The organism is Alteromonas sp. ABH4_456, from assembly GCF_056160645.1.
The window spans coordinates 346,028-403,698 of record NZ_JBSWXO010000004.1 but is presented as its reverse complement, the minus strand read 5'-3'; the positions used below and the strand labels follow the sequence as shown (position 1 = coordinate 403,698).

Below are 57,671 nucleotides of genomic sequence, written 5' to 3'. Positions count from 1 at the left end.
GCCACATCTTCTTTTAACTGTTCAATGTCCTGTTCCTGCCAGTTCTGGAATTCCTCTTCCACGGCATCCAGTTCCGAGGTGTATTTTTCTACGTCCGCGCGGGCAGATGACACCGTCTGATTGAGCGTGTCGCGGGTCTCAGACCACTGGTTATCATTCTGCTTGCGCTGGAACTGATTCTCTTCCAGCTGGTTTTTAGCGGTTTCAACAGCCGCAGATAAATGACTCTTATCCGCCTCAAACACCAGCTTTAAACCGCCAAGCTGCTTCTCTGTCGTTCCCAGCGCCATATCGGCCTGTTCAAGTTTGCCGAACTCGGGCCGGATACGATCAAACTGCTTAATGAGCTGACATTCGCGCAGCCAGTCATCCACACGGTTACGGCTTAAACTGGACGTGGGCGGCTGCACACCGTCTTCTTCGAGAATAGCGGCAATCATGGCCTTGATGGTTTCCATCTTGCCTTCTTTAGAATGCACGGCTTTGGCCAGCTTCTCGATGTGACGTACATGCAAATTAGGCTGACACAAACTGAAAATACGGGCGTAACCCAACAGCTCCCGTGCATTGCTGCTCTGATTCAGCACACCGTGATCGTTTTGCAAAATGGCACGGAAGTCTTTTGTGGTCAGTAAACTGGTTACCAGCACGTTATTGCGTTTCATCGCTCTGGCTAGCTCGGCGCTGCTGATACTCACCCGTTTACCGTTTTTTTGCGGCAGCAGGTAATCGTCGATATCAAAAGGTTTACCGATAAACCGGTAGTTAACGCCTGTCCCGTTAGAACTCAATACCGCCTGACATAAATCCCCTTCAGCACGGGTAAATTCGTAAATAATAAAACTGGACGTGCGGGGTAAATACCAGCGCTCAAAGCTGTCCCGGGTGGCCGGTACAACGCGGCTGGGATACTCCCCGTAAAATACGGGAATAAGTCGCTGCAAGGTGGTTTTGCCGGATGCATTGGTACCGCAAATATTAGTATGTCCATCCAGTTTGAGTTCAACGACACCCGGCAGGTGGGTATCAATAAGAATGATGCGTTTTAAACCAGCCATAATAATCCTGTCTTCGTACCGGCATATCTTTTTTGTTATCGTCGTGACCGCCGGTATGCGTCTTGCTGAAATTGTTATACCGCTGTCGGGAGGGGAAATATGTCAGGCGTTGCAAACCAGCATTCCGGCCTGCAAAGAGTCTGGCCCGAACCTTTTCTTCAAGGCATCCCTGTCGCCAGCGATATCCATCGTTTAAGCGGGGTAGCAGTGTATTATGAATTGGCAAAATTGCCCAGTGTGGATGTGATTTTGTCGGTATTCCGGTGCACTGTTTGAGTGAATATCAAACAGTGCACCACAAACGATCGTCAGGCCTTAAAGATCTCCACCTGACAGCGTTTCCTGCAGGAAGGTGATACGCTGGATAGCCACATAGCAAAGTGTTTTCACAATAAGTGCATAGAACACTGTCAGCATGGACACGGCGAACGCCGGACCGAAGACACTAAGATCTTCCATAAATGCGCCCATGGAAATCCACCCCAGCACAGTCATCAGTATACCCAGCCACATGATACTGTTACCTAGCAAGGTAAATACTCGTAGGCTAGAAATGGCCTGCGTATTGGTTTCCATGTCTCCCGACATCACCGTTTTAATGGCCAGTTTGCAAGCTTTCCATGATGTTGCGCCTATTGTAAACAGTGCCGCGGGTAGCAATGTGAGTAGCATTGACGGTACATCAATGAACATGCTGATTTCTCCCCCCAACGCCATAGCGAAAAGGGTTAACGCTAAAAATAAACCGACGCTGATAATAAACATAATTACTGCCTTTTGTGTGTCATTAATAAAGTGAATGGAGGTTAATAAACTTTGTCGCCAATACCAAAATGCGTTTGCCAGTACATTATGCTGTGCTTGCCTGGCATAAAACGTTTCATCCAGATCGCCCAGCATCGGCTCCTGCAGGTGTTGGGGTACTATTCTTGCTAACAGACTTTGGGCCAGTCGTGGTGGCTTCTGCAATATACTCAGCATTGTGCGGCCTTATCGCTTAGTGCGATGTTTTGCCACATAGTCTGCAACGCCTGACGAGAGCGTTTCACTGCCGCCTGCCCTTCAGCGGTCACCTGAAAGTATTTTTTTGCCCGTCCGCCCCGTTCTGCTGTCGCTTCTCCCATTGCACTGGTGAGCAGCCCTTTGTCTTCCATTCTGGTCAACGTGGTATACAGTGCGCCGATGCTCACATCCCGCTGAATGCTGTCGTGTAGCAATTGACGAATGGTGGTGCCATAGGCTTGATCACCAAGTTTCAAAATTGCCAGCAACATATACTGCTCAAATTCGCCGAGGTATTTTTCCTTACTCATAGCACCTCCTGTGTTTAGTTTGATCTACAATGTATAACAAATAGTTTTCACGTCAATATCCTATACATTGTAGAAGTTATATCAGGCTATACAGCACAATAGTCTGGCATACCCGACACGCCCTCAACGCCATTACATTCTGACGACCAAAATTACAATTAATAACATAATTGGCTGTGACGCTGATGAATACTTAACGTATTTCTTGTGCGAGGATAAAGACATAGATAACAAACTATTGGCTCTGCTGATTGCAGCAAGTGTGGCCCTCACGGGATGTAATGGCGAATCAGACGATTTACCGCCCGGTAAACTGTCGATGAGTAACTTCAAGAAAAACCGCAGTAAATGGGAGAGCTTGCAGGTTGATGACTACCAAATGCATTACAGGCTGGGTTGTTTCTGTTTAGATGGCGCCACCAGCCAGCGCCTGGTAAAAGTCACCGGCAATCAGCTTGATTCCGCTGTAAATACTGATACCAACGCTGCGTTACCCAGTGAAACCTACGAGACTCTGACTATAGATGAGTTATTCGGTCGTATTGCGCTGGAGGAAAGCCGCGCTGATAAACTTTACGTTGAGTACGATGCTACCTACGGTTATCCGACCAAAATTTCGGTGGACGGCAATGAACAAATGGCAGATAACGAATATACGATTACTGTCAGCGATGTGAAGTTTGCTAACGACGTCAGCTGCACAACTGAAATTCAGCCGGGCTTGTTGTTAACGGTAGTCGATAATATTTCGCAAAGTGCGATAGGTTGCGGTGTAACTGTAACGGCAGAAGAAGATAGCTATAGTGACACGGTGATGAATAGTGAATCCGACTGTATGGATGAAGCGCCGATTGCCATGCTGGCGGAAAGGCCGGGCTTTTATACACTCACTATTTCCAGCGATGGCTATCAGACTCTGACATTAGACAATGTCGGTGTGGGCGCAGATTTGTGTCATGTTATAACACGGGAAATGACCATCGGCCTTACGCCGGAACAATAAAAAAAAGACGGCATGCCGTCTCTTTTTCGTTTTATCTCTGTGGCTTACCGTGGCGGGAACATTCCGCCGCCACCGCCCATGCCACCCATTCCGCCGGGAGGCATCATGCCCTTCATCTGGCGCATCATTTTCTTCATGCCGCCGCCGGACATTTTCTTCATCATTTTCTGCATTTGGGTGAATTGCTTCAGCAGACGGTTAACATCCTGAATTTGCGTACCGGAACCGGCAGCAATACGACGTTTACGGGAGCCTTTGATCATGTCAGGACGCTCACGCTCAGCCGGCGTCATGGAATTGATAATGGCTTCCATCTGATTGAACTGCTTTTCATTGGCCTGATCTTTAATTTTGTCAGCCATGCCGCCCATACCGGGCAACTTGTCCATCAGCCCCATCATGCCGCCCATATTGCGCATCTGTTCAAGCTGCTCTTTAAAGTCCTGAAGGTCAAAACCTTTGCCTTTCTGAACTTTCTTCGCCAGTTTCTGCGCTTTGTCTTTATCAACTTTACGCTCAACTTCTTCAATCAGGCTGAGTACATCACCCATCCCCAGAATGCGCGAGGCAATACGCTCAGGATGGAACGGCTCAAGGGCATCAACCTTTTCACCCATACCAATGAACTTGATGGGTTTGCCGGTGATTTTACGCACCGACAACGCGGCACCACCACGGGCATCACCGTCGGCTTTAGTCAGGATCACACCGGTAAGCGGTAATGCATCATTGAAGGCTTTCGCTGTATTTGCCGCATCCTGACCGGTCATGGCATCTACCACGAACAAGGTTTCAACAGGTTTAACCGCAGCGTGAAGCGCTTTGATTTCATCCATCATGTCTGCATCAACGTGCAAACGACCGGCTGTATCCACTAAAAGTACATCGTAAAATTGTTTTTTCGCCGCATCGATGGCGCCGTTAACAATATCAATGGGCTTTTGTTCAATAGAGGAAGGATGGAAACCCACACCCACATCTGCAGCCAGTGTTTCCAACTGCTTGATTGCCGCAGGACGATAAATATCCGCACTGACCACCAGCACTTTTTTCTTTTCGCGCTCAGTCAGATACTTAGCCAGTTTACCCACACTGGTGGTTTTACCGGCACCCTGCAAACCTGCCATCAAAACGACCGCCGGTGGCTGAGCAGAGAGGTTCAGCTTTTCATTGGCCTCCCCCATGACAGACTCAAGTTCAGACTGTACAATTTTTATGAAGACCTGACCGGGCTTCAGGGCTTTGGTCACCTCAGTGCCTACAGCACGGGCCTTGACCTGGGCTACAAACTCTTTGACTACCGGTAAGGCAACGTCCGCCTCAAGCAGTGCCATCCGCACTTCCCTGAGCGTGTCTTTAATGTTGTCTTCGGTCAGTCTGCCACGGCCACTAACGTTGCGTAACGTCTGACCAAGGCGTTCAGATAAATTCTCAAACATAAGGCAGCTTCTTCAAATCGGTTAACTCATTATTCCCGCCATTATAGCGAAAAAGGCGTTCACAACGAACCTTGATATGTGTTTCTCTGTTTATATTGTCTTAATCTGTGTAAAAACAATGGTTCTGGTTGAATTTCCTTTGCACTTGCAGTATCAATACAGCCAGTAAAACGGGTGCAGGAAAAAGTCACACAGCACCCCTTCGTACAGGAATTGGGATGACCACCGTATTTGCCGTAGCCGGCATAATTTTTTATCTTGCTGCCGCTTTTCTTTTGATGGGCAAGATTGTCAATCAGCAAACACCAAACAAGAAACTGGCAATGATCCTGTCTCTGGCAGGTGCGGCTGCCCATATATGCTACCTGTCACAGGCCATTGTTATTGCCCCTGGCCAGAACATGAGTATTACCAATGTATTGTCACTGGTATCCTGGCTCATCACTGTATCTATGCTTATCAGCGCATCGGTCATGCCTAATATCATTCTGCTGCCCGTGGTGTTTGGATTTTCTGCGATGACAATTGCGGCCGCTCAGGTACTGCCGGTCAGTCATATCATGCACATAGAAATGCAGCCTGGTCTGGTTATCCACATTACCCTTTCGTTATTTGCCTACGGCACGCTGGTGATCGCTTTTCTTTACGCGCTACAAATGTCGTTTATTACGTTTAAGCTGAAACAGAAAGGCGCATCTCTGCTGAATTCGCCGCTACCTCCGTTAATGCTGGTAGAGGGCATGTTGTTTAAGCTACTGCTTGTCGGCACATTCCTGCTGATTTTATCGCTGGTAAGCGGGTTCGTCTTCCTCGACAATATGTTCAGTACCATGTATGCCCATAAAACTGTCCTGTCGATAATTGCCCTGGCAGTTTATATTGTCCTGCTTACCGGTCAGCATATTTGGGGCTGGCGCGGCAAACAGGTTATCGTACTCACCGTTATTGGTTTGATGCTGCTCACACTCGCTTATTTTGGAAGCCGCTTTGTCAGAGAAATACTGCTTTAAAGGCTTCTTAATGTCTTAAAATGCAGATAAAATGCCCGAAAAGGCCAGTTATAATAAAGATTCATTAACTTACACTTGAAACCCGCTGTCTGAATAACTAAATTGGATAGTCCACACAGGTAAAGGAACCCGGATTTTTGGACGACATATCAACGAGTACGCTATTTATTGCACTTGGCGTGCTGATTTTTTTATCTGCCTATTTCTCCAGCTCTGAAACAGGCATGATGTCGATAAACCGTTATCGGCTCAAACACTTGCAAAACGAAGGTAACCGTGCAGCTTTACGGGTGCAAAAGTTACTTGAACGTCCTGACCGTCTCATCGGCCTGATCCTGATTGGTAACAACCTGGTTAATATTGCGGCGTCTTCTATCGCAACAATTATCTGCACCCGCCTGTTTGGCGATTACTGGGGATTTTTTGCAACCACATTTGGCCTTACTCTGGTCCTGCTGATATTTGCTGAGGTCACCCCGAAAACACTGGCGGCGTTGTACCCTGAAAAAGTCGCGTTCCCGAGCTCAGTCATACTGCTGCCTCTGCTATTTGTACTTTATCCGTTTGTTGCACTCATCAATTCCATCACTAACAGTATTTTGTTCCTGCTGCGTATTAATCCGACAAATGGTAACGATGACTCCCTGAGCCGGGAGGAATTACGGACGGTGGTATACGAAGCCGGCACGATGATTCCGAAAAAGCACCAGGATATGCTGGTGGGTATTCTTGATTTAGAGAATGTCACCGCCGAAGATATCATGGTTCCCAGAGCAGACATTGTCGCTATCGATATCAACGATGACTGGAAGAAAATCCAGAAGCAACTTACCCATGCCCAGCATACCCGTGTACTTCTGTATCGTGACAGCATTGATGATGCCGTGGGCTTCGTGCATTGTCGTGACGCCCTTCGTCTGTTATCAAAAGATCAATTCACTAAGTCGAGTTTGCTACGCGCAGTGCGTGAAATTTACTTCACACCGGAGTCCACTCCACTACATACTCTGATGTACAAATTCCAGGCAGAAAAAGAACGTATTGCTCTGGTGGTCGATGAATACGGCGATATTATGGGCCTGGTCACGCTGGAAGATATTCTTGAAGAGATCATCGGTGACTTCACCACGTCCATGGTGCCGGATCACAGTAAAGAAGCGAACATTCAACAGGATGGCAGTGTGCTGGTAGATGGCAGTGCTAACGTGCGTGATTTAAACAAGGAAATGGACTGGAAGTTGCCTGTTGACGGCCCGAAAACCCTTAACGGTCTTATTCTGGAGTACCTGGAAGAAATTCCGGAAAATCAGGTCAGTGTGCGTCTCGCCGGTTATCCTATGGAGATCGTGGATATAAAAGACAATATGGTGAAAACCGTGCGTATCCTACCCGAATACTTCACTGAGCCGCGGGATAACGCTTCAGATATTTAATTTACTCTGATTTCTCTTTGGCCTGCGCTCTGCGGGCCAGTACCTGCGCTTTCGCCGCAGCAACTTTACCCGACAACACATTCAGTTTGCCTAGGATATCTTTTAGCTCCTCATCATCTCTGAGATCGGCTTCCGCCATATGACTCTCCAGAGATCGACGGAGCAAATCCGGAATAGATTTGGTCGTCATTAGGAATACTGCCCTGCGCAGCTGGTTACACTCTCACTAACCTGTTTATCGGTTAATAAACCAACTTCTGAAGCATTTTTTTGATTTTATTGAGAAAGCCTTAAGAATCTTTGGCTTAGGGTTATCCCTGGAAATGTGCTAGCAGTTCGCCATGCTGTTTCTGCACATTATAGCGGACGACAGCAACTGAAGCGGTGGCAAACAGGCTGTTACTGGGTATGACACACACCTCATCAAGAAAATAGCTGACAAAGGGCATGTGGCTGACTAGCAGCATACGTTCAACAGGCTGACTTCTACTCTGTGTAGCGGTGAACAGGGTGTCTACATAGTCGTGTGCGAGCTTTGAATTGCCTTCCGGAATAATGTCTTCACACAACTCCGTTTTATTAGCACTGATATCCAGACTGACCATGTCAAATGTTTGACGAGCACGACGGTAAGGACTGATCAGAGCCAGATCTATTTGCCGGTCCTGGCAGTAGTTATCAATAAGCCAGTTAGCACTGACTGATGCCTGAGCCCTTCCATAATCGGTAAGTTGCCGGCTTTTGTCATCAACCCGTAATGATTCCGCCTCACCGTGGCGCATGATAAACAATAAAATGTCGGCGTTGGAATTTTGACGTGGCATAGTTTAATGAATATGATGAAAGACTACACTGTAACCATAGCAGACCGGAAAAGACTAGCCTAGTATAAATATGTAAGACTTTAGGTGATACGGACGTGTAATCAATTCAGGAAGCGCAAGCGCCGGAAAGTTACCTTTTAAGAAATGCAGTAAAAAACATAAATAAAGAGAGCATTTTGACAACACCACTGAATCTGGAAAAAGCCACTTTCCATACGCTTCCAAATGGCCTGCGGGTCATGATTTACCAGCATGAACTGACACCCTCCACCTATGTTTCCATGTCTGTCCGTGCCGGCCATTTTTATGATCCCGAACAGTGTGAAGGTTTATCTCACCTCCTCGAGCACATGATGTTTCTTGGCAGTCGCCACTTGCCTAAGCCCAACAGCATTAATGATATGGTGGACAGTGCAGGCGGCAGTATTAACGCCTGGACCGGCACTGAGTTTGCTAATTACCATTTTCATTGCAGAAGCGCGGAACTCAAACGCATTCTTCCCGCTTTTGCAGATATGCTCAGACTCCCTTTGTTAGATAAAGACACTCTGGATAAAGAAATCAACGCTATCGAGGCGGAATTTCAATTTAAACGTAAAGATGATTTGCGCCGTCTTTATCAAATCCATAAAGAAACCGCGAATCCGGCCCATCCCTTCAGTAAATTTTCTGTAGGCAATGCCAATATTTTCCGCTCTTTACCGGAAGATGAACTGCATAAAGCGTTACAGGGTTATCATTGTCAGTACTACACTGCCAGCAATATGTGCCTGGCCATTTTTACCAGTGAAGATCCGGAAGATGTGCTGGAACTGACACAGCAGAGCTTCAGTGCATTCCGTCAGGGTGAAGAAGCGCCAAAAGAATGGCCGCCACTTTATAACGAAGAACAACTTGCGGTAGATATTAATATCATTCCGTTGCAAACCGCGCGGCGGATGATTGTCACCTTTGCTCTGCCCGGACTCCATCTGGATTACCGCACCAAACCGCTTAACTATTTAAGTCATCTCATCGGCGATGAAGGTGAAGGCAGCTTACTGGCCTGTCTGAAGGCTAAAAACTGGGTCACCAATCTGATAGCAGGCAGCGGGATTGAAGGCGATGACTTTAAAGATTTCAATGTCAGCTTTCAGTTAACCGAAGAAGGTCTGAACAACAGAGACAGCATACTGGAAGCCTTATTTGCATTCGTCAGGCTCATTAAAAACAGCATTGATGAGAAGTGGCGGTATCAGGAAAAAGCGCATCTTGGCGCACTGGCTTATCAGTATGAAGAGAATCCCAAGCTGCAAAGTATTGTTTGTGAATATTCCCAGCATCTGTTCACCTTTGACAGCGAAGAAATTAAGCTCTTCAGAATCATTATCGACAGTTTTGACAAGCAGAAGCTGGAACAAGCACTGTCCTTTTTTACCCCCCGTACAATGCGGGTAAAAATGATTGCGCCGGACCTTCCCACAGATTCGGTGTGCCGGCACTATAACGCCCGCTATCAGATGCGCCCTTTGCCTGAGGACTTATTGCACAAGCTGGCAGAGCCGGAAGCTTACGACGGTTTACAGTTACCTCCGCCCAATCCTTATCTGGGTGATGATTATCACCTTACTATTCCGGGCGATGATTATTTACTGCCAGGAGCACTGGTCAGAGAAGAACATTTCGCATTCTGGTTTGCGCAGGACAACCAGTTCCACAGCCCGAAAGGCGATATTTATATTTCTTTCGATGCACCTGCATTTACTGACAACCTGATTGCAGTAGCGGCAAAACGTATCTGGCTCGCAGCGCTGAATGACCATTTGCAGGCGAAATATTACCGCGCAGAAATTGCCGGCCTGCATTACCGGATTTACGGGCATCAGGCTGGTTTTACCCTCCATACCCGCGGATTTTCAAATCATCAGGTCAAGCTGGCTGGTCAGCTGCTGGAAACTATCCATCAATTTATGCCTGAAGCATCCCAATTTGAGCGTCTGAAAGCCATGCAGATTCAGACCCTTGAAAATGCCCTGATGAATAAGCCTACCAACCGGTTGTTTTCACGGCTCAGCGTGATTGTTCAGCGCAACACCCAGGCGCCGGTGGAACTGCTTAAGGCAGTCCGTGAATGTTCTTTCGAAAATATGACAGACATTTGCCGGCAGGCGCTGAATAAATATTTCGTCGAGAGCTTCATGCATGGCAACTGGCCGGCAGAAGAAGCCTCAACCTTTGCAGAGCATTTAAAAGGTGCCTGTCCCGGCGCCGGTTGTCAGCCATTGTCCCGCGCTGTGACCCAATTACCTGTTGGCGAAGCCCTCTATCACGAAGTCATATGTGAACACGATGACGCGGCAGTAGTGCTTTATTTACAGGCGCCGGGAAACAGCCTGAAAGACACCGCCATGTGTATGGTGCTGGAACAAATGCTCGCCGCCCCGTTTTTCAATGTACTCAGAACAGAAAAGCAACTCGGGTACGTGGTCGGCACCGGCTATGTGCCACATAATCAGCATCCGGGTATGGCTTTCTACATTCAAAGTCCGTCTCACGAACCGGAAGTTCTGCTTAAAGAAATGACCTCCTTTCTGTTTGAGCAACTTAATGAAATTGATTTTTACCGGTTCTACTGGTCAACGATTCAAAAGAATCTGCTAAAACAGATGGAAGAGCGTGATTTATCACTGTCGATGAAATCACAGAGGCTGTGGGTAAGCCTGGGCATTCAGGATCATGGTTTTGACAGGAACAGCAAGCTTGCCGACCTGATCTGCAGACTGTCTTTTACCGATATACAGGACTACGCCAACGCGCTGGCCAAACGAAGATTGTTCGGCGAACTGGTATTGTTTGCACCCGGTAAATTCAAAGGTATCGATGTACCTCAGGACAGATTGCTCAGCGACCTGTCATCGTTCAAAAAGCAAACACCTTATTTTGACTGATTTTTCACGATAAATAGGGTGTAAACTTTAAAGTGGACAAGAATTAACCTCCTCTGTCCCCTATCCGGAAAAAAACTTGTAGATATTGGCTGATTTCGGCATATTGAACCTTCGGTTTGAATGGATGCTGCCGATAATAAACGTAATTAAAACGATAAAATAATACGGCCAAAGGTGTATTGGTGCGCTCAACCTTAATCTGGATTTTTGTCAGCTGCATTCTGCTGCCGGGGTATCTACTCTGTGCGGAGAGTAAGGCTGTATCAATCACAGACATTTACTTCCAGAATATCTCGCAAAAAGATGGTATTTCAGACCATAGCATTCTGGATATTGTTGAAGACAAGAACGGAAGCTTGTGGATTGCCACACTCACCGGCCTGCACCGTTATACCGGTTATTCAGAAGGTGCTAAACAGTATCACCCTCTAACTTCAAATCCCCGTTCTCTGCCTTCGACATGGATAAACGATCTGTTTATCGATGATAAGGGCACCCTTTGGGTAGGCACAGACCAGGGCCTGGCGAAATACAATGCCCAGACTGACGACTTTACCGTCATCGCTTTTGAAGCCAATACGTCAAAATCTAAATACATCAGAAAAATAATAGCAGACGAAAACGGTCGCTTGCTTGTCAGTACCTATGACGAAATTTATCGCCTGCAACCAGATGGAAAGGTGCTGATCCCGGCTTTTCGTGGCACAAAGTTACCCGACGATATGCTGGTTATTTATAATGAAGCACACCGTTTATGGATAGGAACAAAGAACCACGGTGCTTTCATTCTGAATAAAAACAGTGATCAGATATTCCCGCTTTCAAAAGTGAATCCCTATGGTTATTCAGTTGCTCAAAACCGTGTGCATGACATCCAGGTAATCGACGGGGAATACTGGCTGGCAACAGGAGACGGAATTACAAGGATTGCCAATAACGGCGAAATCTCTTATTTGGGCAGTTCAGAAGACAACCAGCCAATTAAATTATCTACCACGTCTGCACTGACACAGGTCGGAGATATCGTCTGGATAGGCACTTTCAAAGGTCTGGCTATCTACGACCTGAGAAAAAGACAATTTATCGCAGCAGGCCAGAAAAGCGCAGAACTTACCGGCTTAACACAGAAAATAATTTTTTCTATTCAGGCAGACAGTAATGGCAGCGTGTGGGTTGGCACCTATTCAGGCTTATTCAGATACCAGCCAAAACTTAGTGCTGTCCGCACGTTTGAAAACAGAAAAGAATTTCAGAAAGCTTCCATCTCTTCAACCATTTGGGCCATCGATGAAGATGCGAATGGTGATCTATGGTTTGTCACGCAAAATGAAGGATTAGGTAAGTTTGACCGGGATCTTGGAACAATCGACTACTTTATCGAAAATTCCAAGAGTAACCTTTGGGATTTGATTATTGATGACAATGGCTACTTTTGGATTGCAAGTACTAGCGGCCTGCTAATATATGAATATCAGAACGGAAAATTCAATTTACTTACAACACTTTTCAAGAACAAGGTGTTGGAAAGCCTGTATTTTGATGGCAAATATGTTTGGTTAAGTTTGAATAATGGTGAGTTGACTTCTATACCCAGTTCAATGCTAGGTGAGGCAGAAAGTATCAGCGAACTGGAAACCCTTTCTACAGATTACCAAATTGTACAAAGTGATACTGTTGTTTTTCCTATATTCACGGACAGTGAACAGAGGCTTTGGGTATCAACACCTGATAAAATACTGGTCTTCGACCCCGTTGCCGGTGAGGTTGTCAGAGTCATTGAAGACCCGACAAATAACAGCTTCAGGGCCATGAATGTTCACTATTGGCGAAATTTCTATTGGGTCACCACTTTTTATAACGGTGTTATTAAAATTAATGCCCATAGTCTCGAGATTGAAGACCGCCAACAAGTTTTGCAGGATGCAGGAGTGACCTTCTCTGCTCAGGGTCGTGACAGTTCAGTGTGGTACACCAACAGGTTGGGTATAACGCGTGTAGATCTTTTCACTCTTGAATCCAAAGATTATATTTCAAAGGAAGCATTGGGATATAATGAGTTCAGTGAGAGTGCTGCCCTACTTACCTCTGACGAAGCACTGGTTTTTGCCGGTTCGAAAGGATTCAATATACTAACTAAAACTTTTATTGAAAGAGATTTAGTTCAGACTTCTCAAACACGTCCACCACATCTTTTTGATCTTAAAATATTTGGCTCATCTTCAATTAGCGATTTTGATGATGAAACAAAATTGACTAATACCAGCATTTTAGAAAAGTCCGGGTATTCTCTGGATTACGAACAATCCCGTTTCAGTATTACTTTTGGTCTCATTAATCCGGTAACCGCTGAAGATGTGGTTTACCGTTATCGCATGCCAGGGAATGTAGATGACTGGTTCCCGGCTGATACCAGCAGACTGGCACAATTTAATAACGTGCATTTCGGCAATTATGTCTTTGAAGTGCAGGCCAAGGAAGGGGATAAAACCTGGTCAGACAGCACCAGCTTTAAAATATCTGTTGGCCGGCCTTTCTGGTTACATAGTGCAGCACTGGTGTTTTACGCCTTTATAGCACTCTCCGTACTCTTTTACATTCTGCGCCAGTACCAGTTACGTAAGCAGGGTCAGCGGGCTATACAAGAGTCGGAAGAACGGTTGAAACTTACCCTGTGGAGTTCCGGCGACGAACTCTGGGACTGGGACGTTTACCGTGGTCAGGTTTATCGTGCTAACACATGGGGCACGCTGGATTTCCCTCAGGACAACATCCGCACGTCCAGTGCTTATGATGCCAATATTCATCCCAATGACGTCATGCGTGTTCAGGAAGCCTTAAAGGCTCACCTGGAAGGTAAATCTGAATTTTATGAGCTGGCCTACCGGGCAAAAACGTTTTCTAACTCGTGGATTTGGGTACTCGACCGCGGCAAGGTTGTGCAGCGGGACCATAATCAGCAACCCATGCGGATGACGGGTACACTGAAAAACATTCATCATCTGAAAGAAGCTGAGGAACAGTTAAACCTGTTCAAACGGTCTATTGAAAATATCTCCGAAGGGGTATTCATTACCGATACCAATTTCCGCTACATCTCGGTCAATAACGCCTATTGCGGTTATACCGGAGAAAGCCGTGATCAGGCACTGGCTTCGTACATGTACTTTAACCAGTATCCGGATGCCTTTACCGAAGAAATTAAGAAAACATTGCGCACTAAAGGTAACTGGTTTGGCGAAGTCGAATCAGCCCGGGTGAACGGTGAGCGCTACGAGATGGAACTGAATATCGATGCCGTACATGATGACGATGGCCGTATCAGTCATTTTGTGGGTGTATTCTCTGACATAACATCCCGTAAGAGCACAGAAAAAGAATTGCTGAAGCTGGCGAATACCGACCCGCTGACAGAACTCCCTAACCGCTCTTTCTTCCAGGCCAGCCATCAAAACCTGGTCCGTAAAGCAGCGTCTCATACCCTGCTCTGTCTGGACATGGACAACTTTAAGAAGATTAATGATTCCCTTGGCCACCAGACCGGCGACGTGCTGATTAAGCAAATCGCCAAGCGCTTACAGCGTATTACCGGCACTACGGCAACCTGTTACCGTCTTGGCGGTGATGAATTCAGTGTTCTGATGGAAGATCAGGCAGACATCCACACTATTACCCATTATGCACAGGACATTCTGGATAACCTGTCACGGCCTTTCATTATTAATAAGCAGGAATTTGTACTTGGTGCCAGTATCGGTATCGCCTTTTATCCTGATGACGGTAAAACACCTCAGGAAATGCTGAAAAACGCAGATACCGCTATGTACTTTGCGAAAAACAATGGTGGTAATACGTATAAGTTCTTCAGTGGTGAAATGAACCAGAACGCCGTGCGCCAGTTGCAGATAGAAAACCTGATCCGTCAGGGCATAAAAGACGATCTGTTCACGGTTTATTACCAGCCTAAAGTTGATATTGCCTCGGGTAAGCTGGTGAGTATGGAAGCCCTGGTGCGCTTTGAACACCCGCAAAAGGGTATTGTCAGTCCGGGTCAGTTCATTCCGCTGGCAGAACAAACAGGGCAAATTGTTGAAATTGGTGAACAGGTACTGCGTAAGGCCTGTGCAGATACCAAACGCTGGGTCAACGCCGGCTTGTTCTCCGGCCGTGTAGCGGTGAATATTTCTGCCAAGCAGTTTGAGTTGCCAAACCTGGACGACCGGATTGAGCAAATCCTGAAGGAAGTAGGGTTATCCCCGCTCCATCTGGAGTGTGAAATTACCGAAGGCACGCTGATGGAGAATCCGGATCAGGGTCTGGAAATGATGAAGCGTCTGCGGGACCGGGGTATTCACCTGGCACTGGATGACTTCGGAACAGGCTACTCTTCTTTGGCGTATCTTAAGCGCTTCCCGCTGAATACGCTGAAAATCGATAAAGCGTTCATTGACGACATTGCAGAAAGCAGCACAGACCGGCATATGGCTGCCGCTATCATCAATATTGCCCATAATCTGGGGCTAAAAGTGGTCGCTGAAGGTGTGGAACAGGAAAAACAACTGACGATTTTACGTCGCTACGAATGTGAAATGTTACAGGGTTATTTGTATTCAAAACCACTGAATGCTGAACGATTTGAGAAATTACTTCAGGAAAATCAAAAGCTTTATAACCTCATCGGTCAGAATTCTTACTGAACTCCCCTGCGTCAAAAATAAGGCGTAGTACACATCTTAATTTATTGCAAATCTTTTTTTCTGGCACCATCAAAATTCAGTTTAAAAACAACACGTTTAAATTACTGAAAAATAAGAGTTTTAAAACTTTCATACTACTAAAGGTTTAGGTTGGCACGCATATAGCAATATCTCTGGTGCACCGGCGAGAACGGTGTTGTTTGTTCAAATAAAAAATCAGAGGATATTTATAATGTTAAAAGCAGCCGCTGTAGCACTAGCACTTTCCACAACTGCACCTGTCACTGTAGAAGAAGGCGCCAAGCCTGTTGAGAAACAACAGGAAGCCACGACTCAGTTCCAGAAGATGAAGCCTTGCACACACCTGAATGCTTGTGATTTAGACTAATTTTGGTCTTAACACAAAAAAGTCAGAACAGTCTGACTTTTTTTATGCCTGAAATTCGCCACGGAAGGCGATACATAGCCATTTAAGGCTAAGCGGCAAACACGGGTCCACGATACCCTGCAATTTCACGCCACAGTAAGTACCGCTTCATATTAAACAGCGGGAAAAGTGCCGGCCCCAGTAATAAACCACCTACTGCCCAGCGTTTCGCATTCATTCCGGCTTTCATTGCTGCAACGTAATATCCCGCAGCACAACACCCAAACACCATTAAAGCCAGAAAAACCATCATAGGAAAAATAACCTCTTGATTAACTACGCCAAAAAATTGACTGCAAAATAACCAAACCGGTTGCAGTGTACTTATTTTGACCACGAAAGCCAGTTAAAACAGCGCTTAAAACAAAAAGTCGGGCAAAGCCCGACTTTTTAACACTATTAAAACATTAGTAAAACGTTTTGTTTTCTTTTGCCATTTCCTGTAAACATTCAGCCGGCGTGAATTTCGGATCAACACTGCCCGCAAGTTGCGTCAGCTTGTTGACTACGGTATCCAGTCCCAATGTGTCCATGTAGCGGAAAGGCCCTCCGAGGAATGGCGGAAAGCCGATACCGAAGATTGCCCCGATATCGCCGTCGCGGGCACTGCGTATCACCCCTTCGTCCAGACAACGTGCAGCTTCATTCAGCATCATCAGTACACAGCGTTCCGCGATGGCCCTTTCGCTGAGTTTCTTCGACGGGGTCACACCAAGCACGGCGTAAATGGAATCATCCACTTCCTTACCGGGTTTCTTACCTTCGTACAAATAAAAGCCTTTACCATTCTTTTTCCCTTTACGGTCATCAGCCAGCACTTTGTCAAATGCCGCAGGCGCCTCGAAGCGGCTGCCAAACTGTTCAACCAAAAATGGGATAATCTTGGTCCCGACATCAATGCCGACTTCATCCAGTAACTTAACCGGCCCCACAGGAAAGCCAAATTTCACCAGTGACTTGTCGATATACTCCACCGGCTCACCAGCCAGCAGTAAACAGGCCGCTTCATTCATATAAGGAGCAAGAATACGGTTCACATAGAACCCTGCCCCGTCCTTCACCACTACCGGGGTTTTCCCCTGCTTGCGGGCAAACTCTACTGTGGTTGAAATAGTCTCGTCTGACGTTTTGTCATGAGCGATAACTTCCGCCAGCGGCATTTTGTCTACCGGAGAGAAGTAATGCAGGCCAATAACATTCTCCGGCCGTTGTGCCTTCGCAGCAATGTCAGTGATCGGAATGGAGGATGTATTTGAAGCGAAAATCGTTTCAGCTTTGCAGTTGGCTTCAACATCAGCCACCATCTGTTGCTTCAGAGCAAGATCTTCAAATACCGCTTCAATCACAATATCAGCGTCCTGAAAACCACGGTAGTCAAGACTTCCGGTGAGTAAGGAAAGCTGTTTTTGCATCTCACTTTTCAGCATGAAGCGCTTTTTCACTTTCTTGTTAAGAATGTCGTAGCTGTACTTCATCGCATTGGCGATACCTTCCTCACGAACATCTTTGATCCGTGCAGGGACACCGGCTTTGGTTGCCGTTACATAAGCAATACCACCGCCCATCAGGCCACCGCCGAGTACACCGGTTTTATGCACTTTGGCAGGCTTTACGCCTTCCACACCATGTTCTTTCTTCATCTCTGTGGTGGCAAAGAAAATTTGACGTAACTGGAATGACTCCGGTGTCATCACCAGCTTACCGAAGGCATCAGCTTCTGCATGAAGTCCGGCTTTCATACCGTCATTCAGACCGGTTTCAATGACATCAATGATCATCGCCGGTGCCGGATAGTTGCCTTTTGTTTTCGCAAAAGTTTGCTCTCTGGCTTTCTTAAACAAAAGATTACGGCCGAAACGATTTTGCTCCAGCGCTTTATTCACCAGGCCTTTTTGCGGGGCATCACGGTGTGGCTTTGCTTTAAGCGCAAATTGTTCAGCCACATCAAGCAGCACACTTTGCGGTACCATGTCATCAACAATCCCATACTTCTTCGCCTGCTTAGCACGGGCCGGCGCGCCGGTGAGCATCATTTTCATTGCCTGCTGTACACCAATCAGGCGCGGTAACCGCTGGGTTCCGCCACTGCCGGGCAGCAAGCCTAACTGAACTTCTGGCAAGCCCAACTGTGTCTTTGGTGAATCGGTACAAATACGATAATGGCAAGCCAGTGCCAGTTCCAGTCCACCACCCAGCGCAGGGCCATGAATAGCGGCAACAAAGGTGGCTTTCATATTCTCAATGCGATCAAACACAGCCTGACCACCAGCCGCCAGTGCTCTGGCATCAGCCTCGGTTTCACAGGCTGCAAGCATAGTGATGTCAGCACCGGCAACAAAGGAAGAAGGTTTTCCGCTTGTCAGCACAACACCTTTAATGCTGCTGTCGCTCTCAATTTGATCCAGTACCGCAGAAATCTCGTCTCCGAAAGCCGCTTTCAGCGTATTCATTGACTCGCCCGGGACATCCATCGTCAGAATGGCAACACCATTGTCCTGTCTTGTAAGGGTAAATGCTTTGGCAGATGAATCACTCATAACCACGTCCTGATTTTCCTGTTCGCTCATTATTCTGTCTCCACAATCATGGCTGCGCCTAAACCACCGGCAGCACATGCGGTCAACAATCCGCTTCCGCCGCCACGGCGCTGTAATTCATTCAGCATCTGGGTGATCATCCGGGTGCCGGTAGCAGCAAAGGGGTGACCATAGGCGATAGAGCTGCCCATCACGTTAAATTTGTCCATGTCGATTTCACCGGTAGCTTTATCACGACCCAGTTTTTCTTTTGCAAATTTGTCGCTGGCAAACATTTTCACATTGGCCAGTGTCTGGGCTGCAAATGCCTCGTGCATTTCAATCAAAGTGAGGTCGTTCAGCGTCATACCGGCTCTGTCCAGCGCCATTGGCGTGGCATAAGATGGTCCCATCAGCATGTCTTCCCACACATCAATAGCTGCGAAGGCATAGCTGCGGATGTAGCCTAACGGGGTATAACCCAGTGCTTTAGCTTTGCTTTCCGTCATCATCAATACTGCAGATGCACCATCAGTCAGCGGCGTTGCGTTAGCGGCCGTCACAGAGCCGTATTTCTTATCAAATACAGGGCGCAGTTTGGCGTAGCCTTCCACCTTTGAGTCAAAACGAACATTGTTATCTTTACCCAGCGCGCCTTTGAACGGCTCTGCATAGGCCGTCATTACCTCATTATCCAGCTTACCTTCATTCCAGCTTGCTGCCGCCAGAGAATGAGAGCGGTGTGCCAGTTCATCCTGAGACTGTCGTGAGATACAGTGAGTCTTGGCCATCTGCTCTGCTGTCTGTCCCATGGACAAGCCTGTGGAATATTCTGCAACTGCAGGCGGCACAGGCATTAAATCTTTTAATCCCAGCTTTTTAACAATCGCCCACTTCTGACCGACTGTCTTTGCCTTTTGCAGATCCACCAGTGCACGGGCAAGTTTTTTCGACACGCCAATTGGTGATACAGATGTTGAATCGGCACCACCGGCAATACCAACTTCTACGGTACCGGCCATCATGCTCTCGGCAATGTTAACCGTGCTTTGAAAGCTGGTAGCGCAGGCGCGGGACACACTGTAAGCGTCAGTGTGCACATTCATGCCTGTACCCAGAACGATCTCGCGGGCAATGTTGGGCGCTTCCGGCATTTGCACAACTTGTCCGTACACCACCTGATCCACCAGCTCCGGTGATACGCCATTACGGATGAGCAGTTCATTGACCACCATCTTGCCCAGATCAACGGCGGGCACACCGTGGAAATACGTTGCCATTTTCGCGAATGGCGTACGTAATCCTGCGACTATCGCGATTCTGTCACCGTTACGGGTTGTGACTGATTGTTTAGCTGTCATGTTGCACCTGAATTAAATGACCCTAAGTGGTCAGACCTGTAAAGAGTTAGATTTTTACAAACAATGAACAAAATAGCAAATTTCCCCTGCAGGCAGTTCATCCTGAAAAATTGCCAGCTTATCCAAGAGCCTGAAACTAATGTAGTTTAAGAACATCACAAAGCCCATTAACGGCTATACAATAAATTTACGCCGGTGGCTTGAAGCGCAGGATTCGGGCCTTATTATGTATAGGTACTCATCCGGCTATGTAAAAGATTGCATTGCGTTGTCTGTCCTGACGGTTCATTTGCAAGGTTGCACAGAACACAGGTACGACTGAGAGCTCAGTTAGCCGGTCGACGTAAATGTGCGCTGGTTTCAAAAAATAAAAGTGGATTAAATCACTATGTCTGCAGAGCAGTTTCAACAACTTCATACTTATTTAGACTCCCAGATTATTGGTCAGAGTGAACTGACGAAAAGCCTGTTGATTGCGCTTTTAGCCGATGGACATATGCTGGTTGAAGGCCCGCCGGGGCTGGCAAAAACCCGGGCGATTAATGCACTCGCTCATGGCATTGACGGCGATTTTCACCGTGTTCAGTTTACCCCTGATCTGTTACCGGCAGATTTAACCGGAACAGACATTTATCGTCCTGAGACCGGTGAGTTTGTATTTCAGCAGGGCCCCCTTTTCCATAACCTGGTACTGGCTGACGAAATTAACCGGGCGCCTGCCAAAGTGCAGTCTGCGCTGTTAGAAGCCATGGCTGAACGTCAAATTACAGTGGGAAATAAAACTTATGCGTTACCGCCGCTGTTCCTTGTCATGGCCACGCAAAATCCCCTTGAACAGGAAGGGACGTACCCGTTGCCGGAAGCTCAACTTGACCGCTTCCTGATGCACGTGAGTATTGATTACCCGGGCGCTGACACTGAGCTGTCGATTCTGCGCCTTACCCGCGATGAAGAGCTGAAAAAAGCCACCGTTGCACCACCTTCTCTGAGCCAGCAGGATATATTCACTGCCAGAAATGCTGCCTTGTCTTTGCATATGGCACCGGAACTGGAGCAATACCTGGTTCAGATCGTTATGGCGACCCGGACGCCTGAAGCGTTTGATGCAAAAATGGCGAACTGGATAGAATTTGGTGTAAGCCCGCGGGCCACCATTGCCCTTGACCGCTGTGCCCGTGCCCACGCGTGGCTGGCCGGACGTGATTTCGTCGGGCCGGATGACATTCAGGCTGTGGCGCATAATGTGTTACGTCACCGGATTATTTTATCCTACGAAGCCGAAGCGGAAGGCATTACTGTGGATCAGGTACTGGACAACATTTTAAACCTGGTGGCAGTACCTTAAGCTGATGAACGCCGTACATGATACGCTGGCGGCACTGAAAAGCGACGGGGTGAATCTGTCGCTGAGTGAGTTGATCCGTTACCAGCAACTAACCAAACTGCTAAATCTGAAACCGGCTACACCGCCCAGGGCGCTGATGTCCGGTGGTTACCTGAGCCGGCACAAAGGCAGAGGCATGGAGTTTGATGAAGCCAGGCATTACCAGCCGGGCGACGATATCCGTGCAATCGACTGGCGGGTCACCGCCCGCACAGGCAAAACCCACACGAAAATATACCGTGAAGAGCGGGAACGGCCGGTGTTTATTTTATGCGATTTAACCGCCGGCATGCAGTTTGGTAGTCAGTTGCTGCTGAAATCTGTTCAGGCTGCCCATATCGCCGCCCTGCTGAGCTGGTCTGCCGCCGCAAGGGGCGATAAAGTCGGTGCATTTATTTTTAACGACACCATGCACCGGGAATGTAAGCCGCTTTCCCGTCAGCGTGCTGTGTTATCTCTGTGTCACGAATTGATCCGCGTGCAACAGGGGGCCGCTCAAAAAGACGCACAAACGTCACAGGCATTTTCAGATGCCTGCCTCAGGCTACGCCGTTTAGCCAGACCGGGCAGCCTGGTTTATTTAATTTCCGATTTTGAAAACCTGCAGCAAGGCGCAGAACAGCCCCTCAGTCATCTCGCCAGACATTGCGACGTACATGCTATCCGCGTAGGCGATCCCATGGATACCCATCTGCCCGACGTAGCGGTATCTCAGCAAGTCAGCGTGACCAATGGCGCAGATGAACAAAGCTGGCTGCTGGGCGATAAGTCTCTGGGTAAAAAATACAGTCAGTGGCGGGGAGAAGTAAGAATGAGTATTGAAAGCTTCTTCCAGTCGAAGATGATCAAATTCAGCCAGGTTTCCGCCGGTTTACCCCTGGAGCAACAGCTTGAAATGCTGGGGAGGCAGCCACGATGACACCTCCTGCCGGACAAAATCCGTTAGATCAGTTAAAAGCTATTCACACACCGGCTGAAGTCAGCGCGTGGCCGCTTGCCTGGGGTTGGTGGGCGCTGATTGCTGTTGTACTTATTATTCTTATCAGTGCCGTCATCATGTGGCGGAAACACCGCAGGTTTAACGGTGCGAAACGGGAAGCCCTCACCCTCCTTGCCAGCACAGATACGCAAGTGAGTACAGCCCCGGCAAATATCAATGCCATCCTGAAGCGGGTCAGCCGTCACTATGATGAAAAGGCAATGGCTTCATCCGGGTCGGGAGAAGAATGGCAGCACTACTTAACGTCAGCCCTGCCCGAAAAAGAACGCGGCTCATTTACCGCAGGATTTTCACCGGCGAACAGTAACATGTACCGCCCGCAAGGCGTCACACCGGAACAGGCAGAAGCGATGAAATCCGCTGCTCTGTTATGGGTGCAAAAAGCACGTATTTATGCCTTTTCTTTACGCAGTTCTGGAAAGGAGTCAGCCCGCAATGTTTGAATTTGCATGGTGGTGGGCATGGTTCGCCCTTCCGTTACCTTTATTATTTATGTTGCTTCCGGCACAGCCACGCTCTCAGGGCGCGGCACTTAAAGTGCCCGCATTAATTCCGGGTAGCGAAAGCGCTGTGAATAAACCCGGCCGCTCCCGGTGGCTGACGCTTATTGCCATCATAAGCTGGACTTTACTGGTCTGCGCCGCTGCCCGCCCCCAATGGCTTGGCGAACCGGTGAGTATCCCGAATGAAGGCAGGGAATTAATGCTCGCGGTGGACTTGTCCGGCAGTATGAAAATTGATGATATGGAAGTTAACGGCCGTCAGGTGAACCGCCTGGTCATGATAAAATCTGTCCTCCACGATTTTATTGAACGCCGTGTCGGCGACCGTCTCGGTTTAATTCTGTTTGCAGACACCGCTTACCTTCAGGCACCGCTTACCTACGACCGTCAGACCGTTGCTACCCTGCTGGATGAATCTGTCATTGGTCTGGTCGGGGAGCAAACGGCTATCGGCGATGCTATTGGCCTTGCTGTAAAACGTTTTAAAAAACGTGAAGACTCCAACAAAGTGGTTATTCTGCTGACCGATGGTCAGAATACGGCAGGAAATATCACACCGGAGCAGGCTAAAGAACTGGCAATTGAAAGTGGCGCGACAGTATATACCATTGGCGTAGGGGCAGATAAAATGCTCATCCGCAGCTTTTTTGGTAGCCGTCAGGTCAACCCTTCTCAGGAACTGGATGAAGATATGCTCACCGATCTTGCGGAATCTACCGGTGGTCAGTATTTCCGTGCCCGCAATGTACAGGAACTGAACAGTATTTATGAGACGCTGGACAAACTTGAGCCCGTCGAAGGGGAAGCAAGAAAACTCCGTCCACGTACTGCCCTGTTCTTTTATCCCTTATCGCTGGCCTTACTGTTAACAGTATTACCGGCACTGCTATATTGCTTTAAAAATATCTGGTACCGGGTAAACGGCCGTACACGCGCAGGAGGACAAGCATGAATTTTCCTGTTCACGATTTTCATTTTCTCCGCCCGGAATGGTTTGCCGCCCTGCTCCCCCTGTGTCTGCTGATAATGCTTATCAGGCAATATCGTCGCAGTCAGTCAGGCTGGCAAAGTGTTATTCCATCTCACCTGTATAAGCATCTGACTGCCGGCAAAGCCGTTACAGGAAAGCAGGCTCCGCTCAGTCTTCTTGCTTTGTGCTGGTTTATCTGTGTGGTTGCCCTTGCAGGACCTGTTTGGGAGCGTTTGCCCCAGCCTGTTTTTCAGGTGCAGGAAGGCCATGTGGTGGTCATTGATATGTCGCTGTCGATGCGCGCAACCGATGTGTCGCCGGACAGATTAACCCGTGCCAAATATAAAGCGATTGATCTGATAAACAGTATTGATGAAGGCGAAACGGGACTGGTCGCCTACGCCGGTGATGCATTCACTATCAGTCCGCTGACTGCGGATGCCGGCAACCTGGTTGCCCTGTTACCCGGTTTAAGCCCTGAGATTATGCCTGTCGCCGGCAGTGATCCTTACCGGGGCATTCAGGAAGCGGCAGATTTGCTGCAAAACGCCGGCTATCAGCAAGGGAATATTTACTGGCTGACCGACGGTATTACCCTGCCACAGGCTCAGGATCTGCGCTCTCTTATCAGTGAACTGCCTTATACGGTCAATATTTTAGGCGTAGGCACGGAAGAAGGTGCGCCAATCCGTCAGCTTGACGGGCAGTTATTAAAAGATCAGCGCGGTCAGATTGTTATCCCCAAACTACGGGGTCAGCAACTGCAAAATCTCGCCAGTGCATCAGGCGGTGCGTACAGCAAGCTGTCTGCAGGCGACGGTGATATTAAACGTCTTACAGGCCGGAATTTACTGCACAAAAACGCAGAAGAAACCGGAGAACAAACGTCTCAGGATGGCGATCAGTGGGCAGAGCTGGGCCCCTGGCTGTTGTTGATGATTTTACCCTTTGCCGCTTACGCTTTCCGTCGCGGAGTTGTACTCACCCTATTACTGGTTCCATTGCTTGCAGCCACGCCGCAACCGGTCTTTGCACAGGCCGGCGGGCCGGCCACAGACGGGGAACCGGAAGCAGAAACTCCTGTAGTCACTTGGTATGAAACGCCGTTTCTGAATGCCGACCAGCAGGGAGCAAAGGAATACGACGCTGGCAATTTTAGTACCGCTGCTGATACCTTCAAATCCGCAGAATGGCAAGGCGCTGCAGCTTATGAGTCCGGTAATTATGAGCAGGCACTGGATGCATTTTCCCGCTCAGACAGTACAGATGCCGTGTACAACCAGGGCAATGCGCTGGCGCAACTGGGGAAGCTGGATGACGCCATTGCCCGTTACGATGAAGTATTAAAGCGGGATCCGGAGCATGCTGATGCGAAAGCCAATAAAGCCCTGCTTGAGCAAATGAAACAGGAGCAGGAAAAGCAACGGCAGGAACAGCAAAACCAGCAACAAAATCAGGACCAGCAGGATCAGAACGGGGATAACCAGCAGCCTCAGGACGGCCAGCAGGGTCAGAATGATGAGAATAACGGCAGCGACGAACAGCAACAGAACGATCAGTCACAATCTTCCGGTGACCAGCAACAGCAAGGCGGTGAAGGAGAGGAGCAGCAGAGCGAAAATCGCAATGAAGAGTCTCAGTCGCCCGGCCAGGAACAACAGAATGAACAAGCTGACGGTCAGGAAGAAGAAAACGAAGATAGCGGGTCACAGTCTCCTGCACAGGCAGAAGAAGGTGATCAACAGCAACAAAATCAGTCAGCGCAGGCTCAGACCGGCGAACTGACAGACGAAGAAAAAGAAAAAATGCAACGTTTGGATAATTTGATGAAGAAGATCCCTGATGATCCTGCATTTCTGCTTAAACGCAAAATGCAACTTGAAGCACAACAACGACGTCGTCAGGGACCGCCATCAAACCGGAGCGAGTGGTAATGAAACAATCTCTCTTTTCAATCTTTCTCTTTCTGTGCCTGGCACATCCGGCCCTGGCTGACGTCACCCGGGTTGAAGCAACCATTGATAAAAACCCGGTGATGGTGGACGAAGCGATACAATTAACTGTCATCGCTCAGGGCGATCCTGCCAGAGAAGCGTTCGACAGCTCCCCCTTACTGAAAGACTTTGTGGTTGGCCGCACATCGGTGAGTACACAAACACGTATTATCAATTTTGATAAAGAAGAAACCGTTACCTGGACGACTACTCTGTTTCCCCGTGGTGAAGGTAACTTTACGATCCCTGCGCTGACTGTAGAAGGAAAGCAAACAAAACCTTTGACGGTAAACGTGATTCCGGTACAGGCCGGTCAGGATGAACCCGCCAGAGATTATTATCTGACGACGGATGTGGACACCAGTGAGGTCTATCTTCACCAGCAGTTACTTTACACTGCCAAATTATATCTGGCGTCCAATATTGAACGGGGCAGCCTGCAGGCACCGGAACTTAAAGATGCGCAAATTCAGCAGTTAGGTGACGACAAGCAATATTCTGATATTGTGAACGGTAAGCGGTATCAGGTTATTGAGCGTACGTTCGCAATTGTGCCGCAAAGCTCAGGCGAATTTACTATTAAGGGACCGGTATTCGCCGGCGAAGTACTGGCTCAGGATCCGAATACCCGCTTTGGTTTCTTCAACCGCACGAAGCAAATCAACCGCCTCGGCCCGGATATTACAATTCACGTTAAGCCCGTGCCTGCTGATATTGATTACCACTGGTTACCCAGCGAATATGTGTCACTGAACGAAGAGTGGCCGCAACAATCGTCTTTTACTGTAGGTGAACCGGTTACCCGCACTATCACCCTGACAGCAATGGGTGTAGTTGAAGAGCAGTTACCTGAACTACCTCAGATGTATCCGCCCGGATTCAAGCTCTACCCTGACCAGGCCAGTACGGCTACCGTAAACAAAAACAATACGCTCATCGCCCAGCGGGTCGAGACACTGGCGATGATCCCCACTCAGGCCGGCGACTTCATTTTACCTGAGGTAACTGTGCCCTGGTTTAATGTGCTGACCGGAAAAACGGAAACCGCCCGGTTACCGGCGAAGAAAATTACCGTAGCACCGGCTTCATCAACGGCAACGCCAGCTCAGTCTGCACCGCTTACTCAGGCGCAATCTGATAATACAGCCCTGCCCGCTCCCGCTACACAGCCGGATATACCGCAAGGTGCTCAAGGAACGGTGCCGCAATCTGCACCGGCAGAAAGTAACGATACCCTGCTGTGGATTGTCTGTGCATTATGGATAGTGACACTTGCCGGCTGGATTATTACTGTTATTTACTTCAGACGTCGTCCGGTGATGCAAGGTGAAAAGCCATCAGATGGGCGCGGCTCTGCAGGCAATGACGAAAAGCAGGCGTTTAATACGCTGCAAAAAGTCATTCAGTCCGGTGCACCGGGAGAGGTACAAAAAGCGCTCAGACAGTGGGCATTTCTGGCTGGCAAACAACATAGTCCCGCCGTGCCGGCAGACATTTATCTCAGAAAATCCGGTCTTCAACCGCAAATTGATGCCATGTTATCGAGTCAATATAGCGATAAGCCACAACAATGGGATAGAAAGGCACTGTTACAGAGTATTCAGGCCATCAGGCAACAGAACACGAAGCAGAGCAATTCAGCGCTGCCACCTCTGTATCCGGAAGGCCAGTCATCCTGATCTCTGCGTCTTCCGTACAAGCACAATATTTACCGGGAGACTCAGTTTGAAAACACTTTCATCATTTAAATTTACGCCGCTGGCGCTGCTTGTTGCAGCGTTGACGGCCTGTTCACCGGCACCGGAAACTGCTGCACCAGCGCAACCGGAGCCACCAGCCGGCACCCTGGCCAATCAAAGCGAATCTGAGCGTTTAAACGCGTTTTTTGAACGGACGTTTGAAGAAGATTTGAAGCGCTCACCGGAATTTCAAAGCCGGCTCGGGAAAAAATGGAATTACGGCGAATGGAATGATCTGAGCGAAGAGCATAAAGAGCAGACCATCGCCATTAAGAAAAATCGTCTTGAAGAACTGGACAGCTTTAACCCTGAAACACTCACTGAGCAGGAAAAGCTCAGTTTACGTCTTTACCGTACGGGCATAGAGCGTGAACTCGCTAACGATGAATTCAGACACCATACTTATGTTGTTCATCAGTTCCGTGCGGCGCACACCAGCGTACCAAGTTTTTTGATCAATATTCATCGCGTCAGTGATGTGTCTGACGCTAAAGCCTACATTTCCCGTCTGGATAAGGTAGATGAATATTTCGATCAGGTTATAGAGCAAATGGCACTGCGGGAAAAAGCCGGCGTGTATCCACCGAAATGGGCCTACGACCAGATGATTGCCGCCGCGCAAAATGTCATCACCGGCGCGCCTTTCGATACTTCAGAGACACCTTCGACCATTTGGGAAGATTTTCAGAACAAGGTAAACGCGCTGCCCATTGATGATGTTGAAAAACAGACCCTGCTGGGCGAAGCCAAAGCTGCTCTGGTTACCTCTGTTAAGCCGGCTTATGAAGCGATTATGGCCGCTTTCGCTCACCAGAAAACCCTTTCACCGGAAGGTGACGGCGTGTGGCGCCTGCCCGACGGTGACAAATGGTATGCAAACCGCCTCGCCTGGTTCACGACGACAGATCTTAACGCTGAAGAAATACATCAGATCGGGCTGGATAATGTAGAACGAATCCACAAAGCTATGGAAGGCATTAAAGACAAGGTCGGTTTCGACGGGTCGTTACAGGAATTTTTCGAATTCATGCGCACCGATCCTCAGTTTTATTACCCGGACACGGATGATGGCCGTGAAGAATACTTGCAGGCAGCAACGCAGGCAGTTGACGAAATGCGAAAAGCGCTGCCGGATTATTTCGGCTTAATTCCGAAAGCAGACATGATAGTAAAACGTGTTGAACCCTTCCGCGAGCAATCTGCCGGCAAGGCGTTCTATCAAAGTCCTTCTCAGGATGGCAGCCGCCCCGGTACCTATTACGCCAACCTTTACACCATGGACGCCATGCCCACCTATCAGCTTGAAGCACTGGCCTACCATGAAGGGATCCCGGGTCACCACATGCAGCGGGCTATTGCTCAGGAGCTTGATGGTATTCCTGAATTTCAAAAGTATCTGAGTGCCACAGCCTATACCGAGGGCTGGGGCCTTTATACGGAAGAGCTGGCTAAAGATATGGGCTTTTATGAAGATCCCTATTCAGATTTCGGCCGCCTTGCTATGGAGCTCTGGCGGGCATGCCGCCTGGTGGTAGACACGGGCATTCATGCTAAGCAGTGGTCACGGGAAGAAGCGATTCAGTACTTGCTGGAAAACACCCCCAACCCTGAACCAGACGTGGTTAAAGCAATTGAGAGATATATCGCCATGCCGGGCCAGGCCACAGCCTATATGATTGGCAAACTGAAAATCATGGAACTGCGTAGCAAGGCGCAACAGACGCTGGGGGATAAATTCACTTATGCGGGCTTCCACGATGAAGTGTTAAAAGACGGACCGGTGCCCTTGTCTGTACTGGAAGAAAAGATAAACCGCTGGATAAAACAGCAACAATCTTTGTAAAAGGCCACCACCTCAGACAGGCAACCATTTAGGGTTGCCTGCTTCTCCCAATCCTGCCAGGCTAAAAATATTCTCTCATACTGAAAGTTTTCTGACATGCGGCAGGTCTTAACTGTCATGAAAGAAAAACAACAACGTTACGAAGCACTGGTCCACGCATTTCATGGCGATATTTATCGCTATGCGTACTGGCTCACCCGCGACCCGGCGGTGGCTGAAGATATAGTTCAGGAAACTTTTCTGCGGGCATGGCGTTCACTGGACGGGTTGAAGGATGAGAAATCAGCTAAATCCTGGCTTATCACCATCGTCAGGCGGGAGAATGCCAGACGATTTGAGCGCAAACAGCTTGAGACGGTAGACATTGATGATGTGCCGGTGGCTGACGAAGCATTTCATGCCGGAAACGGGGATGACACAGAAGAACTCCGGATACTCATTGCCAGATTACCGGCAGATTACCGGGAGCCATTGATCCTGCAACTCATTTTCGGCTATTCCGGTGAGGAAATCGCAGAGCAACTGTCGCTGAATAAAAATACCGTGATGACGCGGTTATTCCGCGCCCGTAATCAACTCAGAGACATGCTGGATAGTGATTCAGCACAACAGAGAGGTCGCCATAATGGATGATTTAGAATTCCGCCGTCGTATTTATGCCGATCCCAATACGACAGACAAAGACATGCTGGATGACATTAAAGGCGACAGCGACAAAGCCGCTTTGAAATCGTCACTTCAGCAACTTGACGGTAAATTGCTGCAGGCAGCCAAAGTGCCTGTACCCGACGATCTGGCGCATAAGCTCATATGGCAGCAGGCTACCGGCGAATTCAACCGTCATAAGCGCCGCAGCCGGTGGTTTATTGCCATGGCCGCTTCCGTGGCATTTATGGCCGGTGTTACCGGCACCATGGTATTCAATCAGGCCCCTGCAGATATCGGCACAGAAGCACTGGCACACATGCGCTACGCTGAAATTGAAACACCCCATTCCGGCATTGAGGTTGGCATGCAGCAGGTCAATGCGAAACTGGCCGGTTTCGGCGGTACATTTTTACAGTCTATTGGTGATGTGGCTGTAGCAAACTACTGTCACCTTAACCGCCAGCAAACTTTGCATCTGATTTTAAACACAGAGCAGGGGAAAATGTCGGTGTTTGTTATGCCCCATAATGACAGCAATCCGGTGCCGCCTGCCTTCGCCGATGAAAAGTATCACGGCGAAAGCTGGTCCCTGCAAAACGCCAGCATTATGGTGGTAGGCGATAAAGGTGCTGATTTGAATCCGCTGGTGAAAAAAGTAAAAAGCAGCATCAGCTTTTCTGCATAATCTGCCGGCTTGTGTGAATTTCATGCAAACCGGTCAGGTGCAAAGTTAAATGCCCGATTGAAAAGACAGATAAACCAGACTGTCATAGAGACTGTATCTACTTCCTGTTAGCATAAGAGAAAAAACAGGAAGGAATAATATGGAAACAGGTACGCTGATTTCTCTGGGCATTTATTTTGCGGCCATGCTCGGCATCGGACTTTTCTCTTACCGCCAGACTAATAGTGACGTGGAAGGTTACATGCTGGGCGGAAGACAATTGGGCCCGGCGGTAACCGCACTGTCTGCCGGTGCATCTGATATGAGCGGATGGATGCTGATGGGCCTGCCGGGCGCCATGTATGTTTCCGGGATTTCCGCAGGCTGGATTGCTCTTGGTCTCACCATTGGTGCTTTCGCAAACTATATACTTGTTGCCCCGCGCCTGCGCTTATACACAGAAATTGCTAACAACGCTGTTACCCTCCCCGACTATTTCGAAAACCGTTTCGCAGACAACTCCCGGTTGCTGCGTGTTATTGCCTCGGTGGTGATTGTCATATTCTTTACCCTTTATACGTCATCCGGCGTGGTTGCAGGGGGTAAACTGTTCGAATCATCCTTTGGTTTGAGCTATGAAACCGGACTGTATGTCACTACCGGTGTGGTTGTGGCTTATACCCTGTTCGGCGGCTTTATGGCAGTGAGTATCACTGACTTCGTCCAGGGCTGTATTATGTTTGTGTCTCTGGTGATGGTACCGGTAGTCGTCGTGATGCAGTTAGGCGGTCCGGGCGAAGCGGTAGATGCAGTTAAATCCATCGACCCGGCGTTATTTGACGCCTTTACCGATGCCAAAAGTGGTGAAGCACTTTCACTGATAGGTATTCTGTCACTGATGGCATGGGGTGTTGGTTACTTCGGACAGCCTCACATCATTGTGCGTTTCATGGCTATCCGTTCAGTCAAAGATGTGCCCACTGCCCGTAACATCGGTATGAGCTGGATGATCGTTTCCATCATCGGTGCGTTAATGACAGGCCTGTTCGGACTGGCTTACGTGACGCAAAACGGTAATAGCATCGATCCGGAAACCATATTCATCTATTTATCTCAGTTACTGTTCCATCCACTTGTGGGTGGTTTCCTGCTGGCAGCTATTCTTGCCGCCATCATGAGTACCATCTCATCACAGTTACTGGTGACATCCAGTTCCCTCACCAGCGATTTTTACAAAGCGTTCCTGAGACGTGATGCGTCAGATAAAGAGCTGGTACTTGCCGGACGGATTTCCGTTGTTATTGTCGCATTAGTGGCTATTTACCTGGCCTACGACCGTGACAGCACGATTCTCTCGCTGGTCAGTAATGCCTGGGCAGGTTTCGGCGCAGCATTCGGCCCGCTGGTACTGTTCAGCCTGTTTAAGCGTGATATGACCCGCCGTGCAGCACTGGGCGGAATGATTGTGGGCGCCGTCACTGTATTGCTCTGGATTTACCTGCCTTTCACCATTGACGGACAAAGTTTAAGCAGTTGGATGTATGAAATCGTACCGGGCTTTATTTTATCCAGCTTAACTATCATTGTGCTCAGTAAAAGCGGTTCCCCCCGGGAAGGTGTTACTGAGGTTTTCGACAGCTTTAATGAAAAGCTTCAGGCCTCAAAGCACGTCTAGCTTAAGCACGAATTACACCGTTAATACGCAACCAGAAAGCCGCTTTTTATAAGCGGCTTTTTGTTATGACAAATTCGTTTCAAGGTAATAAAACGGCTATTTCGTATAGCAAATCGGAATTACTACTTTGTGATCTAAATATGTTAGGGTTCTATATATATAATCGTTTAGCATATAACCTTAACTATCGGACTCGAAAATGACACTTGATATACCGTCTATTACCCATTTGAAACAACTCGAAGCCGAGAGCATCCACATTTTCCGCGAAGTTGCTGCGGAATTTGATAATCCGGTCATGTTATATTCTGTCGGAAAGGATTCCTCAGTGCTGTTACACCTTGCCCGCAAAGCCTTTGCGCCAGGCAAAATCCCCTTCCCTTTGCTACACGTTGATACCACGTGGAAATTCCACGAAATGATAGAGTTCCGTGACCAGCAAGCAGAAAAACATGGCTTTGATCTGTTAGTGCATATCAACCAGGAAGGTGTTGATGCCGGTGTTGGTCCGTTCAGCCACGGTAGTGCAAAGCACACAGACATCATGAAAACCGCTTCTTTGAAGCAGGCACTGAACAAGTATAAATTCGATGCTGCATTCGGTGGTGCCCGCCGTGATGAAGAAAAATCCCGTGCGAAAGAGCGTGTGTACTCATTCCGTGACAGCAACCACCGCTGGGATCCGAAAAACCAGCGTCCTGAGCTGTGGAACATCTACAACTCATCAGTAAACAAAGGCGAAAGCATCCGTGTATTCCCTATGTCTAACTGGACTGAGCTGGATATCTGGCAGTACATCTACCTGGAAAACATCGATATTCCTTCACTGTACCTGGCGAAACCTCGCCCGGTTGTAGAGCGCGATGGCGTGTTGATTATGGTTGATGACGACCGTATGCCGCTGGAAGAAGGTGAAACGCCAGAAATGCGTTCAGTACGTTTCCGTACCTTAGGCTGTTATCCGCTGACCGGTGCTGTTGAGTCTACTGCAGCGACCCTGCCTGAAGTTATCCAGGAAATGCTGCTGACCAAGACTTCTGAGCGTCAGGGCCGTGTTATCGATCACGACAGCTCCGGTTCTATGGAGAAGAAGAAAATGGAAGGATACTTCTGATGTCGACGGATATCGTATGGCATAAGTACGAGGTCAATAAAAAGACCCGTGCCGAAAGCCTTGGTCAGACGCCTCGTGTACTGTGGCTGACAGGCTTCAGCGGTTCCGGCAAATCCACCATTTCGAATCTGCTGGAACAAAAATTCCAGGAACAGGGCAAACACACTTATTTGCTGGATGGCGATAATGTACGCCACGGTTTATGTGGCGATTTGGGCTTCAGCGATGAAGACCGCGTTGAAAACATCCGCCGTGTCAGTGAAGTGGCTAAATTGTTTGTCGATTCCGGTGTGATTGTACTCACCGCATTTATCTCGCCATTTCAGGCTGACCGCGACTATTGCCGCGATCTGCTTGAAGAAGGTGAGTTTGTGGAAGTGTTTATCGATACCCCGCTGGACGTATGTGAATCACGGGATCCAAAAGGGCTTTACAAGAAAGCCCGTGCAGGTGAAATCAAACATTTCACCGGAATCTCTTCCACGTATGAAGCACCGGTGAACCCGGAGATCCACCTGACGTATAAAGACGAACCGGCAGAACAAACTGCGGAACGTTTGTACGCCATGCTTGAAGAAAAAGGACTTGTGTAATGGCATTACCTGATCCATTAGCAGAAAAAATTCTCGCCATCAGCAAACAAGCTGGTGACAAAATCATGGAAATCTATGAAAAAGATTTCGCTATTTATGAAAAAGAAGATACCAGCCCGCTGACAGAAGCTGACCTTGCCGCACACAACGTTATTATTGCCGGTTTGGAAGCGGTATCTCACCTGCCTATCCTGTCTGAAGAATCTGCAGATATCCCCTGGGACGAACGTCGTGGCTGGGATAAATACTGGCTGGTCGATCCGCTGGATGGCACCAAGGAATTCATCAAGAAGAATGGTGAATTTACCGTCAATATCGCCCTTATCGAAAACGGTAAGCCTGTGATGGGTGTGGTTTACGCCCCGGCCCTGAAACGTTCTTACATTGGTATCGACGGGCAAGGCGCGTGGATTGAAGACGAAGGCGGTTTTGCTCCGATTTCTGCGAAGAAACACACAGACGGTGAAGTCTGGAAAGTGGTAGGCAGTCGCTCTCATCAGAGTCCTGAAATCCAGAAGTTACTGGAAGATTTGGGCGGTGAAGCGGAACTGGTTGCTATGGGCAGTTCGTTAAAACTGTGTCTGGTCGCTTCTGGCGAAGCCCACCTGTATCCGCGTTTAGGTCCGACATCTGAATGGGATACCGGCGCAGCCCACGCGGTTGCCACTGCAGCGGGAGCAAAAGTCACCGTGCTGGATGGCTCAAATCCGCTGGCAAAAGACGCCCCTGACCTGACTTATAACCAGAAAGAATCTGTGTTGAACCCCTATTTCTTAGTGAGCGCATAAGCAATGAATGTAGATAACGAATTATTGAAAGAAGACGTCCTGGGCTACCTTGAACAGCACGAACAGAAAGACCTGCTGCGCTTTCTTACCTGCGGTAGCGTAGACGACGGTAAAAGTACCCTGATCGGCCGCCTGCTGCATGACTCAAAAATGATTTATGAAGATCAGCTGGCAGCAATTACTAAAGACAGTAAGAAAAGCGGTACCACCGGTGACAAGGTTGACCTGGCACTGCTGGTAGACGGTCTGCAGTCTGAGCGTGAGCAAGGTATCACCATCGACGTAGCCTACCGCTACTTCTCCACCGACAAGCGTAAGTTCATCATCGCGGATACGCCGGGACACGAACAGTACACCCGTAACATGGTTACCGGTGCGTCTACCTGTGATCTGGCCATCCTGATGGTTGATGCACGCGCCGGAGTGAAAACCCAGACCCGTCGTCACTCGTTCCTGGCCAGCCTGTTAGGTATCAAGCACGTTATCGTTGCTGTGAACAAAATGGACCTGATGGACTTCAGTGAAAAAGTATTTGAAGACATCAAAGCTGACTTCCTGAAGTTCTCGGAAAATCTGAATATCCCTGATATCCAGTTTATTCCGCTGTCAGCCCTTGAGGGTGACAACGTGGTAAACCGCAGCGAACAGTCGCCCTGGTATACTGGCAAACCTCTCATGGAAATGCTGGAAACCATTGAAATCGGTAACGATGACAACAAAAACGACTTCCGCTTCCCGGTTCAGTATGTAAATCGCCCTAACCTGGACTTCCGCGGCTTCGCAGGTACCGTGGTATCTGGTCAGGTTGCGCCTGGCGATGAAATCACTGCACTGCCTTCAATGAAAACGTCTAAAGTTAAGTCAGTAGTGACTTTCGAGGGCGATCAGGAACGTGCTTACGTACCGCAGGCGGTTACCCTGACACTGGAAGATGAGATCGATATCTCACGCGGCGATATGATTGTTAAGTCTGACAACGTGCCACTGCTGTCCAGCCAGTTTAAATCTCACCTGGTATGGATGGCTGAAGAGCCGATGATGCCGCATAAGCAGTATCTGTTTAAGTTTGCGACTAAGTCGACTTCAGGCTCTGTGTCAGAAGTAGAATATCAGATTGATGTAAACACCATGGAACACAAGCCGGGTGCCCATCTCAACCTGAACGAAATTGGCGTGGTTGACCTGAAATTCACTCAGCCAGTGGCCTGTGACAATTACGACCGCAACCGTGCAACCGGTGCTTTCATCGTGATTGACCGTCTGACTAATGGCACCGTAGGTGCAGGTATGATCATCGACCAGTTGGCCGAAGACAAGCAACACAAAGCGCCTGAGTTCTCTGCTTTTGAGCTGGAATTCAACGAATTGGTTCGCAAGCACTTCCCACACTGGAACGCGATCGACATCAGTAAACTGTAACGAGCCGGAACGGTTTATATGGATGTCAACCAATTGATGGTGCTGGGGGTTTTCTTCAGCACCATTTTTGCACTAGTTGCGTCGAATATGCGTCCTTCCACCATTTTCGCGGTGGCGATGCTTATTTTACTTGTATCCCAACAAATCACCTTCGATGAGATCCTCAATAACTTAACCAATAAAGGCCTGATCACACTGGTCCTTTTACTGCTGGTCAGCAGTGCTATTGATAAAACAGCATTGATTAAGCAAATAGGACGTAAGCTCATCACGCCCAGTTTTACTGTTTCCTACTGGCGGTTGTTCGGTCTGTCGTTTTTCTCGTCAGCCCTGCTTAACAACACCGCGATTGTGGCCAGCCTGATCGGGCCGGTAAAACAAAACCAGTATCATCCGGCATCGCGCCTGCTAATTCCGTTGTCTTACTCGGCCATTTTAGGTGGCACAGTCACGCTGATTGGTACGTCAACGAACCTGATCGTAGACTCATTTTTGCAGGAACACGGCCATCCGGGTTTCGCATTCTGGGATTTTACACTCTATGGTCTGGCTGCCGGATTAAGCTGTGGCTTCCTGATGTTTGTGTTGTCGACCTTATTGCCGGACATTGCCAATAAGAAAACCGACTACCGCGCTTACATTGTGGAAGCAGAAGTGGAGCCGGGCTCTGAGTTGATTGGCAAAACCGTCGAGGAAAACCATCTGCGGAACCTGCCTGAGCTTTTTCTGGTGGAAATTGTGCGGGACGGACAACTTATCAGCCCCGTGTCACCGGAACTTATTATCCATCAGGGTGATAAGCTGATTTTCTCCGGCAATGTACAGAAGCTGGACAGCTTAAGCCACATTAAAGGCTTAACCATGTTCGCTGAAGCTGACGGCATACTGCGGGAAAACCTCACAGAAGTGATCATCTCTAACCGTGCGCAGATTATCGGACAAACGATTAAAGCACTGGGTTTCAGGGCCTTGTTTGATGCCGCCGTTGTGGCTATTCGCCGTGATGGTGAGCAGCTTTCCGGTAAACTGGGGGAAATTAAGCTGCAAGCCGGTGATTTCCTGTTACTGGCAACCGGTCCTGATTTCCAGACCAGACAGAACCTGTCGAAGAATTTCTTCATTCTGTCTGAGCAGAAAATATCCAGACCACTCACCAACTGGCAGGAATGGATCACTATGGGTGGTTTCTTACTGGTGGTGGCTTTGTCAGCAACGGATACATTAAACCTTGGTATCGGATTACTGTTCTTTGCTGCCATACTGGTAGGTGCGAAAGTCACCAGTAACGGAGAGATAAAACGTAATCTGCCACTGAATCTGATTGTGGTCATTGTCGGTGCCCTCAGTCTGGCCAGTGCGTTGGAAAATGCCGGGGTTATCAGTTTGAGTACTGATTTTCTGATGCCGTATCTTTCTGATACAAACTGGTTCGTCGCCCTGTGTACAGTTTATCTGGCTACCCTGGTGTTAACAGAGTTTGTGACCAACAATGCTGCGGCAGCCCTGATGTTCCCCTTCGCCTATGGCGTTGCCGGACTTATCGGTGCCCCGTTGATGCCATTCGCCCTTGCTGTTGCATTTGCTGCCAGTGCGAGCTTTATTTCGCCCTACGGTTACCAGACTAACCTGCTGGTATTTAATGCGGCGAATTATCGTTTCTCACATTTCATCAAAATCGGACTACCCATTTCCATCACATACAGCACCATTGTGCTGGTGTTATTGAACATGACGTATTTCTGATAACGGTTGAATAGCAAAAAGCCCCGTTCACCATGGTGAACGGGGCTTTTTAATGCCGGTAACAATTTACCTGATTATCTGAACAACACTTTTTCTTTGTTGAACCAGTAAACACAAAAACCGATAAGCGCCGCTGCAATGAGTGCGGTGGAACCGAAAATGGCTATCAGCTGCACATAATCCATTGTGCCTTTAATAAGCTCTTTTATCGCCAGCGCCACATTCGTTAGCGGAACCCATGCCCAGCCACCTTTCAACTCGACACCGGGTAACATTGCCATGATCACCGGCACGATGGTAAACATCACCAGCGGTGTCATATAGCCCTGCGCTTCTTTGAAGCTTCTGGCATAAATAGACAAACTTAAAAGAATGGATGAGAAAATTGCCACCACCGGTATGAGCATGAAGAAAATCAGTAAAAAATCTGTGCCGCTGATGGCCCCCATAAATTCAGCCACCAGTTGTATGGCCATGCCCTGACTCAGCACAATGCCCCATACAGCCATACTTGCTACCGTGACCATGGCTGAGGTCACCCCGGCAAGGGCAATGGCAAAAAATTTCCCCATCACCAGATGATGGCGGGGTACAGGCGATATGAGTAGTGTTTCCAGGGTACCTCTTTCTTTTTCCCCGGCGCCTAAATCTGTTGCCGGTATCATGGCGCCTTGCAGACACAACATAAAAATAATATAGGGAATAAAACCACCAATCTTCTCACCCCAGTTTTCCCGCTGGTCAGCGACATCTACTTTTTCAATGACCATGGGCTCAATGAGCGCTGTCTGCTGACTTTCGATGAGACCCAGTTGCGCAAAAGCAGCCTGCTGATTGCGTTCTGAAATTTCGTTTACGATAGCCTGCAGGCGTGAGAGGACTAAATTGAGACCTGCATCATTTAAGTAAACCTTAAGGGTAATCTGTCCGCCGGAGAGAATATCGTCATTATAGTTTTCCGGGATCACAAGCACGAAATCAGCCTGTTCATTCTTAACCCAGCTTTCTATGTTTTCGTTTTCCGGTAACGCTACCAGATTAAAGTCTTTTGACTCCGCAATTTTTGATACCAGTTCGGGCGCGTATTCTGCACCACTGATGGCATAGTCAAGCACTTCAGACTGAGCATCTGATATAGCCTTTGAAGAAACAAATGTTACCACCCCGAAAATAGCAGGAAACACCAGCAGAGGCAGAGCAATCATGAAAAACAGTGTTTTTCTGTCCCGTACTAACTCTTTAATTTCTTTTAAAAATACCAACCACATATTACGCCTCCGTCCCTAAAGCCGATAAAAATGCACTGCTCATTGAACCCGGCGACAGCGCTCTGAAAGTGGCAATATCATCGTTAAATACCGTACGTCCATGATTGACGATGGTCACACGGTCACACAGTTCCGAAACTTCCTCTAAGTGATGGGTGGAGAAAATCACCGGGATCCCCTGCTCTTTCAAACCGCGGATAAAGTTCAGTACTGTCTGCGCGGCCATGATATCCAATCCCGTGGTGGGTTCATCCAGAATGACCACTTCGGGACTATGGATAACCGCCCGGGCAATTGCCGTTTTTTGTTTCATACCGGTAGAAAAATTCTCACACCGTCGATCCAGGAAACTGTGCAAATCCAGCAAATCGGCCAGCGACTGAATTCTTTCTTCAATACGGGTTTTCGACATATTGTGAAGCTGGCCGAAATAGGCAATGTTCTCTCTGCCGGTAAGACGACCATACAGGCCGGTTGAGCCGGATAAAAAACCGATTTTCTGGCGTGCCAGCACCGGCTTTTTAAGTACATCAACACCATTAATGGTGATGCTTCCTGTATCGGGCTTCAGCGCTGTCGATAGCATACGTAATGTGGTGGTTTTTCCGGCACCGTTAGGCCCGAGTAGCCCGAGTACTTCACCGGAAGCACAATTTAGCGAAACATCCTGCACAGAATGGAAAAATTTCCCTTTCAGCCGGGGATCCTTTTTCTCCTGTTCACTCAATTTTTTCGGGTTTTCGATGGTGAATTTTTTCGCCAGCTGACTGATTTCAATCATCGCGTTTCCTTTGTTGATATTATTAATTCCGTTATCTGTTTACCGGAAGAGAAGTAAACCTAGTCTACTTTGAATCAACTTTATTACACTCTTCAAGCAAAAAAATGCGACAGAATATTTCTGTACAGGGTCAGTATACAAAGGCAGCATTTTTCTCTAAGGTAACAAAGAAAGTTCCCTGTGCCAGCATTGTTAATTAAGGAAAAAATGGCATCTGTACGCAAATCAAGGAGTAATTATGCAGGAAATATCTAATCCCTTTCAGGCCATCAGCGAGACTTTCTTTCGCCCTAACGGCGTTTTCAGAAAGCTGGCTACCACTGACAACTGGTCATGGGTTCCGTTTTTCATCTTAATGAGTATGAGCCTTGTTCCGGTTTATCTGTATTTCCAGACCATTGATTTCGACTGGTACAGAAACTTTATTGCAGACATGCAACTGGGCGACGTGAGTCCGGCAGAAAAAGAGGCGTTTACAGAACGGATGACTCAGGGATTCGTAATGTGGAGCACGATTATCAGCGTATTTCTTGGCGTCATAATCCTGAATGCCATCTATGCCGGATACCTCACATTTATGGCCCGCAATGATGAAAAATCAGTGCAGGGTTTTACCGACTGGTACGGAATGACATGGTGGACCGCACTTCCCTCTCTGCTTACCAGTTTTGCGGCACTGCTGGTTCTGGTGATGGCCAGCACTCACGAAATAGACCCGGCCAGTCTCAGCCCGCTTACCTTTACATGGATATTTGGACTGACACCGGACTCAGCGTTTTACAATATCGGTCAATTCCGGTTCGATATGCTATGGTCAATTTATCTTACCGCGGTGGCAATTGGTCAGTGGACAAGTTTCAGCAACAAAAAAGCCTGGATGGTTGCAGCCGCCCCTGTCACCATCATTTACGGAATCTGGCTGGTTTTCGTATTGCTTTAACCTTGTACTGGCGGATTGAAAGCACAGCAGTGACTTTTAAACCCGCCGGACAGTACTAAATCAGTGGCATCTGCAACTGCTTTTTAGAGGATACAGCCCGAAAATAATCCGTATTAGCGTAGAACTGCCGGTCCTGCACCGGGTACCAGCCGGGCACTCCCAGTAACGGTAAAGGATGAAGCATGCCTTTACTCTGAAAGACATCACAGGAAGCGATTTTCTGCTCCATTGCGCAATCCGTCTCCCTGCATTGTTGTTCGAATGACATAGAAGCAAATCCCCGGGGGACTGTGACCGCCATCCATTTACCCGTCAGGCCGGTAAACGGGTTCAATAACATTTCGAGATTGGCATGGCCGAATATCACCGGAAACAATAACTGACCCCATTTGTCTCTGTGTTCAACCAGAACCTGTTGCCAGTTATGCATCGCCAGTGCATTGAGTAAAGGTTCAGCCTGAGCCTTCATATCGTCCGGTACAGCAATTACAACACCACATTCATCAAAATGGGTAATACGATTTCTTGCCGGTGTACGGGGGCTTACGCCGAAACGACTGATATCCTGCATATGCAGATTATTCAGACATCGCTTCGTTAGTGGAAACTGCAACCAGATCAATGCATTGAATAGATCATGCCAGCTGTTTTCCCTCGTGGGCACGACATTATCTTCAAAGATGATCTGTTCATAATAACGTTGTTCAGAAAGCGCAAAAGAAGACTGCCCTTTAAATTCAGGACCCGGCCAGTTCACAGGGTGATGCCGGCGGACAACGTCATTTAAAACAGCCGCTGACGGAAATTCTGTTTCAACGTCAAGGCCGGTGCGGGTTAACAGCTCACGGACAGAAAAAGCAAGATTGGAACGATTTATGGCAGATGACCAACTCTCTGCGGTGGAATTCATAAGCGATGTATTGGTTCGGTGTGTTTGATTCTCTATACTGGGACGTTATTGTAGAGCAAACAGAGACTAACAATGAAAAAAATTCTTTTGCCATTTATGGTACCGGCGCTGGTCGGTCTTTCTGCAGCAGGACTTTCTGCCTGCAGCAGTGATCAACCCGCACCGGCGGATACCGCGCAGGCTGGCAGCACAGCCAATTTTGACAGCGTATACGCAGGGATCACTGCTGAAGACATCAGTGGACCGTTGCAAACACTGGCCTCTGATGAATTTGAAGGCCGTCTTCCCACCACACCGGGTGAACAGAAAACACTGGACTTTCTGGTTTCAGAATTCAAAGCCGCCGGGCTAGCACCGGGTAACGGTGACAGCTATCTGCAACCTGTGGATTTAATGGAAATCACTGCCGATCCCGACATGACGATGACCATTGGTGATAACACGTTCCGTTATAAAGAAGACATGGTTGCCGGTTCTAAACGGGAACAATCAGTCATCGATCTAAAAGATTCCGAACTCGTCTTCGTCGGCTATGGCGTTAATGCACCGGAATATGACTGGAATGACTATGAAGGTCTGGATGTAGAAGGCAAAACTGTCGTGATTCTGGTGAATGACCCGGGTTTCGAAAATCCTCAGTCCGGTAAGTTCCAGGGCACGACCATGACCTACTACGGCCGCTGGAGTTACAAATATGAAGAAGCCAGCCGTCAGGGTGCTGCCGGTGCGATTATTGTGCATGAAACAGCACCAGCTTCTTACGGCTGGTCAGTGGTTGCCAATAGCTGGAGTGGCCCTCAATACGGCCTGGTATCTCAGGATGGCGGCGCCAGCCGGGTTGCTGTAGAAGGCTGGCTCACACTGGATGCGGCAAAGAAAGTCTTTGCCGACGCAGGCCTGGATTTCGATGCTGAGAAAAAGGCAGCATTGCAGGGGCCCTATCACAAAGACATGGGCTTAACCGCCTCTGTGACAGTGAAGAACACCTTTCAAAAATCTGTCAGCCATAACGTGATTGCCACCCTTCCGGGTGCAAAAAAGCCTGATGAACACGTCATTTACACTGCTCACTGGGATCACCTGGGTAAAGATGAAAGCCTGAAAGGTGATCAGATTTACAATGGTGCCCATGACAATGCCACCGGTTCAGCAGCCGCCATTGTGATGGCAAAAGCATTCGGTGAACTGACGCCCCGCCCTGCCCGCTCAGTAACGTTTCTGATCGTGACGGCTGAAGAGCAAGGACTGCTGGGTTCAAAATACTATGCTGATCATCCTGTTATCCCGCTGGAGAAAACCGTTGCAAACATCAACATGGACGCCATGAACGTGTTGGGTAAAACGAAAAATGTCAGTGTTGTCGGTATGGGTAAATCAGAAATGGAAACCTATCTGGAAAAAGCAGCAACCCGTCAGGGCCGTTATCTGACACAGGAAGACCGTCCGGAAGCCGGCTCTTACTACCGTTCTGATCACTTCAGCTTCGCCAAGAAAGGCGTACCGGCTCTGTACGCAGAAGGCGGAGACGAACCCTGGGATGCTGAAACGGCTACCTACCGCAAACGCATGAATGTCATCGTAACCGGTTGTTATCACCAGGTTTGTGATGAATTCCGCAAGGAGTGGGATTTATCAGGCATCGCCCAGGATACGCAAATGCTGTTTGAAGTGGGTACAGATGTGGCCAATGCTGACAGCTGGCCGAAATGGAATGCTGCCAGCGAATTCCAGCGCTAAGCACTTACGCAAACAGGCTGCCTCCGGGCAGCCTGTTGCTTTTTTAGTCATCCGTTTTGCAACATCTCTTTCAATATTCCGCGAAAACCGCCACTACCGGCCCTGAATAACGGATAATTTGAGTTTCCGGCAAGTTATTCCTTGCTTTTTTCTCTCATACTGGCACATTCAACAGACGCGGAGTTTGCACCCTTCAAAAACAATAAAGTCTCACCCGCGGCCGCGTTAAGCGACCCGACAGAATAAACAATCCTTTTTTTCAACAAGTGACAAGAGAGAACCCGTTTTATGTGTGGTATTTTCGGTATCCTTGATATCAAAACCGATGTGTCTGAACTCAGAACCCAAGCGCTGGATTATACAAAGTTGCTGCGTCACCGCGGCCCTGACTGGTCGGGTATCTGGAATAATGACAATACCATCCTGTGCCATGAACGGTTGGCCATCGTCGATGTAGACACTGGTGCACAGCCGCTCATCAGCCAGGATAATAATAAGATCCTGGCCGTTAACGGTGAGATCTATAACCACAAGCAACTCGCCAAAGATCTGGCAACGCCTTATGATTTCAAAACCCGCTCGGACTGCGAAGTAATCCTTCCTTTGTACGAGCAGAAAGGCATTGAGTTTATCGATGAGCTTGAAGGCATGTTTGCTTTTATCCTCTACGACGAGTCTCAGGATGCGTATCTGATTGCCCGTGACCACATCGGCATTATCCCGCTGTATACCGGTTACGACGAACATGGCAACTTCTATGTTGCGTCAGAAATGAAAGCGCTGGCGCCTATCTGTAAAACCATCAGTGAATTCCCTCCGGGTCATTACTTGTGGAGCAAAACCGGCGAGCTGACTAAGTACTACAAGCGCGACTGGATGAGCTACGATGCAGTAAAAGATAACGAAACGAATCTGGACGACCTGAAAGTGGCTTTTGAAAAAGCCGTTAAGTCGCACATGATGTCTGACGTACCTTACGCAGTGCTGCTGTCCGGTGGTCTGGATTCATCGCTGGTTTCTGCCGTTGCAGCCCAGTATGTTGCCAAGCGTGTTGAAGACGAAGACAAGTCTGACGCCTGGTGGCCACGCCTGCACAGCTTCGCCGTTGGCCTTGAAGGTGCACCGGACTTAAAAGCAGCTAAACAGGTTGCTGATATGATTGGGACTGTTCACCACGAAATCCACTTCACGATTCAGGAAGGTCTGGATGCGATTCGTGACGTTATCTATCATCTGGAAACCTACGATACCACCACCATCCGTGCGGCAACGCCGATGTACCTGATGACCCGTAAGATCAAAGCCATGGGTATCAAAATGGTATTGTCCGGTGAAGGCTCTGACGAAATTTTCGGTGGCTATCTGTACTTCCATAAAGCGCCAAACGCAAAAGAACTGCACGAAGAAACGGTACGTAAACTGGATCGTCTGCACATGTTCGATTGTGCCCGCGCCAACAAAGCGACCAGCGCCTGGGGTGTTGAAGCCCGTGTACCGTTCCTCGACAAGAACTTCATGGACGTAGCAATGCGCCTGAACCCGCAGGACAAAATGTGTGTTGATGGCCGTATGGAGAAATGGATCCTGCGTAAAGCTTTCGACGACGGTAAAACACTGCCACCAGAAGTACTGTGGCGTCAGAAAGAACAGTTCGGTGACGGTGTAGGTTACTCCTGGATAGACTCTATCCGTGACTTCGTAGAAACAGAAGTGTCTGATCAGCAACTGGCGACAGCAGAATTTCGCTTCCCGGTGAACACACCTGATACCAAAGAAGGTTATTACTACCGCACTATCTTTGAAGGCTACTTCCCGCAGGAAAGCGCTGCACGCTGTGTTCCGGGTGGTAAGTCCATCGCCTGTAGTACCGTTGAGGCGCTGGAATGGGATGCAAGCTTCAAGAACAATGCTGACCCTTCAGGTCGTTCGATGAAAGACGTGCACTCAGGCAAAAGCCACTGATTCATGAGTTAAAAATGCAAAAGCCCGGTGAATCCGGGCTTTTTTGTATCAGCTTGATAACAAATTCTGTTTAAAGCCGGCGCGTTGACTGCCAGATTCACCAGATTTCAGGGATTCTCTTCCGTAGCATCGATGGTGGCATCAATACTGGCGGGCTTATACCACAGGGCATCGTTTTGCACAGGTGTCAGAGGTGGTAAAAGCGGATTATCCAGCTCTATCGTGGTGCGCTTCTCGAGCTCCAGTGCGTTCAACGTATCTTCATAGGTAGACAAAAACAAAGCGTCGAAAGAACCATCTTCAATTGCCATCTGCAGACCCGTCTCGATAAGCCGTGCCAGTGTGGTATTGCCTTTATTTACGAAAAAATACAACGCCGTGGGATAGTAAATCGCTGTATTGTTTTCCAGTACGATGTCTGAAGACAAATTCCCCTTATCAAGCTCATTCAGCGCTTCCATCACTGAACGGGGGAAGAAGTCAGCCTTGTTCGTTTCCAGTACTTCCGCTGCATCACCATATGCCGGCACAGTGAACACGTTAAACCCGCTCGCCTGCAAAATTTTGGTATCCGGCCACTCTTCACCGGAAATAGGCACAAGTTTCAGCAACGCAGATTTGCTCAGCGCTTGTGGAAAGCGGCTGCGGTTCATTTCATTGATCAGAAATACGCGCCAGCCAATCAGCCCTTTCGCCAGCGGGATGCGCACTGGTAACAGGTCTTTTTCACGCTGGGCATCTGTCATACTCCAGACGACGTTCACTTCGCGGTTTTCCCGCAGCTGACGCAGTGCTTTCCCTTGCAGCATGATCCGGTCTGACGGCAGTAAACTGTATTTTACGCCTGTCTTTTCCAGCGCCAGGGTAAGTAAAGCCAGCGGATATTCAGTGCGCAAATCACGCTCATCTATGGGCCGCGGATAGGTTATCGACCATAGTGCAGCATGCACATTCGCACTTAAGAGCAGAAGAACCGGAAACAACCATTTTCCCATCGTTAAAATCCTTAGTGTCGTGCCTGAACAGACAGCATAAATCTATTCAATGCCGATATATTTATGTGTTTGTAACGATAAGCGCCAGTTTCGCGCGATACAGGTGGCGATAGCAAGATCCGTCGCACGTTGCTGCTGACTGATGGGCTGCAGACAAATATGCGCCGGTAATTTTCCGTCCAGCCGTGCCAGCAGACCATCCAGCTCATCAATATGCTTTTGCATAGCCACAGGATGCTTAATTTCATCCGCCCGCTCAAGCGCCTGAGTCAGCACCGGCATTCCGCCTTTCATGTCGACTTTAGGCGATACCGTAACCCAGGTATCTTCATGACACAGTACCTCAAAGGTACCACTGGTTTCTATTTGCGTAGTGTAACCCCGCGCATGCAGCAGTGAGGTGAGCGGACGCAGATCATACATACACGGCTCACCGCCGGTGATCACGATGTGTTTGGCCTGATATCCGTTTTCTTTAAATAAGGTCAGTAACGCTTCATCTTCAATACTGAACCACGCTTCACTCTCCTGAGTTTTCGACAGGACTTCATCTGATGTTGTCAAAAACGCCTCGTCCAGCGTCCATGTATGTTTGGTATCACACCAGGGACAACCCACCGGACACCCTTGTAAACGCACAAACACTGACGGAACGCCGGTTTTTACGCCTTCGCCCTGAATCGTTTCGAACATTTCATTAATTTTAAGACGGGTGTGATGCAATGTGGTGTACCTGTTGTTGATTCGGCTTGGGATTTTACCAAGAATCACATAAAATTCTGGCATCTTTTCGCGAAAAAAACGAACTTATGTCTGAAAAAGTCATTGTTATCTATTCCGGCGGTATGGATTCTTTCACCGTACTGCATAAAGCCATTGCTGACGGGAAAAAACCTTATGCCCTGTCTTTTAACTACGGTCAGCGGCATAAAAAAGAACTCGATTACGCCGCAGCCGTGTGTAATGAGCTGAATGTGCCTCATAAAGTGGTGGATATTTCTGCCATCAATTCACTGGTCGGCGGCTCGGCACTGACTGACGACATTGATGTGCCGGAAGGACATTATGAAGAGCCGTCAATGAAAACCACCGTGGTGCCGAACAGAAATATGATCCTGTTGTCACTGGCAGTAGGTTATGCGGTCAGCGAGAATGCCACCAAAGTTTATTACGGTGCTCACTCCGGTGATCACGCTATTTATCCGGACTGCCGCCCTGAATTCGTTGAGAAAATGAATGACGTGTGTGCCATTGCGAATTATGAAGCGGTTGAAATTGTCACCCCTTATCTCAAAGTGAGCAAAACGGCCATACTCACCGATGGTCTTAAAATGGGACTGGATTACGGTAAAACGTGGACCTGCTATAACGGCAGAGAGCATGCCTGCGGTGGTTGCGGTGCTTGTCAGGAGCGTCTGGAAGCGTTTCGTGATAACGGTGCTGTGGACCCTCTCACCTATGAGTAATGTTGTCCTGAAATGAAAGAAGAAGGCCCCGCAATATTGCGGGGCCTTTTCAATTCAATCTGACCGGCATGATGCCTGTTACTTCTGACTTTCTGAAATAAAGTAAGTCAGTTCTTTGATACAGTGTCGCAGTACCGGGTTCAGGCGGGTATTTTTCCCGTTCATCACAAACAGCTCGTGGTCAAAGTTAAACAGACTGCCTTTGGCAATAGGCACCAGTCCTAAACTTGCGCCCTGCTCTTTAGCAATATAGTCAGGCAGCAGACCAATGTATTCACCGGTCATAATGGCAGAAAGCGCCGCCTCGAAGGAATCGGAGAACGTCTGAATAGCCAGACGCTGATCATCTTCAATATAATTGGCAGATGACAGACCGGAAATCCCGATAGCCGGATACTCACCAATTTTTACGTCTTCCGGCAGTGACACATCGCGGAATTTTGCCAGTGGATGCGTCGGTGAACAGTACAGGCGGCCTTTGCAGGAAATACCAACCGGATGGAACGTTACAGATTCGGGTTTCACCATGTCGTAAGTAGAAATCACCAGGTGACACTCACCGGATAACGCAACGTGCTCTACTTCGTTGTAAAGACGGGTCTGAATATTGACATGGATATCATCAAATTTCTTCATGGTGCTCTTAACAGCCTTACTGACTGCAAGATGCATGGAAAGCGGCAGGCCTGCCATCATTACCAGGGTAATGTGACCGGAGTAATCGTCGTGAAGCGATTTCAAGTTAAAAACAAAGTTATCGAATGCATTGAAGATTCGTTTGGTTTCCTGGAAAACCACTTCACCTTCTTTTGTCATTTGAAAACCGCCACGGCCCCGGTGACACAGCACCAGATCCAGACGTTCTTCTAACTTTTTAATCGCAGCACTGATATTAGGGCGTTGCATACGTAACACCGGCTCAGCGGCAGTAAATCCATTACAACTCGCAACCGCATAAAACACCCGTAACAGCTTAATATCTGATTCTTGTAAACGATTCAACATGGCGCAATCCGTGAAATTATAGGTATAGTTATAAATACTTTAGAATCATAATAGGTAACTGTTTGCCCGATTACAACGGCAAATTGCAAGTTTATTCACCGGAATTAACGATTTAATTAAACTGAAACAAAAAAAGCACCCCGAAGGACGCTTGAGATATCTGACAAACCCCTTAAGACACGGCGACGACCTGCTTACGTAATGTTTCGATGTCATCACGCACTGACGCGGCTTTTTCAAATTCAAGCTCACGGGCGAACTCAAACATTTTCTTCTCAAGATCAGCAATTTGCGCCATAAGTTCCGTGGCACTGGCAGCCTGCATTTCTTTTTTCTTCTCGGCAACTTTACGCAGTTTCACTTTGCCGGAAGCAGGATGGGCACTGTCACCTAAGTCCATAATGTCCGTAATGGGTTTGTTTAACCGTTGAGGCACTACACCGTTGGCCTTATTGTGGGCTTCCTGTTTCTCCCTGCGCCGGTTAGTTTCATCAATAGCCTTTTTCATCGACTTGGTGATCACATCTGCGTACATGATGGCGCGGCCATTAACGTGACGGGCTGCACGGCCAATGGTCTGGATCAGTGAACGCTCAGCGCGGAGGAAGCCTTCTTTATCCGCATCAAGAATCGCAACCAGCGACACTTCGGGCATATCCAGACCTTCCCTGAGCAGGTTAATGCCCACCAGCACATCGAACTTACCCAGACGGAGATCACGGATAATTTCAATACGTTCAACGGTATCAATATCGGAATGCAAATAACGCACTTTCACGCCATGTTCATTCAGATATTCACTTAAATCTTCGGCCATGCGCTTGGTCAGCGTAGTAATTAACACCCGCTCGTCTACGACAACCCTTTTCTGGATTTCAGACAGCACATCATCAACCTGCGTCGCCACCGGACGCACTTCAATTTCAGGGTCGAGCAAGCCGGTGGGACGTACCACCTGCTCCACAATTTCGCCGTCAGATTTTTTCAGCTCATATTCACCCGGCGTCGCGGAAACATATATCGTCTGGGGAGAGATCTGCTCGAACTCCTCAAACTTCAGAGGCCGGTTATCCAGTGCAGATGGTAACCGGAAGCCGTATTCCACCAGAGTTTCTTTCCGCGACCGGTCGCCTTTGTACATCGCCCCGATTTGCGACACAGTAACGTGTGATTCATCAATAAACATCAGGCCGTCAGCAGGAAAGTAATCCAGTAGTGTCGGGGGCGGTTCACCCGGCGCTCTGCCGGAGAGATAACGTGAGTAGTTCTCAATGCCCGAGCAATAGCCCAACTCCAGCATCATTTCGATATCAAACTGGGTGCGCTGGGAAATGCGCTGGTCTTCAAGTAGTTTGTTGCTCTCCTGCAACTGCGCCTTGCGATCTTTCAGTTCAACTTTAATCTCTTCAATGGCTGCCAGAATCTTTTCTCTGGGTGTGACATAGTGGGTTTTAGGAAAGACCGTGGCACGGATCACCGATTTATCCACCGCACCGGTCAACGGGTCAAACAGGCTGATTTTATCAATCTCACTGTCGAACAATTCTACCCGCACGGCCTGCTTCTCTGAATCCGCAGGGAAAATATCAATCACATCTCCGCGCACTCGGAATGTGCCCCGCTCAAAGGCCAGGTCATTACGCTTGTATTGCAGTTCGGCAAGACGGCGCAGAATATCCCGCTGATCCATAGTATCGCCCTGGCGCAAATGCAACAGCATTTTCATGTAGGACTCAGGATCACCCAAACCATAGATGGCAGACACACTGGCCACGATAACAACATCGCGCCGCTCCATCAGTGCCTTTGTCGCTGACAACCGCATTTGTTCAATGTGGTCGTTGATTGACGCATCTTTCTCAATAAAAGTATCGGTACTGGGTACGTACGCTTCCGGCTGATAATAGTCGTAGTAGGAAACGAAATATTCCACCGCATTGTTCGGAAAGAACTCTTTCATTTCACCATAAAGCTGGGCCGCCAGGGTTTTATTGTGCGCCATGATCAGTGTCGGACGCTGCACCTGCTTAATAATGTTCGCCATGGTGAAGGTCTTACCGGAGCCGGTAACCCCCAGCAATGTCTGACTGGCAAGACCGCTTTCCAGCCCGTCAACCAGAGCTTCTATGGCTTTTGGCTGATCCCCTGCCGGTTGATATTTGGATTCCAGTTCGAAGCCTTTACTCATTGTGCTACTTCTTCTCCCGGTTGCCGGCGATGCTCAGACAGCGCCCGATTAAAATAAATATAAGAGATGGTCGCCATACACAAATTGGCAATGACGACGCCCCAGAACAATCCTTTCAAACCAAAGAACAAACTTGCCACATAGGATACAGGTACGTAAAAAACGAACAGCCGGATGACACTCAGGATCAACGCTGCCATTGGCTTGTGCATGGCATTCAATGACGAATTCGTTAAAATCACAATACCTTGCATCCCATAGCCCAGCGGGACTATCATCAGGAACAGATGAATGAGCCAGGCCACTTCAGCTTCCTCAGCAAACATTTGGGCTATCCAGCCGGAAAGCAACCACATGAGAGCGAACACGACAAGTTGCCAGCCAATCACAAATTTCACAGTTAACCGGTAAGCTTCTTCAACCCGTTGATACAAACCGGCCCCCACATTTTGCGAAATGATGGGAGGCAGGGTCATAGACAATGCCAGAATAACGATAGACGCAATGGACTCAAGCCGGTTCCCGACTCCCCATGCTGCCACGGCCTCTGCACCATAATTCGCCACTACTGCGGTCATCACACCACCGGCGACAGGTGTGAGCATATTCGCCCCTGCAGCCGGCAGACCGATTTTCAGGATGGGCGCACAGCTTCTGCGCAGCTCAGTAATGGTCAATAAACGGGGGACCATCAGGTTTCGTTTCACTGCCAGCAACCAGATGATATAACTGGCTCCCGCCACCCAGGCGAGAAACGTCGCCAGTGCCGCTCCCTGAATCCCCATCGCCGGTACCGGTCCCCAGCCAAAAATAAAAATGGGATCAAGGGCTGCATTCAATGCGCCGCCAACCGCCATAATAATACTGGGAGTGCGCGTATCACCACATGCCCGCAGCACACTGTTTCCCACCATGGGTAGCGCCAGAAACACACTTGATAAATACCACAACGTCATATAGTCATGAATGTAGGGCATCAAGGTTTCACTGGCGTTCAGTGCTTTGAATATCGGGTCAATCAAAAAATAACCTGCAACGGCAAGCAAACCCACCATCACGAAAGACAAAGTTATCGAGCTGGTTGCATACTCCCGGGACTCAGAATAACTCCCGCTACCCTGCAACTTACCGATAATGGCTGACGTACCAATCCCGAGGCCGATATTTAAACTAATAACCGTAAAGGTAACCGGAAACGTAAAACTGATTGCTGCCAGAGGTTCAGTGCCCAGTAAACTGACGAAGAACGTATCAACAAGGCCAAAGCTCATCATCATAACCATACCCATGATCATCGGTACGGTCATTCGCTTTAATATAGTAGCTACATTACCTTGCGTTAAACTGGAAGCGCGCGTGTTATTTTTTGATTCGGTCACGTCGGTCTCTTAACTGATTCGCCATGAAGTGACGATGGGAAATAAAACAGGCTTAGTCTACTTGAGTGACTGCCCGGTTGCACGACTATCCGCCACGGCTAACCCCCGTATTATCCTTTATTCTTTTTTAAGAAATATTTTTATTTTTTTATTTGACAGATTTTGGTTTATCGCCTTGTCAGTCACTAAGCCGTCAAAAGTTTGTCTTTTATAAATGAAAAACACCCATGATTTTCCACAATTTTAAATGACAGTGGGATGACAGCTATTTGACAGCTTGTGTCATATAACCGGCGTGGGAAAACCCTTTTAATCCCTGTGCGGATCCGGCGAACTATGTTAATTATCCGTTAACACTAAAAAAGATCGTCAAAATCCTGTTGCCTTATTAACCGCTGTTAGCGAATTAACACACAAGTGTGTTAATGTGTGACCAATGCAGATCATATTATCCACTGGGCACGATCAAACAATATAAATAGTTGAATTTAATAAACAAACCAAACAAACTCACTCCGTCACATCAACGAATCAAACTGATTTATTGCTGCAAATTCCAACGATCCCCCCACCTATCAACATAGTTATCCACAGATTTAGTGGATAAGTGCGTAAAGGCCAGTATTCACGTGTATTTTCCGGGATCCCGTCGATTTTTTTGTAAGTGAAGACTAACCTTATGATTGGCTGATGCACGTTACCGTTACATTAATAACTGTACTTTAATACAGTAGTCAAAGCCTTTTTAATACCCTTTAAATTACTCTGCTAACTTTTTAGTTATAAGCTTTGTTTGTGTTTATTCGATTTCAGGCATAGTCAAAAATCTGACTTATTTTTCAACAACCTGTCTGTACCTGGTGTAAACAAGAGTATTTTTTAAGCGCTTTGAGCAATTTTTGTCTCGAACATCAGAAAAAAGCTATTTTTTGAGCGAACGGAATAAAAACCTTAAAACGTTTGTTGACAGTGACAACATACGTCATTAATATTCGCCTCCGTTGAAAGCCGGTCCCCCTTAGCTCAGTTGGTTAGAGCGACGGACTGTTAATCCGCAGGTCCCCCGTTCGAGTCGGGGAGGGGGAGCCAACTTTCGACAAATCCGGTTCCCCCTTAGCTCAGTTGGTTAGAGCGACGGACTGTTAATCCGCAGGTCCCCCGTTCGAGTCGGGGAGGGGGAGCCACTCTTATTTCCCCTCTTTGTTTCATCGCAGAAATTCATTTCTTTAAATTATTCTCATTTGTATTAAGTTGTTAATCGCGCGACAAAAAGCGATAATACGCAACGAGACAGACACTGCTGTTTTTTTAATTTTCTAATGTCCAATATGCGTTCACTGCTTTTACTATGACAGATTTTTTGTTACTCCTTGTGGGTACAGTACTCGTTAACAATTTCGTGCTGGTTAAGTTTCTGGGTTTATGCCCCTTTATGGGCGTGTCCGGCAAACTTGAAACGGCCATTGGCATGGCCATGGCGACATCCTTTGTTTTAACACTGGCATCTGTCACCAGTTATCTGGTCGAGACCTGGCTGCTTGTGCCCCTGGGCATCGGTTATCTGCGTACACTGGCATTCATCCTGGTTATTGCCGTCGTGGTTCAGTTCACAGAAATGGTCGTGCATAAGACCAGCCCGACCTTATACCGGCTACTCGGAATATTTCTGCCTCTTATCACTACCAACTGCGCGGTATTGGGTGTTGCCCTGCTAAACCTGACAGAGCAACATAATCTCATTGAGAGCCTGATTTACGGCTTCGGTGCTTCTGTTGGTTTTTCTCTTGTGCTTATTTTATTCGCTGCAATGCGTGAACGTCTGGCCGCGGCAGATGTTCCGGTGGCTTTTAAAGGCGCTTCTATTGCCATGGTTACCGCCGGCCTTATGTCGCTGGCATTTATGGGTTTCAGCGGTCTGGTGAAATTATAATGACGATATCAGTAGCACTTATCGCCATCGGCGTGCTTGCGGTCGCATTCGGCCTGCTTTTAGGCTATGCCAGCATCCGCTTTAAAGTTGAAGCCGATCCACTGGTTGAACAAATCGATGAAATCTTACCGCAAACACAATGTGGTCAGTGTGGCTATCCGGGTTGCCGCCCCTATGCAGAAGCGATTGCAAACGGTGATGACATTAATAAATGTCCGCCGGGCGGCGAGTCCACGATTAAAAAACTTGCCGACCTGACCGGCAAAGAAGCCAAACCCCTCGATTCAGCCCACGGTGAAGAGGATGTGAAAAAAGTCGCCTTCATCCGCGAAGATGAATGTATCGGCTGTACCAAATGTATTCAGGCATGTCCGGTAGATGCCATTCTGGGCGCTGCAAAACATATGCACACTGTGCTGACTCAGGAATGTACGGGCTGTGATCTCTGCGTGGACCCCTGCCCTGTTGACTGTATCGACATGGTGCCCGTTGAAACCACAACGGCGTCATGGAAATGGGATTTTGATAAAACGCCCAAAGGCGATATTCCAATTAAGATGGTGTCGTAATCGTGATGTTTCCTGTTTATGAAGATGTTCTGGCCCGGCTGGATAAGGGTCAGCTCAGCAGCTTTCCCGGCGGCGTACATCCTGAAGGTCATAAAGGGCTTTCGAACCAGACACAAATAGTGGATCTGCCGCTGGCAAAGGAATACGTTGTGCCGGTACGGCAGCATATTGGTACAGAAGGCACCTTACTGGTGCGCCCGGGCGATAAGGTTCTCAAGGGTCAGCCACTGACCCAGTCCACCCAGCCTTTTTCTGTGCCTGTCCATGCGCCAACTTCCGGTACCATAGCCGGCATCGCCCAGCATGTTACCGCTCATCCCAGTGGTCTGGATGAACTTTGCGTGACGCTGAAAGCCGATGGCCATGATACCTGGTATCCTCTTTCTCCCTGCCCCGACTATGCAAAAGAAGAAAAGGTATCACTGACTGAAAAGTTATGTGATGCAGGAATTTCAGGTATGGGGGGCGCCGGCTTTCCCAGCCACATTAAGGTGAATACCAACAAGCCTGTTGAGTTTCTGATCATCAACGGCGTGGAATGCGAGCCTTACATCACGTCTGACGACAGGCTGATGCGTGAGCACGCTGACGGCATCATGGCCGGTATTGAAATTCTTGTACACCTGCTGTCACCCAAATGCGTGGTGATCGCCATTGAAGACAACAAACCAGAAGCCATCAGGGTTTTATCAAAACAGATTGAAACCCTGCCCCACATCCGTGTGGCAACAGTAGAGACAAAGTATCCTGCCGGCGGTGAAAAACAACTTATTCAGGTCGTAACCGGCCGTGAAGTGCCCCGCAAAGGATTACCTCTTGATGTGGGTGTGACCATGTTCAATGTGGGTACCTGCTTTGCAGTTGCACAAGCCATTATTGAAGGTAAACCCCTGATCGAAAGGATCGTCACTGTCACAGGTCAGGCAGTTAAACGCCCCGGAAACTATCGTGTTCGCCTTGGGACACCAGTGAATCACGTGTTGTCTCAGGCGGGTTACCTAGGTGAAAAGCAGACAACGCCACAGGTCATCATGGGCGGCCCGATGATGGGCTTTACCTTAAATGACGCCGCGGTACCGGTGATAAAAACCACCAACTGTCTGTTGGTACCGGCTACAGGTGAACTCACCAACGGTGACGACGAACGCGCCTGTATCCGTTGCAGTGCCTGTGCTGATGCCTGTCCGGCAACATTGCTTCCGCAGCAGTTGTACTGGCACAGTAAAGCGAAAGAATACGATAAGGCACAGGAATATAATCTGTTTGATTGTATCGAATGCGGTGCCTGCGCTTATGTATGCCCCAGTGAAATACCGCTGGTTCATTATTACCGTAAAGCCAAAGCCGACATTCGCCTGGAGCTTGACGAAAAAGCGAAAGCAGACAAAGCCAAAGAACGTTTCGAAGCCCGCAAAGCCCGCCTTGAACGGGAAAAAGAAGAGCGGGAAGCGAAACATCGTAAAGCCAAAGAAGCAAGGCTGGCAGCTGCCGCACAACCGGCAACTGACGCTCCAGCCTCTCAAAGCAGCGATACAGCACCAAAAGATAAAGTAGCGGCCGCTCTGGCACGAGCCAAAGCCCGCAAAGCGGCAGCACAAAAAGCAGAAGCGCAACCGGAAACGGCGCCCGCTTCACAGGACGAAACTTCTGCTGCAAATGATAAAAAGGCCGCAGTGGCAGCAGCCATCGTCCGGGCGAAAGCTAAGAAAGCAGCTCAAAATGCAACGCCTCCTGCTGATTCCGCTGACGCCGCTCCTGCACCGGAAGGCGAAACTGACAATAAGAAAGCCGCAGTGGCAGCGGCCATAGCCAGAGCGAAAGCCAAAAAGGCGGCCAGAGAAGCGCAACAGTCATCAGACGACAATAGCGAAAAACCGCCGGTACAAACAGAACCGGCACAAAAAGAACCTGAAGCAGCCCAACCCTCCCCGGCAGCACCGTCTGCTGAAGAAGCCAGAAAAGCGCGTATTGCAGCCGCCGTTGCCAAAGCAAAAGCGAAAAAGGCGGCAAAAGACAACGATGGCGCACCGGAACAGGATGCAAAAACCGGAACAGGGGCTCAGGAAACGACTGATAAACCCGACGCTGGCAAGCAAACAGATGCACAGGCTGATTCAGACACAACACAAAAAAAAGCAGACCCCGCGGATGAAAAGAAAGCCCGTATTGCTGCTGCGGTTGCAAAAGCAAAAGCGAAAAAAGCCGCCAGAGACAACGGGAATAATGACTAAATGAAACTAAATCTTGCCAGTTCCCCTCACTTACGCGCAAAGCGTGATACCAGTCAGGTCATGCGCCTGGTGCTGTACGCCATGTTGCCGGGCATTGCTTGTCAGGTTGTATTCTTTGGCTGGGGCGTCGTCATTCAGGCGCTCCTTGCTGTTGCTACAGCACTGACAACAGAAGCCGCGATTTTGTCACTGCGCAATAAACAGGTTAAACGCAATCTGTCTGATTAC

At 48.4% G+C, this 57,671-nt stretch carries 47 protein-coding genes and 2 tRNA genes (2 of these 49 running past the window's edge); 32 read left to right on the top strand and 17 right to left on the bottom strand.

Annotation, left to right across the window (positions count from 1 at the left end; all coding sequences use genetic code 11):
• Positions 1 to 1,058, bottom strand: the start of a protein-coding gene (locus ACXAG2_RS09280; protein ID WP_474866190.1) for an ATP-binding protein. It extends 2,623 nt beyond the left edge of the window; only the first 1,058 of its 3,681 coding nucleotides appear in the window; its start codon is at positions 1,056 to 1,058; its stop codon lies off the left edge, out of view.
• A gap of 99 nt (positions 1,059 to 1,157) precedes the next feature.
• On the opposite strand from ACXAG2_RS09280, the gene ACXAG2_RS09275 reads away from it, so the two are divergent.
• On the top strand, positions 1,158 to 1,334 hold the full coding sequence (locus ACXAG2_RS09275) for a hypothetical protein (RefSeq protein WP_474866188.1): 177 nt from the start codon (positions 1,158 to 1,160) through the stop codon (positions 1,332 to 1,334).
• Between the two features lie 39 nt (positions 1,335 to 1,373).
• On the opposite strand, the gene ACXAG2_RS09270 is transcribed toward ACXAG2_RS09275, so the two are convergent.
• Together ACXAG2_RS09270 and ACXAG2_RS09265 are read right to left on the bottom strand one after the other, a co-directional pair.
• Entirely contained in the window at positions 1,374 to 2,039 is a 666-nt protein-coding gene (locus tag ACXAG2_RS09270; RefSeq protein ID WP_474866185.1) for a permease prefix domain 2-containing transporter, read from the bottom strand.
• The gene (locus tag ACXAG2_RS09265) at positions 2,033 to 2,371 is read right to left on the bottom strand and encodes a PadR family transcriptional regulator (RefSeq protein WP_474866183.1); all 339 of its coding nucleotides are present in this window, start codon (positions 2,369 to 2,371) and stop codon (positions 2,033 to 2,035) included. The genes ACXAG2_RS09270 and ACXAG2_RS09265 overlap by 7 nt, the downstream gene beginning before the upstream one ends.
• A 205-nt stretch (positions 2,372 to 2,576) precedes the next feature.
• Between ACXAG2_RS09265 and ACXAG2_RS09260 the strand changes: the two genes are divergently transcribed.
• On the top strand, positions 2,577 to 3,374 hold the full coding sequence (locus tag ACXAG2_RS09260) for a DUF6174 domain-containing protein (RefSeq protein ID WP_474866180.1): 798 nt from the start codon (positions 2,577 to 2,579) through the stop codon (positions 3,372 to 3,374).
• Between the two features lie 44 nt (positions 3,375 to 3,418).
• Here the strand turns inward: ACXAG2_RS09260 and ffh are convergent, their stop codons facing one another.
• Positions 3,419 to 4,813: a signal recognition particle protein gene (ffh, locus tag ACXAG2_RS09255; RefSeq protein ID WP_474866178.1), complete on the bottom strand. Its 1,395-nt coding sequence runs from the start codon at positions 4,811 to 4,813 to the stop codon at positions 3,419 to 3,421.
• 218 nt (positions 4,814 to 5,031) lie between these two features.
• Here ffh and ACXAG2_RS09250 point away from each other — a divergent pair, with 218 nt between their 5' ends.
• Together ACXAG2_RS09250 and ACXAG2_RS09245 are read left to right on the top strand one after the other, a co-directional pair.
• Positions 5,032 to 5,823, top strand: a complete 792-nt coding sequence (locus ACXAG2_RS09250; protein ID WP_474844775.1) for a cytochrome C assembly family protein — start codon at positions 5,032 to 5,034, stop codon at positions 5,821 to 5,823.
• Between the two features lie 137 nt (positions 5,824 to 5,960).
• Positions 5,961 to 7,256, top strand: coding sequence for an HlyC/CorC family transporter (locus ACXAG2_RS09245; RefSeq protein ID WP_474844774.1), 1,296 nt, complete (start codon positions 5,961 to 5,963; stop codon positions 7,254 to 7,256).
• A 1-nt stretch (position 7,257) separates the two neighbouring features.
• On the opposite strand, the gene ACXAG2_RS09240 is transcribed toward ACXAG2_RS09245, so the two are convergent.
• Positions 7,258 to 7,446: a hypothetical protein gene (locus ACXAG2_RS09240; RefSeq protein ID WP_119500773.1), complete on the bottom strand. Its 189-nt coding sequence runs from the start codon at positions 7,444 to 7,446 to the stop codon at positions 7,258 to 7,260.
• Positions 7,447 to 7,567: 121 nt separating this feature from the next.
• Positions 7,568 to 8,080: a phosphohistidine phosphatase SixA gene (gene sixA, locus ACXAG2_RS09235; protein ID WP_474866176.1), complete on the bottom strand. Its 513-nt coding sequence runs from the start codon at positions 8,078 to 8,080 to the stop codon at positions 7,568 to 7,570.
• Positions 8,081 to 8,256: 176 nt separating this feature from the next.
• Here sixA and ACXAG2_RS09230 point away from each other — a divergent pair, with 176 nt between their 5' ends.
• The 3 genes from ACXAG2_RS09230 (at position 8,257) to ACXAG2_RS09220 (ending at position 16,089) form a co-directional block, all read left to right on the top strand.
• A complete protein-coding gene (locus ACXAG2_RS09230) occupies positions 8,257 to 11,007 on the top strand; it encodes an insulinase family protein (protein ID WP_474866173.1) in 2,751 nt (916 codons plus the stop codon).
• Between the two features lie 182 nt (positions 11,008 to 11,189).
• Complete coding sequence (locus tag ACXAG2_RS09225; RefSeq protein WP_474851115.1) at positions 11,190 to 15,701, top strand: EAL domain-containing protein; 4,512 nt, start codon at positions 11,190 to 11,192, stop codon at positions 15,699 to 15,701.
• Positions 15,702 to 15,933: 232 nt separating this feature from the next.
• Complete coding sequence (locus ACXAG2_RS09220) at positions 15,934 to 16,089, top strand: hypothetical protein (protein WP_474844770.1); 156 nt, start codon at positions 15,934 to 15,936, stop codon at positions 16,087 to 16,089.
• An 88-nt stretch (positions 16,090 to 16,177) separates the two neighbouring features.
• Here the strand turns inward: ACXAG2_RS09220 and ACXAG2_RS09215 are convergent, their stop codons facing one another.
• The 3 genes from ACXAG2_RS09215 to fadI all read right to left on the bottom strand — a co-directional run bounded on the left by ACXAG2_RS09215 (position 16,178) and on the right by fadI (position 20,005).
• The gene (locus ACXAG2_RS09215; protein WP_303575013.1) at positions 16,178 to 16,381 is read right to left on the bottom strand and encodes a hypothetical protein; all 204 of its coding nucleotides are present in this window, start codon (positions 16,379 to 16,381) and stop codon (positions 16,178 to 16,180) included.
• Positions 16,382 to 16,535: 154 nt separating this feature from the next.
• Positions 16,536 to 18,695 carry a fatty acid oxidation complex subunit alpha FadJ gene (gene fadJ / locus ACXAG2_RS09210; protein ID WP_474866171.1) on the bottom strand — a complete coding sequence of 720 codons (2,160 nt, stop codon included), beginning with the start codon at positions 18,693 to 18,695 and terminating at the stop codon, positions 16,536 to 16,538.
• Positions 18,695 to 20,005, bottom strand: a complete 1,311-nt coding sequence (fadI, locus tag ACXAG2_RS09205) for an acetyl-CoA C-acyltransferase FadI (protein WP_474866168.1) — start codon at positions 20,003 to 20,005, stop codon at positions 18,695 to 18,697. Before fadI ends, fadJ begins: the two co-directional genes overlap by 1 nt.
• 388 nt (positions 20,006 to 20,393) lie before the next feature.
• On the opposite strand from fadI, the gene ACXAG2_RS09200 reads away from it, so the two are divergent.
• The 15 genes from ACXAG2_RS09200 to ACXAG2_RS09130 all read left to right on the top strand — a co-directional run bounded on the left by ACXAG2_RS09200 (position 20,394) and on the right by ACXAG2_RS09130 (position 38,082).
• Entirely contained in the window at positions 20,394 to 21,350 is a 957-nt protein-coding gene (locus tag ACXAG2_RS09200; RefSeq protein ID WP_303575015.1) for an AAA family ATPase, read from the top strand.
• A 4-nt stretch (positions 21,351 to 21,354) separates the two neighbouring features.
• Positions 21,355 to 22,308, top strand: coding sequence for a DUF58 domain-containing protein (locus ACXAG2_RS09195; protein WP_474844767.1), 954 nt, complete (start codon positions 21,355 to 21,357; stop codon positions 22,306 to 22,308).
• Complete coding sequence (locus ACXAG2_RS09190) at positions 22,305 to 22,832, top strand: DUF4381 domain-containing protein (protein ID WP_474866165.1); 528 nt, start codon at positions 22,305 to 22,307, stop codon at positions 22,830 to 22,832. Before ACXAG2_RS09195 ends, ACXAG2_RS09190 begins: the two co-directional genes overlap by 4 nt.
• Entirely contained in the window at positions 22,825 to 23,844 is a 1,020-nt protein-coding gene (locus ACXAG2_RS09185; protein WP_474866163.1) for a vWA domain-containing protein, read from the top strand. Before ACXAG2_RS09190 ends, ACXAG2_RS09185 begins: the two co-directional genes overlap by 8 nt.
• Positions 23,841 to 25,796, top strand: coding sequence for a vWA domain-containing protein (locus ACXAG2_RS09180; protein WP_474866160.1), 1,956 nt, complete (start codon positions 23,841 to 23,843; stop codon positions 25,794 to 25,796). Before ACXAG2_RS09185 ends, ACXAG2_RS09180 begins: the two co-directional genes overlap by 4 nt.
• Positions 25,796 to 27,535 carry a BatD family protein gene (locus tag ACXAG2_RS09175; RefSeq protein WP_474866158.1) on the top strand — a complete coding sequence of 580 codons (1,740 nt, stop codon included), beginning with the start codon at positions 25,796 to 25,798 and terminating at the stop codon, positions 27,533 to 27,535. The genes ACXAG2_RS09180 and ACXAG2_RS09175 overlap by 1 nt, the downstream gene beginning before the upstream one ends.
• Before the next feature lie 46 nt (positions 27,536 to 27,581).
• Positions 27,582 to 29,438, top strand: coding sequence for a DUF885 domain-containing protein (locus ACXAG2_RS09170; RefSeq protein ID WP_474866155.1), 1,857 nt, complete (start codon positions 27,582 to 27,584; stop codon positions 29,436 to 29,438).
• 117 nt (positions 29,439 to 29,555) lie between these two features.
• Positions 29,556 to 30,071 (top strand): sigma-70 family RNA polymerase sigma factor, encoded by a 516-nt coding sequence (locus tag ACXAG2_RS09165; protein WP_474866152.1) that lies wholly within the window; start codon positions 29,556 to 29,558, stop codon positions 30,069 to 30,071.
• The gene (locus ACXAG2_RS09160; RefSeq protein WP_474866150.1) at positions 30,064 to 30,771 is read left to right on the top strand and encodes a DUF3379 family protein; all 708 of its coding nucleotides are present in this window, start codon (positions 30,064 to 30,066) and stop codon (positions 30,769 to 30,771) included. The genes ACXAG2_RS09165 and ACXAG2_RS09160 overlap by 8 nt, the downstream gene beginning before the upstream one ends.
• A gap of 139 nt (positions 30,772 to 30,910) precedes the next feature.
• Positions 30,911 to 32,425: a sodium/proline symporter PutP gene (gene putP, locus ACXAG2_RS09155; RefSeq protein ID WP_474866148.1), complete on the top strand. Its 1,515-nt coding sequence runs from the start codon at positions 30,911 to 30,913 to the stop codon at positions 32,423 to 32,425.
• Positions 32,426 to 32,624: 199 nt separating this feature from the next.
• Positions 32,625 to 33,539, top strand: coding sequence for a sulfate adenylyltransferase subunit CysD (gene cysD / locus ACXAG2_RS09150; RefSeq protein WP_119500758.1), 915 nt, complete (start codon positions 32,625 to 32,627; stop codon positions 33,537 to 33,539).
• Complete coding sequence (cysC, locus tag ACXAG2_RS09145; protein ID WP_474866145.1) at positions 33,539 to 34,132, top strand: adenylyl-sulfate kinase; 594 nt, start codon at positions 33,539 to 33,541, stop codon at positions 34,130 to 34,132. Before cysD ends, cysC begins: the two co-directional genes overlap by 1 nt.
• On the top strand, positions 34,132 to 34,920 hold the full coding sequence (cysQ, locus tag ACXAG2_RS09140) for a 3'(2'),5'-bisphosphate nucleotidase CysQ (RefSeq protein WP_474866143.1): 789 nt from the start codon (positions 34,132 to 34,134) through the stop codon (positions 34,918 to 34,920). The genes cysC and cysQ overlap by 1 nt, the downstream gene beginning before the upstream one ends.
• 3 nt (positions 34,921 to 34,923) lie before the next feature.
• Entirely contained in the window at positions 34,924 to 36,339 is a 1,416-nt protein-coding gene (gene cysN, locus ACXAG2_RS09135; RefSeq protein WP_474866141.1) for a sulfate adenylyltransferase subunit CysN, read from the top strand.
• A gap of 18 nt (positions 36,340 to 36,357) precedes the next feature.
• The gene (locus ACXAG2_RS09130; protein ID WP_349585380.1) at positions 36,358 to 38,082 is read left to right on the top strand and encodes an SLC13 family permease; all 1,725 of its coding nucleotides are present in this window, start codon (positions 36,358 to 36,360) and stop codon (positions 38,080 to 38,082) included.
• A 74-nt stretch (positions 38,083 to 38,156) separates the two neighbouring features.
• Here the strand turns inward: ACXAG2_RS09130 and ACXAG2_RS09125 are convergent, their stop codons facing one another.
• Together ACXAG2_RS09125 and ACXAG2_RS09120 are read right to left on the bottom strand one after the other, a co-directional pair.
• Positions 38,157 to 39,350: an ABC transporter permease gene (locus ACXAG2_RS09125; protein WP_474866139.1), complete on the bottom strand. Its 1,194-nt coding sequence runs from the start codon at positions 39,348 to 39,350 to the stop codon at positions 38,157 to 38,159.
• A 1-nt stretch (position 39,351) separates the two neighbouring features.
• Positions 39,352 to 40,131 (bottom strand): ABC transporter ATP-binding protein, encoded by a 780-nt coding sequence (locus tag ACXAG2_RS09120; RefSeq protein ID WP_303575030.1) that lies wholly within the window; start codon positions 40,129 to 40,131, stop codon positions 39,352 to 39,354.
• 238 nt (positions 40,132 to 40,369) lie between these two features.
• On the opposite strand from ACXAG2_RS09120, the gene ACXAG2_RS09115 reads away from it, so the two are divergent.
• Complete coding sequence (locus ACXAG2_RS09115) at positions 40,370 to 41,071, top strand: YIP1 family protein (protein WP_474866137.1); 702 nt, start codon at positions 40,370 to 40,372, stop codon at positions 41,069 to 41,071.
• Between the two features lie 55 nt (positions 41,072 to 41,126).
• On the opposite strand, the gene ACXAG2_RS09110 is transcribed toward ACXAG2_RS09115, so the two are convergent.
• Positions 41,127 to 41,981, bottom strand: coding sequence for a DUF3025 domain-containing protein (locus ACXAG2_RS09110; RefSeq protein WP_474844753.1), 855 nt, complete (start codon positions 41,979 to 41,981; stop codon positions 41,127 to 41,129).
• Between the two features lie 72 nt (positions 41,982 to 42,053).
• Here ACXAG2_RS09110 and ACXAG2_RS09105 point away from each other — a divergent pair, with 72 nt between their 5' ends.
• Positions 42,054 to 43,718 (top strand): M28 family metallopeptidase, encoded by a 1,665-nt coding sequence (locus tag ACXAG2_RS09105; protein WP_474866135.1) that lies wholly within the window; start codon positions 42,054 to 42,056, stop codon positions 43,716 to 43,718.
• Positions 43,719 to 44,006: 288 nt separating this feature from the next.
• Complete coding sequence (gene asnB / locus ACXAG2_RS09100; RefSeq protein WP_119500748.1) at positions 44,007 to 45,680, top strand: asparagine synthase B; 1,674 nt, start codon at positions 44,007 to 44,009, stop codon at positions 45,678 to 45,680.
• Between the two features lie 107 nt (positions 45,681 to 45,787).
• On the opposite strand, the gene ACXAG2_RS09095 is transcribed toward asnB, so the two are convergent.
• Both ACXAG2_RS09095 and queE read right to left on the bottom strand, forming a co-directional pair.
• On the bottom strand, positions 45,788 to 46,675 hold the full coding sequence (locus tag ACXAG2_RS09095; RefSeq protein ID WP_474866133.1) for a type 2 periplasmic-binding domain-containing protein: 888 nt from the start codon (positions 46,673 to 46,675) through the stop codon (positions 45,788 to 45,790).
• A gap of 42 nt (positions 46,676 to 46,717) precedes the next feature.
• Positions 46,718 to 47,368: a 7-carboxy-7-deazaguanine synthase QueE gene (gene queE / locus ACXAG2_RS09090; protein WP_474866239.1), complete on the bottom strand. Its 651-nt coding sequence runs from the start codon at positions 47,366 to 47,368 to the stop codon at positions 46,718 to 46,720.
• 116 nt (positions 47,369 to 47,484) lie between these two features.
• Here queE and queC point away from each other — a divergent pair, with 116 nt between their 5' ends.
• Positions 47,485 to 48,141, top strand: a complete 657-nt coding sequence (gene queC, locus ACXAG2_RS09085; protein ID WP_474844750.1) for a 7-cyano-7-deazaguanine synthase QueC — start codon at positions 47,485 to 47,487, stop codon at positions 48,139 to 48,141.
• A gap of 78 nt (positions 48,142 to 48,219) precedes the next feature.
• Here the strand turns inward: queC and ACXAG2_RS09080 are convergent, their stop codons facing one another.
• The 3 genes from ACXAG2_RS09080 to ACXAG2_RS09070 form a co-directional block, all read right to left on the bottom strand.
• Positions 48,220 to 49,146, bottom strand: a complete 927-nt coding sequence (locus tag ACXAG2_RS09080; RefSeq protein ID WP_474844749.1) for a LysR family transcriptional regulator — start codon at positions 49,144 to 49,146, stop codon at positions 48,220 to 48,222.
• Positions 49,147 to 49,318: 172 nt separating this feature from the next.
• Entirely contained in the window at positions 49,319 to 51,334 is a 2,016-nt protein-coding gene (uvrB, locus tag ACXAG2_RS09075; RefSeq protein ID WP_474866130.1) for an excinuclease ABC subunit UvrB, read from the bottom strand.
• Positions 51,331 to 52,713, bottom strand: coding sequence for an MATE family efflux transporter (locus ACXAG2_RS09070; RefSeq protein WP_474866127.1), 1,383 nt, complete (start codon positions 52,711 to 52,713; stop codon positions 51,331 to 51,333). Before ACXAG2_RS09070 ends, uvrB begins: the two co-directional genes overlap by 4 nt.
• 1,012 nt (positions 52,714 to 53,725) lie before the next feature.
• Between ACXAG2_RS09070 and ACXAG2_RS09065 the strand changes: the two genes are divergently transcribed.
• From ACXAG2_RS09065 to rsxD, 6 genes are all read left to right on the top strand, one after another.
• A tRNA-Asn gene (locus ACXAG2_RS09065) sits at positions 53,726 to 53,802 on the top strand.
• 18 nt (positions 53,803 to 53,820) lie between these two features.
• A tRNA-Asn gene (locus ACXAG2_RS09060) sits at positions 53,821 to 53,897 on the top strand.
• Between the two features lie 164 nt (positions 53,898 to 54,061).
• Positions 54,062 to 54,643 carry an electron transport complex subunit RsxA gene (gene rsxA, locus ACXAG2_RS09055; protein ID WP_119500689.1) on the top strand — a complete coding sequence of 194 codons (582 nt, stop codon included), beginning with the start codon at positions 54,062 to 54,064 and terminating at the stop codon, positions 54,641 to 54,643.
• Entirely contained in the window at positions 54,643 to 55,212 is a 570-nt protein-coding gene (gene rsxB, locus ACXAG2_RS09050) for an electron transport complex subunit RsxB (protein ID WP_119500688.1), read from the top strand. Before rsxA ends, rsxB begins: the two co-directional genes overlap by 1 nt.
• 5 nt (positions 55,213 to 55,217) lie before the next feature.
• A complete protein-coding gene (gene rsxC, locus ACXAG2_RS09045; protein WP_474866236.1) occupies positions 55,218 to 57,443 on the top strand; it encodes an electron transport complex subunit RsxC in 2,226 nt (741 codons plus the stop codon).
• Positions 57,444 to 57,671, top strand: the start of a protein-coding gene (rsxD, locus tag ACXAG2_RS09040; RefSeq protein WP_474866124.1) for an electron transport complex subunit RsxD. It continues 846 nt past the right edge of the window; only the first 228 of its 1,074 coding nucleotides appear in the window; its start codon is at positions 57,444 to 57,446; its stop codon lies beyond the right edge, outside the window.

Excerpts from the sequence above, each read along its gene's own strand:
- ACXAG2_RS09275 (WP_474866188.1), top strand. The coding sequence starts at position 1,158 with ATGTCAGGCGTTGCAAACCAGCATTCCGGCCTGCAAAGAGTCTGGCCC.
- ACXAG2_RS09270 (WP_474866185.1), bottom strand. The coding sequence starts at position 2,039 with ATGCTGAGTATATTGCAGAAGCCACCACGACTGGCCCAAAGTCTGTTA.
- ACXAG2_RS09265 (WP_474866183.1), bottom strand. The coding sequence starts at position 2,371 with ATGAGTAAGGAAAAATACCTCGGCGAATTTGAGCAGTATATGTTGCTG.
- ffh (WP_474866178.1), bottom strand. The coding sequence starts at position 4,813 with ATGTTTGAGAATTTATCTGAACGCCTTGGTCAGACGTTACGCAACGTT.
- ACXAG2_RS09250 (WP_474844775.1), top strand. The coding sequence starts at position 5,032 with ATGACCACCGTATTTGCCGTAGCCGGCATAATTTTTTATCTTGCTGCC.
- ACXAG2_RS09240 (WP_119500773.1), bottom strand. The coding sequence starts at position 7,446 with ATGACGACCAAATCTATTCCGGATTTGCTCCGTCGATCTCTGGAGAGT.
- sixA (WP_474866176.1), bottom strand. The coding sequence starts at position 8,080 with ATGCCACGTCAAAATTCCAACGCCGACATTTTATTGTTTATCATGCGC.
- ACXAG2_RS09220 (WP_474844770.1), top strand. The coding sequence starts at position 15,934 with ATGTTAAAAGCAGCCGCTGTAGCACTAGCACTTTCCACAACTGCACCT.
- ACXAG2_RS09215 (WP_303575013.1), bottom strand. The coding sequence starts at position 16,381 with ATGATGGTTTTTCTGGCTTTAATGGTGTTTGGGTGTTGTGCTGCGGGA.
- fadJ (WP_474866171.1), bottom strand. The coding sequence starts at position 18,695 with ATGAGCGAACAGGAAAATCAGGACGTGGTTATGAGTGATTCATCTGCC.
- fadI (WP_474866168.1), bottom strand. The coding sequence starts at position 20,005 with ATGACAGCTAAACAATCAGTCACAACCCGTAACGGTGACAGAATCGCG.
- ACXAG2_RS09200 (WP_303575015.1), top strand. The coding sequence starts at position 20,394 with ATGTCTGCAGAGCAGTTTCAACAACTTCATACTTATTTAGACTCCCAG.
- ACXAG2_RS09195 (WP_474844767.1), top strand. The coding sequence starts at position 21,355 with ATGAACGCCGTACATGATACGCTGGCGGCACTGAAAAGCGACGGGGTG.
- ACXAG2_RS09190 (WP_474866165.1), top strand. The coding sequence starts at position 22,305 with ATGACACCTCCTGCCGGACAAAATCCGTTAGATCAGTTAAAAGCTATT.
- ACXAG2_RS09185 (WP_474866163.1), top strand. The coding sequence starts at position 22,825 with ATGTTTGAATTTGCATGGTGGTGGGCATGGTTCGCCCTTCCGTTACCT.
- ACXAG2_RS09180 (WP_474866160.1), top strand. The coding sequence starts at position 23,841 with ATGAATTTTCCTGTTCACGATTTTCATTTTCTCCGCCCGGAATGGTTT.
- ACXAG2_RS09175 (WP_474866158.1), top strand. The coding sequence starts at position 25,796 with ATGAAACAATCTCTCTTTTCAATCTTTCTCTTTCTGTGCCTGGCACAT.
- ACXAG2_RS09165 (WP_474866152.1), top strand. The coding sequence starts at position 29,556 with ATGAAAGAAAAACAACAACGTTACGAAGCACTGGTCCACGCATTTCAT.
- ACXAG2_RS09160 (WP_474866150.1), top strand. The coding sequence starts at position 30,064 with ATGGATGATTTAGAATTCCGCCGTCGTATTTATGCCGATCCCAATACG.
- putP (WP_474866148.1), top strand. The coding sequence starts at position 30,911 with ATGGAAACAGGTACGCTGATTTCTCTGGGCATTTATTTTGCGGCCATG.
- cysD (WP_119500758.1), top strand. The coding sequence starts at position 32,625 with ATGACACTTGATATACCGTCTATTACCCATTTGAAACAACTCGAAGCC.
- cysC (WP_474866145.1), top strand. The coding sequence starts at position 33,539 with ATGTCGACGGATATCGTATGGCATAAGTACGAGGTCAATAAAAAGACC.
- cysQ (WP_474866143.1), top strand. The coding sequence starts at position 34,132 with ATGGCATTACCTGATCCATTAGCAGAAAAAATTCTCGCCATCAGCAAA.
- cysN (WP_474866141.1), top strand. The coding sequence starts at position 34,924 with ATGAATGTAGATAACGAATTATTGAAAGAAGACGTCCTGGGCTACCTT.
- ACXAG2_RS09130 (WP_349585380.1), top strand. The coding sequence starts at position 36,358 with ATGGATGTCAACCAATTGATGGTGCTGGGGGTTTTCTTCAGCACCATT.
- ACXAG2_RS09125 (WP_474866139.1), bottom strand. The coding sequence starts at position 39,350 with ATGTGGTTGGTATTTTTAAAAGAAATTAAAGAGTTAGTACGGGACAGA.
- ACXAG2_RS09120 (WP_303575030.1), bottom strand. The coding sequence starts at position 40,131 with ATGATTGAAATCAGTCAGCTGGCGAAAAAATTCACCATCGAAAACCCG.
- ACXAG2_RS09115 (WP_474866137.1), top strand. The coding sequence starts at position 40,370 with ATGCAGGAAATATCTAATCCCTTTCAGGCCATCAGCGAGACTTTCTTT.
- ACXAG2_RS09110 (WP_474844753.1), bottom strand. The coding sequence starts at position 41,981 with ATGAATTCCACCGCAGAGAGTTGGTCATCTGCCATAAATCGTTCCAAT.
- ACXAG2_RS09105 (WP_474866135.1), top strand. The coding sequence starts at position 42,054 with ATGAAAAAAATTCTTTTGCCATTTATGGTACCGGCGCTGGTCGGTCTT.
- asnB (WP_119500748.1), top strand. The coding sequence starts at position 44,007 with ATGTGTGGTATTTTCGGTATCCTTGATATCAAAACCGATGTGTCTGAA.
- ACXAG2_RS09095 (WP_474866133.1), bottom strand. The coding sequence starts at position 46,675 with ATGGGAAAATGGTTGTTTCCGGTTCTTCTGCTCTTAAGTGCGAATGTG.
- queE (WP_474866239.1), bottom strand. The coding sequence starts at position 47,368 with ATGTTCGAAACGATTCAGGGCGAAGGCGTAAAAACCGGCGTTCCGTCA.
- queC (WP_474844750.1), top strand. The coding sequence starts at position 47,485 with ATGTCTGAAAAAGTCATTGTTATCTATTCCGGCGGTATGGATTCTTTC.
- ACXAG2_RS09080 (WP_474844749.1), bottom strand. The coding sequence starts at position 49,146 with ATGTTGAATCGTTTACAAGAATCAGATATTAAGCTGTTACGGGTGTTT.
- uvrB (WP_474866130.1), bottom strand. The coding sequence starts at position 51,334 with ATGAGTAAAGGCTTCGAACTGGAATCCAAATATCAACCGGCAGGGGAT.
- rsxA (WP_119500689.1), top strand. The coding sequence starts at position 54,062 with ATGACAGATTTTTTGTTACTCCTTGTGGGTACAGTACTCGTTAACAAT.
- rsxB (WP_119500688.1), top strand. The coding sequence starts at position 54,643 with ATGACGATATCAGTAGCACTTATCGCCATCGGCGTGCTTGCGGTCGCA.
- rsxC (WP_474866236.1), top strand. The coding sequence starts at position 55,218 with ATGTTTCCTGTTTATGAAGATGTTCTGGCCCGGCTGGATAAGGGTCAG.